This is a genomic window from Holdemanella porci, assembly GCF_019052655.1.
Classification (GTDB): domain Bacteria; phylum Bacillota_I; class Bacilli_A; order Erysipelotrichales; family Erysipelotrichaceae; genus Holdemanella; species Holdemanella hominis.
In genome coordinates this window covers 1-56,929 of sequence record NZ_JAHQVB010000002.1, presented here as the reverse complement: position 1 = coordinate 56,929, position 56,929 = coordinate 1, and the positions used below count along the sequence as shown (strand labels likewise).

The 56,929-nt window shown below is 38.6% G+C and carries 66 protein-coding genes (1 of these 66 cut by a window edge); 57 read left to right on the top strand and 9 right to left on the bottom strand.

Annotated elements, in window-relative coordinates; translation table 11 throughout:
* The 22 genes from KTQ83_RS00860 to KTQ83_RS00755 all read left to right on the top strand — a co-directional run.
* A protein-coding gene (locus KTQ83_RS00860; protein WP_217256687.1) for a hypothetical protein crosses the window boundary here: on the top strand, positions 1-183 show its 3' portion. Its footprint begins 21 nt before the window's first position; 183 of the gene's 204 nt are visible here — the last part of the coding sequence; the start codon falls outside the window, past its left edge; its stop codon occupies positions 181-183.
* Positions 184-194: 11 nt separating this feature from the next.
* Positions 195-395, top strand: coding sequence for a hypothetical protein (locus KTQ83_RS00855; protein WP_217256686.1), 201 nt, complete (start codon positions 195-197; stop codon positions 393-395).
* Positions 396-397: 2 nt separating this feature from the next.
* Positions 398-715: a hypothetical protein gene (locus tag KTQ83_RS00850; RefSeq protein WP_217256685.1), complete on the top strand. Its 318-nt coding sequence runs from the start codon at positions 398-400 to the stop codon at positions 713-715.
* A 93-nt stretch (positions 716-808) separates the two neighbouring features.
* Positions 809-1,075: a hypothetical protein gene (locus tag KTQ83_RS00845; RefSeq protein WP_217256684.1), complete on the top strand. Its 267-nt coding sequence runs from the start codon at positions 809-811 to the stop codon at positions 1,073-1,075.
* A gap of 191 nt (positions 1,076-1,266) precedes the next feature.
* Positions 1,267-1,551, top strand: a complete 285-nt coding sequence (locus tag KTQ83_RS00840; RefSeq protein ID WP_217256683.1) for a hypothetical protein — start codon at positions 1,267-1,269, stop codon at positions 1,549-1,551.
* A complete protein-coding gene (locus KTQ83_RS00835) occupies positions 1,548-1,760 on the top strand; it encodes a hypothetical protein (RefSeq protein ID WP_217256682.1) in 213 nt (70 codons plus the stop codon). Before KTQ83_RS00840 ends, KTQ83_RS00835 begins: the two co-directional genes overlap by 4 nt.
* A complete protein-coding gene (locus KTQ83_RS00830) occupies positions 1,753-2,316 on the top strand; it encodes a hypothetical protein (protein WP_217256681.1) in 564 nt (187 codons plus the stop codon). The genes KTQ83_RS00835 and KTQ83_RS00830 overlap by 8 nt, the downstream gene beginning before the upstream one ends.
* Entirely contained in the window at positions 2,317-2,622 is a 306-nt protein-coding gene (locus KTQ83_RS00825) for a hypothetical protein (protein WP_217256680.1), read from the top strand.
* The gene (locus KTQ83_RS00820; protein ID WP_217256679.1) at positions 2,615-2,962 is read left to right on the top strand and encodes a hypothetical protein; all 348 of its coding nucleotides are present in this window, start codon (positions 2,615-2,617) and stop codon (positions 2,960-2,962) included. Before KTQ83_RS00825 ends, KTQ83_RS00820 begins: the two co-directional genes overlap by 8 nt.
* A 10-nt stretch (positions 2,963-2,972) precedes the next feature.
* Positions 2,973-3,632: a DUF3310 domain-containing protein gene (locus tag KTQ83_RS00815; RefSeq protein WP_217256678.1), complete on the top strand. Its 660-nt coding sequence runs from the start codon at positions 2,973-2,975 to the stop codon at positions 3,630-3,632.
* The gene (locus tag KTQ83_RS00810; protein WP_217256677.1) at positions 3,632-3,967 is read left to right on the top strand and encodes a hypothetical protein; all 336 of its coding nucleotides are present in this window, start codon (positions 3,632-3,634) and stop codon (positions 3,965-3,967) included. Before KTQ83_RS00815 ends, KTQ83_RS00810 begins: the two co-directional genes overlap by 1 nt.
* Positions 3,964-4,191 carry a hypothetical protein gene (locus KTQ83_RS00805; RefSeq protein WP_217256676.1) on the top strand — a complete coding sequence of 76 codons (228 nt, stop codon included), beginning with the start codon at positions 3,964-3,966 and terminating at the stop codon, positions 4,189-4,191. Before KTQ83_RS00810 ends, KTQ83_RS00805 begins: the two co-directional genes overlap by 4 nt.
* The gene (locus KTQ83_RS00800; RefSeq protein WP_217256675.1) at positions 4,188-4,355 is read left to right on the top strand and encodes a hypothetical protein; all 168 of its coding nucleotides are present in this window, start codon (positions 4,188-4,190) and stop codon (positions 4,353-4,355) included. Before KTQ83_RS00805 ends, KTQ83_RS00800 begins: the two co-directional genes overlap by 4 nt.
* A 70-nt stretch (positions 4,356-4,425) precedes the next feature.
* Positions 4,426-5,184: a hypothetical protein gene (locus KTQ83_RS00795; protein ID WP_217256674.1), complete on the top strand. Its 759-nt coding sequence runs from the start codon at positions 4,426-4,428 to the stop codon at positions 5,182-5,184.
* The gene (locus KTQ83_RS00790) at positions 5,178-5,570 is read left to right on the top strand and encodes a hypothetical protein (protein ID WP_217256673.1); all 393 of its coding nucleotides are present in this window, start codon (positions 5,178-5,180) and stop codon (positions 5,568-5,570) included. The genes KTQ83_RS00795 and KTQ83_RS00790 overlap by 7 nt, the downstream gene beginning before the upstream one ends.
* A gap of 35 nt (positions 5,571-5,605) precedes the next feature.
* Entirely contained in the window at positions 5,606-5,875 is a 270-nt protein-coding gene (locus KTQ83_RS00785; protein ID WP_217256672.1) for a helix-turn-helix domain-containing protein, read from the top strand.
* A 5-nt stretch (positions 5,876-5,880) separates the two neighbouring features.
* Entirely contained in the window at positions 5,881-6,084 is a 204-nt protein-coding gene (locus tag KTQ83_RS00780; protein WP_217285001.1) for a hypothetical protein, read from the top strand.
* Positions 6,085-6,190: 106 nt separating this feature from the next.
* Positions 6,191-6,937 (top strand): glucosaminidase domain-containing protein, encoded by a 747-nt coding sequence (locus KTQ83_RS00775; RefSeq protein WP_217256308.1) that lies wholly within the window; start codon positions 6,191-6,193, stop codon positions 6,935-6,937.
* A gap of 1 nt (position 6,938) precedes the next feature.
* Positions 6,939-8,150, top strand: a complete 1,212-nt coding sequence (locus KTQ83_RS00770) for a hypothetical protein (RefSeq protein WP_217256307.1) — start codon at positions 6,939-6,941, stop codon at positions 8,148-8,150.
* A 599-nt stretch (positions 8,151-8,749) separates the two neighbouring features.
* A complete protein-coding gene (locus KTQ83_RS00765; RefSeq protein WP_217285000.1) occupies positions 8,750-8,983 on the top strand; it encodes a hypothetical protein in 234 nt (77 codons plus the stop codon).
* Positions 8,943-9,644 (top strand): DUF2800 domain-containing protein, encoded by a 702-nt coding sequence (locus tag KTQ83_RS00760; protein WP_217256305.1) that lies wholly within the window; start codon positions 8,943-8,945, stop codon positions 9,642-9,644. The genes KTQ83_RS00765 and KTQ83_RS00760 overlap by 41 nt, the downstream gene beginning before the upstream one ends.
* Positions 9,631-9,972 carry a hypothetical protein gene (locus KTQ83_RS00755; RefSeq protein WP_217256304.1) on the top strand — a complete coding sequence of 114 codons (342 nt, stop codon included), beginning with the start codon at positions 9,631-9,633 and terminating at the stop codon, positions 9,970-9,972. Before KTQ83_RS00760 ends, KTQ83_RS00755 begins: the two co-directional genes overlap by 14 nt.
* 47 nt (positions 9,973-10,019) lie before the next feature.
* Here KTQ83_RS00755 and KTQ83_RS00750 read toward each other — a convergent pair whose 3' ends face one another.
* The 6 genes from KTQ83_RS00750 to KTQ83_RS00725 form a co-directional block, all read right to left on the bottom strand.
* Positions 10,020-11,666, bottom strand: a complete 1,647-nt coding sequence (locus KTQ83_RS00750) for a recombinase family protein (protein ID WP_199572093.1) — start codon at positions 11,664-11,666, stop codon at positions 10,020-10,022.
* Positions 11,667-11,746: 80 nt separating this feature from the next.
* Entirely contained in the window at positions 11,747-12,049 is a 303-nt protein-coding gene (locus KTQ83_RS00745) for a hypothetical protein (protein ID WP_033121834.1), read from the bottom strand.
* Positions 12,050-12,067: 18 nt separating this feature from the next.
* Positions 12,068-13,357 carry a plasmid recombination protein gene (locus KTQ83_RS00740; RefSeq protein ID WP_033121833.1) on the bottom strand — a complete coding sequence of 430 codons (1,290 nt, stop codon included), beginning with the start codon at positions 13,355-13,357 and terminating at the stop codon, positions 12,068-12,070.
* A gap of 346 nt (positions 13,358-13,703) precedes the next feature.
* On the bottom strand, positions 13,704-13,919 hold the full coding sequence (locus tag KTQ83_RS00735; RefSeq protein WP_055228675.1) for a type 2 periplasmic-binding domain-containing protein: 216 nt from the start codon (positions 13,917-13,919) through the stop codon (positions 13,704-13,706).
* A gap of 400 nt (positions 13,920-14,319) precedes the next feature.
* Positions 14,320-15,693, bottom strand: coding sequence for a DNA primase family protein (locus KTQ83_RS00730; protein ID WP_342367239.1), 1,374 nt, complete (start codon positions 15,691-15,693; stop codon positions 14,320-14,322).
* Positions 15,668-16,288 (bottom strand): CHC2 zinc finger domain-containing protein, encoded by a 621-nt coding sequence (locus tag KTQ83_RS00725; protein ID WP_033121509.1) that lies wholly within the window; start codon positions 16,286-16,288, stop codon positions 15,668-15,670. The genes KTQ83_RS00730 and KTQ83_RS00725 overlap by 26 nt, the downstream gene beginning before the upstream one ends.
* A 222-nt stretch (positions 16,289-16,510) precedes the next feature.
* Between KTQ83_RS00725 and KTQ83_RS00720 the strand changes: the two genes are divergently transcribed.
* The 7 genes from KTQ83_RS00720 (at position 16,511) to KTQ83_RS00690 (ending at position 24,184) form a co-directional block, all read left to right on the top strand.
* Complete coding sequence (locus KTQ83_RS00720) at positions 16,511-17,617, top strand: DUF6076 domain-containing protein (RefSeq protein ID WP_033121508.1); 1,107 nt, start codon at positions 16,511-16,513, stop codon at positions 17,615-17,617.
* Positions 17,618-17,627: 10 nt separating this feature from the next.
* A complete protein-coding gene (locus tag KTQ83_RS00715; RefSeq protein ID WP_055228676.1) occupies positions 17,628-18,335 on the top strand; it encodes a hypothetical protein in 708 nt (235 codons plus the stop codon).
* Positions 18,336-18,370: 35 nt separating this feature from the next.
* Positions 18,371-19,558 (top strand): sigma-70 family RNA polymerase sigma factor, encoded by a 1,188-nt coding sequence (locus KTQ83_RS00710; protein ID WP_033121506.1) that lies wholly within the window; start codon positions 18,371-18,373, stop codon positions 19,556-19,558.
* A 77-nt stretch (positions 19,559-19,635) separates the two neighbouring features.
* Positions 19,636-20,403, top strand: a complete 768-nt coding sequence (locus tag KTQ83_RS00705) for an ABC transporter ATP-binding protein (protein WP_033121505.1) — start codon at positions 19,636-19,638, stop codon at positions 20,401-20,403.
* A complete protein-coding gene (locus KTQ83_RS00700; protein WP_055228677.1) occupies positions 20,393-22,465 on the top strand; it encodes an ABC transporter permease in 2,073 nt (690 codons plus the stop codon). The genes KTQ83_RS00705 and KTQ83_RS00700 overlap by 11 nt, the downstream gene beginning before the upstream one ends.
* 19 nt (positions 22,466-22,484) lie before the next feature.
* Positions 22,485-23,162 (top strand): response regulator transcription factor, encoded by a 678-nt coding sequence (locus KTQ83_RS00695; protein ID WP_055228678.1) that lies wholly within the window; start codon positions 22,485-22,487, stop codon positions 23,160-23,162.
* Positions 23,159-24,184: a sensor histidine kinase gene (locus KTQ83_RS00690; protein WP_217256303.1), complete on the top strand. Its 1,026-nt coding sequence runs from the start codon at positions 23,159-23,161 to the stop codon at positions 24,182-24,184. The genes KTQ83_RS00695 and KTQ83_RS00690 overlap by 4 nt, the downstream gene beginning before the upstream one ends.
* A gap of 49 nt (positions 24,185-24,233) precedes the next feature.
* Here KTQ83_RS00690 and KTQ83_RS00685 read toward each other — a convergent pair whose 3' ends face one another.
* The gene (locus KTQ83_RS00685) at positions 24,234-24,482 is read right to left on the bottom strand and encodes a DUF6061 family protein (protein WP_033121501.1); all 249 of its coding nucleotides are present in this window, start codon (positions 24,480-24,482) and stop codon (positions 24,234-24,236) included.
* A gap of 158 nt (positions 24,483-24,640) precedes the next feature.
* On the opposite strand from KTQ83_RS00685, the gene KTQ83_RS00680 reads away from it, so the two are divergent.
* From KTQ83_RS00680 to KTQ83_RS00645, 8 genes are all read left to right on the top strand, one after another.
* Positions 24,641-27,328, top strand: coding sequence for a helix-turn-helix domain-containing protein (locus tag KTQ83_RS00680; protein WP_217256302.1), 2,688 nt, complete (start codon positions 24,641-24,643; stop codon positions 27,326-27,328).
* Between the two features lie 4 nt (positions 27,329-27,332).
* On the top strand, positions 27,333-27,575 hold the full coding sequence (locus KTQ83_RS00675; RefSeq protein WP_217256301.1) for a hypothetical protein: 243 nt from the start codon (positions 27,333-27,335) through the stop codon (positions 27,573-27,575).
* 307 nt (positions 27,576-27,882) lie between these two features.
* Positions 27,883-28,206, top strand: coding sequence for a hypothetical protein (locus tag KTQ83_RS00670; RefSeq protein ID WP_217256300.1), 324 nt, complete (start codon positions 27,883-27,885; stop codon positions 28,204-28,206).
* Positions 28,199-28,609, top strand: coding sequence for a hypothetical protein (locus KTQ83_RS00665; RefSeq protein ID WP_217256299.1), 411 nt, complete (start codon positions 28,199-28,201; stop codon positions 28,607-28,609). The genes KTQ83_RS00670 and KTQ83_RS00665 overlap by 8 nt, the downstream gene beginning before the upstream one ends.
* Positions 28,610-28,625: 16 nt before the next feature.
* Complete coding sequence (locus KTQ83_RS00660) at positions 28,626-28,994, top strand: phage head-tail connector protein (RefSeq protein WP_217256298.1); 369 nt, start codon at positions 28,626-28,628, stop codon at positions 28,992-28,994.
* Positions 28,975-29,574, top strand: coding sequence for a DUF7211 domain-containing protein (locus tag KTQ83_RS00655; protein WP_217256297.1), 600 nt, complete (start codon positions 28,975-28,977; stop codon positions 29,572-29,574). Before KTQ83_RS00660 ends, KTQ83_RS00655 begins: the two co-directional genes overlap by 20 nt.
* Positions 29,575-29,594: 20 nt before the next feature.
* Positions 29,595-30,143, top strand: a complete 549-nt coding sequence (locus KTQ83_RS00650) for a DUF7211 domain-containing protein (protein ID WP_217256296.1) — start codon at positions 29,595-29,597, stop codon at positions 30,141-30,143.
* A 28-nt stretch (positions 30,144-30,171) separates the two neighbouring features.
* On the top strand, positions 30,172-31,917 hold the full coding sequence (locus KTQ83_RS00645) for a terminase TerL endonuclease subunit (RefSeq protein WP_217256295.1): 1,746 nt from the start codon (positions 30,172-30,174) through the stop codon (positions 31,915-31,917).
* Here KTQ83_RS00645 and KTQ83_RS00640 read toward each other — a convergent pair whose 3' ends face one another.
* On the bottom strand, positions 31,918-32,580 hold the full coding sequence (locus tag KTQ83_RS00640) for an EcsC family protein (RefSeq protein WP_217284999.1): 663 nt from the start codon (positions 32,578-32,580) through the stop codon (positions 31,918-31,920).
* Positions 32,581-32,634: 54 nt separating this feature from the next.
* Here KTQ83_RS00640 and KTQ83_RS00635 point away from each other — a divergent pair, with 54 nt between their 5' ends.
* The 20 genes from KTQ83_RS00635 to KTQ83_RS00540 all read left to right on the top strand — a co-directional run bounded on the left by KTQ83_RS00635 (position 32,635) and on the right by KTQ83_RS00540 (position 56,492).
* Positions 32,635-33,894, top strand: a complete 1,260-nt coding sequence (locus KTQ83_RS00635) for a phage portal protein (RefSeq protein WP_217256311.1) — start codon at positions 32,635-32,637, stop codon at positions 33,892-33,894.
* A gap of 96 nt (positions 33,895-33,990) precedes the next feature.
* Complete coding sequence (locus KTQ83_RS00630) at positions 33,991-35,742, top strand: HK97 family phage prohead protease (RefSeq protein WP_217256312.1); 1,752 nt, start codon at positions 33,991-33,993, stop codon at positions 35,740-35,742.
* 11 nt (positions 35,743-35,753) lie between these two features.
* A complete protein-coding gene (locus KTQ83_RS00625) occupies positions 35,754-36,068 on the top strand; it encodes a DUF7253 family protein (protein WP_217256313.1) in 315 nt (104 codons plus the stop codon).
* Positions 36,069-36,385: 317 nt separating this feature from the next.
* Positions 36,386-37,078: a hypothetical protein gene (locus KTQ83_RS00620; RefSeq protein ID WP_217256314.1), complete on the top strand. Its 693-nt coding sequence runs from the start codon at positions 36,386-36,388 to the stop codon at positions 37,076-37,078.
* Between the two features lie 69 nt (positions 37,079-37,147).
* Entirely contained in the window at positions 37,148-37,564 is a 417-nt protein-coding gene (locus KTQ83_RS00615) for a hypothetical protein (protein ID WP_217256315.1), read from the top strand.
* A gap of 21 nt (positions 37,565-37,585) precedes the next feature.
* Positions 37,586-38,131 carry a hypothetical protein gene (locus KTQ83_RS00610; RefSeq protein WP_217256316.1) on the top strand — a complete coding sequence of 182 codons (546 nt, stop codon included), beginning with the start codon at positions 37,586-37,588 and terminating at the stop codon, positions 38,129-38,131.
* Positions 38,132-38,136: 5 nt separating this feature from the next.
* Complete coding sequence (locus tag KTQ83_RS00605) at positions 38,137-38,517, top strand: HK97 gp10 family phage protein (RefSeq protein ID WP_217256317.1); 381 nt, start codon at positions 38,137-38,139, stop codon at positions 38,515-38,517.
* The gene (locus tag KTQ83_RS00600; RefSeq protein ID WP_217284998.1) at positions 38,510-43,873 is read left to right on the top strand and encodes a tape measure protein; all 5,364 of its coding nucleotides are present in this window, start codon (positions 38,510-38,512) and stop codon (positions 43,871-43,873) included. The genes KTQ83_RS00605 and KTQ83_RS00600 overlap by 8 nt, the downstream gene beginning before the upstream one ends.
* A gap of 1 nt (position 43,874) precedes the next feature.
* Positions 43,875-44,201 carry a hypothetical protein gene (locus KTQ83_RS00595; RefSeq protein ID WP_217256319.1) on the top strand — a complete coding sequence of 109 codons (327 nt, stop codon included), beginning with the start codon at positions 43,875-43,877 and terminating at the stop codon, positions 44,199-44,201.
* A 13-nt stretch (positions 44,202-44,214) separates the two neighbouring features.
* Positions 44,215-46,434, top strand: coding sequence for a fibronectin type III domain-containing protein (locus tag KTQ83_RS00590; protein WP_217256320.1), 2,220 nt, complete (start codon positions 44,215-44,217; stop codon positions 46,432-46,434).
* 2 nt (positions 46,435-46,436) lie between these two features.
* On the top strand, positions 46,437-47,540 hold the full coding sequence (locus KTQ83_RS00585; RefSeq protein WP_217256321.1) for a hypothetical protein: 1,104 nt from the start codon (positions 46,437-46,439) through the stop codon (positions 47,538-47,540).
* Positions 47,541-47,545: 5 nt separating this feature from the next.
* Positions 47,546-49,606 carry a coiled-coil domain-containing protein gene (locus KTQ83_RS00580; RefSeq protein ID WP_217256322.1) on the top strand — a complete coding sequence of 687 codons (2,061 nt, stop codon included), beginning with the start codon at positions 47,546-47,548 and terminating at the stop codon, positions 49,604-49,606.
* A 13-nt stretch (positions 49,607-49,619) separates the two neighbouring features.
* Complete coding sequence (locus tag KTQ83_RS00575) at positions 49,620-50,672, top strand: hypothetical protein (RefSeq protein ID WP_217256323.1); 1,053 nt, start codon at positions 49,620-49,622, stop codon at positions 50,670-50,672.
* A 2-nt stretch (positions 50,673-50,674) separates the two neighbouring features.
* Entirely contained in the window at positions 50,675-51,823 is a 1,149-nt protein-coding gene (locus tag KTQ83_RS00570) for a hypothetical protein (RefSeq protein WP_217256324.1), read from the top strand.
* 11 nt (positions 51,824-51,834) lie between these two features.
* Complete coding sequence (locus KTQ83_RS00565) at positions 51,835-54,147, top strand: DUF859 family phage minor structural protein (RefSeq protein WP_217256325.1); 2,313 nt, start codon at positions 51,835-51,837, stop codon at positions 54,145-54,147.
* 15 nt (positions 54,148-54,162) lie between these two features.
* Complete coding sequence (locus KTQ83_RS00560; protein ID WP_217256326.1) at positions 54,163-54,411, top strand: hypothetical protein; 249 nt, start codon at positions 54,163-54,165, stop codon at positions 54,409-54,411.
* Positions 54,412-54,530: 119 nt separating this feature from the next.
* Positions 54,531-54,782, top strand: a complete 252-nt coding sequence (locus KTQ83_RS00555; protein ID WP_217256327.1) for a crAss001_48 related protein — start codon at positions 54,531-54,533, stop codon at positions 54,780-54,782.
* Between the two features lie 12 nt (positions 54,783-54,794).
* Positions 54,795-55,790 (top strand): peptidoglycan recognition protein family protein, encoded by a 996-nt coding sequence (locus tag KTQ83_RS00550; protein ID WP_217284997.1) that lies wholly within the window; start codon positions 54,795-54,797, stop codon positions 55,788-55,790.
* Positions 55,791-55,810: 20 nt separating this feature from the next.
* Positions 55,811-56,074 (top strand): phage holin family protein, encoded by a 264-nt coding sequence (locus tag KTQ83_RS00545; protein ID WP_217256328.1) that lies wholly within the window; start codon positions 55,811-55,813, stop codon positions 56,072-56,074.
* A 13-nt stretch (positions 56,075-56,087) separates the two neighbouring features.
* On the top strand, positions 56,088-56,492 hold the full coding sequence (locus KTQ83_RS00540) for a hypothetical protein (RefSeq protein ID WP_217256329.1): 405 nt from the start codon (positions 56,088-56,090) through the stop codon (positions 56,490-56,492).
* A 63-nt stretch (positions 56,493-56,555) separates the two neighbouring features.
* On the opposite strand, the gene KTQ83_RS00535 is transcribed toward KTQ83_RS00540, so the two are convergent.
* A complete protein-coding gene (locus KTQ83_RS00535) occupies positions 56,556-56,759 on the bottom strand; it encodes a hypothetical protein (RefSeq protein ID WP_217256330.1) in 204 nt (67 codons plus the stop codon).
* Positions 56,760-56,929: the final 170 nt, after the last annotated feature.

Genomic DNA, 56,929 nt, shown 5'->3' with positions numbered 1-56,929 from the left:
AGTTTATTAATTGTATTAGGTGTAATTACTGTTATATTTGCAGTTACTTACTTGTTTGTGTCAGCTATTGTAGGTGTATTGTCTTGGTGTTTTGGATTTATATTTACTTGGAAATTGTCATTAGGTGTTTACATTCTGTTGAACATATTTTTGTTTGCATCAATTATTAAGTTGTCATGGTAAAGGAGATACATATGAAAAATTTATTAGATATTTTACTTTGTTCATTAATTATGTTATTTGTATTAATTGCGCCTTATATCGGATTATGCTTATTTATCAAAGTGCTATCTTGGTGCTTTGGTTTTATTTTCTCATGGAGAGCTGTACTAGGTGTTTATATTATAGTAGCAATGATTCTTTTAATTAAACTTATGACATCAAAGGAGGACTAATTATGAAAAAAGATATTCCATTCTGGCATTCGTTTAAAGGTAAAGGGTTAAAGAAATTAGGGTTTGTGTTGTCAGAAACTTGCAGTGATGAGACTGGTGAAGTATTGGTGTTTAAGAATAGTAAGAATTATATTCATTCTGCTTATCTATCTATTGACACAATGTCTGGAGATTTCTTGTTCTATACAATTACAACTGGTGTACAGGAATCAATGCCAGTATCGCATGAGTTATTAGCAGCTATTCTAGATTTATATTCTGAATTAGGTTTAATGAATGGCGTTTACAATGAACTACATAGAATTCATTTGGAGGATTAGTTATGGAGACTAGTCCTCTTTTATATTTGTTAGAGCTTTATGCAGAACAAGAAGGTCTAACTATTCAAGAAGTAATAATCAAGGAGAAGAAAAATGAAGGAACAAATTAATCGTACAAAACATGCGGAAGAATTATTTGCGGCAGCAGGGTTTAGTAAACAGAAAATCAGAGGTCAAATTTGGTTTGTCAGTTTGAATCAATTTAGTATAGGCTTTGATTTAGAAAAGAAGGAAGTATTAATTAAAGAACCTAATACACCAAGATTAGAGAAATATAGTAGTATTGATATTTCTATATTAAAGGCCATTAATGCAATGGTGTACGAGTTAGGTTGGTATAAGAATGAGCCGAGCAAATAACAATAACTGCATAGTTTCAGAGAAGACATGTGAGTGGTGTGGAGAAAGTTTTAGCTTTACTGGTATGCGTTCACAATACCTTTTCAAACGTGCTTATAGAGAAGGAACTGTGTATTTTTGTTGTGAATCTTGTATGAGAAAATACGAGGAAGCAAGGAAAGAGTTAATGAATAACAAGAGGAAAAATAGATATGCGATCAAAAAATAAGTTTATTGACTTGGTTGAGGAATGCCGTGTCAAATTTCAGGAAAGTTATGAAGAAGAATTTGGTGGGAATGCAAAAGTCATTACTGTGTTTAGTAAAGCTAATACGGTGGTGACCTTTTATATTTCCGTTCGAGGCGATCATAGGCATTTTGAGGACGCGCTGAGATTCACTATAAATCAAGATATAACAATGAAGAATTATGCAATGTCATATGCAAGAACATACCATAAAGAAATTAAAGAACGTGAATGGAGGACAAAGAAATGAGTAATGAAAGATATTGGGTAACGAATTATGCAAAAGAAATGGTAACACGAGACGACATTTTGTCTAGTGTTATGGGCATTAGTGTTGATAATTCTAATTTCAAAAGACTTAAAAAGAGAATGAATGATTTATATTTTCAAGTAGTTGATTGGGATGACCACGCTCAGAAACAAGGAAGATTAATTGTGGGAGGTAAAGTAAGTGAATAAAAATCTAGAAACACCGATTGCATATTGGCAAATTGCAAATTCACATTATGGAGGTAACCTAACACGTAATAACTCAAGTATGAAAAAAGTGTATTTGAATAACATCACTAAAGTTATATTCAATAACCCAGCTACTATTGTATTCTGGAGAGATGGCACTAAGACAGTTGTTAAATGTAATCCAGGTGATGTATTTGATCCGGAAAAAGGACTTGCTATGGCTTGTACGAAAAAGCTGTTTGGAAACAACGGCTTCTACTATGATATTTTCAGAAAGTGGTTGCCCGAAGAGGAAGAAGAGTCATTATATCCAAAAATTCCAGATTCTGTAGTTGATGCAATAAGATTTTCTGTAGCTAGTACTGCTGCAAATAGTATATTCAAAAATGAAGTAAAACAAGCAGCATCAAGAGAAGCTGATAAGTTTTATAACAAATTAATCTATGGAACCGAAGAAGGACCAGCTAAAAAAGTTAATTTCAAAGATGTCCCTTCAACAATGAGGGATGAATTTGAAAAGCTGGCAGAACTAGCAAAAGAAAACGAGGATAAGTAGATGTTTGATATTAATAAAGTTAACAAGAAAGACTTGGAAACCTTACTAGAAGTAATGACTTCTGGTATTGCAAGTTATGATTATGAGCTTACGCATGGAAAAAATGAAATGCAATTTGTGTCAGTAACCATATCAAGGGGAGATCGTAAATACAGATATCATTCAGAATTGGATAAAGCATTTTTATGTAGACTTGAAACTATGTTCTATGAAATTTACAAATGTTTGATGGTACCTGATCCAGAAATTGAATACAAGAAACGTAGATACTATTTATATTCTTATGAGGTAAAAGAAAATGAGTAATGAACTAGAAAAAAGACTTAGATATTGGCAATTTCCAGAAGACCATAATGTTACTAAAAAGATAACCAAAGGAAATATGTTAGCTCATCTAGATGATTTTCTTGATAACTATACTAGAGGTTTGCTTACATACAAGATCGAGTTAATACAAAGTAATCAAGCTATACATATTGAATTACGCAGAGGTGATAAACGTTGGAGTCATTATTCTTTGCCTGATTTTTGTGAAAGAAATTTATTTGTTTATTTAGATAATATTTTCTTAGAACTTTACGAAATACTTGATGTCCAAAATGCTGAAGAAGAATACAAGAAACGTAAATTATTTTTAAATATTTAGGAGGAATGCTATGAATAATGAAGAAATGGAAATTTACTATAAGAATAGAGACCATGTGATTTATCCAGTTAAAGACCACAACATGGTTGGAAAGAATGCTACTTTAATCAGAAAGATGTTTAAAGATTTTACAGGAGTAATCTCTTATAGTTTGACTTTCAGACCAATACTTTATGATGCTCGTATAGACATTTGTATTGATCACATCAGTAAGCAAGCAGATTTTAGAACATCTAATACATACGTGGCCGACTTGAATGACCCAACATTGATATCTAAAGTACTACTTTGGTTGCATGATGCATATCCACAAATTGGCAGCGATAAAAAGAAGTTCAACGAAGTATATTTGAAGTTTGTTAACTGGCATGAAGGTTTAGATAAAGACTGGTACGAAAAATTAAACCAGCAAGTGGAGGAAGATATGGCAAAAGAAAAAGCAAAAGCTCAAGAAAAAGATATTATCAACCATCCTGTGCACTATACAAAGGGTGGAATTGAGGTTAGAGACTTCATTGACTCATGGAAGTTGGACTTTAACTCAGGAAATGTCATCAAATATGTGGTTCGAGCACCTTATAAAGGCACTGAATTGCAAGATTTGAAGAAAGCACAGAACTATTTGAACCATTTAATTGAATTGAAAGAAAAAGAAGAGGCGAAAAAGTAATGGAATTTATGTTTTGTCTCTTTATTTTTATGATGTTTGGTTTTGCTGGGGTATTTATCTTATCTCAGCAAGACTTTGATGAGTTTGAGGAAGAAAATTGGGAAGAGGAAGAAGCAGAATCAGTTAGAAGGAGTATGTATCTTATGGATTTAGATGAAAGAAAAGAAGTATATTTTGATAAATATTGTCATATGTGTGTAGCTTGTGACAAAAAAGAGGATGAAGAACCTTGTTGTGATTGCTTAGAAGAGCCTGTGAATTTATATTCTCATAAACCTGTTAAGTTTAAAAGCAAGTTGGATGATGATTACACTTGGCCGGAGGATGTGAAATGATGCTTAAAATAATAGGTTTTATATTTTTAGGAATAATTTTAGTCTTAATTATTAAAGGTACAAGTTACAACTATGGTAAATGCCATTCTGAAATGGTAAAAAGAGGAATTGCATATGGAAGAACTTGTGGCGGGTTAGTCGGTGGCACTAAAAATACTGGATATTTACAAGAAATGTGTATTAATTGTCCATTCTGCCATTACACGAGGGATAGCTTCAAATGATACCTATATATTTAATATATGACAACAAAGGAAACCGTTACGGTGCATATCGTTCATTAAAAGAAGCAATAGTAGCAAAAGCAAGAATAGAAAATACTCTGCGCGAAAAAGATGAACTAAAAGATATTGAATTAGAAATAGTAACAAAAGTTCTTACGAATTAGCTAAGGAACTAAATGTTGATGCGTCAACAATAAGGGACGCTAGAAATTTTGTAACATGGAGGAATATGAAATGAGTATAAAGATTGAAAACGAAGTATTTTACAGCCCAGAACAGTTAGAATTTATAATTCAAGGTATGAGAAATGCTTTTAATTCGTGGGATAAGAGCGATAGTGAACGATGTGAATATAAGGATAATTGTGATGGTTGTCTTAGAAAAATAGAATGCGACAATCATTATATTTCTAAGAAGGAACTTATATTAGGTTCTAATGATGTTAACTTAATGAAGAAACTTGCTAAAGCTGGTACTGATCATCGTAAGTTTATGAGAATGATGCCTGTTTATGTTCGTATTACTGCGCCTTTATATTGGTGGAAGGAATTTGATACATATAAGGTTGGGACTGTAGCTAATAGTTGTAGTACTATGCATAAGATTCATGCTGAAGAGTTTACTTTGGCGGATTTTAGCATTGAGCATTTAGATGATGATAGAAGTGGTGCGGTAAGTAATGCAGAATGGCTTGAATATCTAATTCACCATTTGAATAGGGATAGAAGAAGATTCATTGAAACTAAAGACAAAAAATACTGGTGGCAGATGATTCAGCTTCTACCAAGTAGCTATAATCAGACTCGTAATATTATGTTGAATTATGAGGTATTAGCTAATATTTACCATAGCAGAAAGAATCATAAGTTAGATGAATGGAGAGATTTCTGTAAGTGGATTGAAGAGAAGGTTCCATATTCTTGGTTGATTACTGAGATTGATAAAGAAGGATATAAAATTATTGCAGATAATGGGGTGTATGTGAAATGTTAGTATTATGGTATCCGTTATTTGAACATCCATGCTGTAATGCTAAAGGTGATGTATATGCTAAAGAACGTATATTAAGAGTTGATGACGGCACGTTGGAAGATGCACTCTATGATATTTTGCAGTTTATTGAAGAATTTACTGGAATGGTAACTGTGAAGTTCTTTGAGAATAAAAATGGCAAATTGTATGGCAAATTGTATGACACTATTGATGTTCCAATGTCAGGAGATTTATTAAAGAAGTTCGATGAGAGCCAACTTAAGAGTTCCGTATCAAGGATTAAGCTTATTCGTTACATTGATGATGAAGAGCACATTGATATTCAGATTAATGTGATTAAGGGAATTTATGATTCTAATATATTAAGAGACTTAGTAAAAAGCTGAGTCTCTTTTATTTTTTAAAGGAGGACTTGAGATGTATGCAGAATGATATTTTTAAGTACAGAGGAATTACTATTGAAGTGCCTGATACTAGAGCAATAGTTGATGGCGAATTTGTTGTAAGAGTTAGGAAGAAATTAGGCATGGGTCAGAAACCTTTTGCTAGGATTTTAGGAATTACAGAGAGAACACTTAATCGTTGGGAACATGAGAAGATATTTATTGGTAACTCAAGTAGCAGGCTTTTATATTTACTAGACAAGAATCCAGACTTAATCTTTGAATTGTATAACATTGTGGAGGATTGATAGTTATGGTTTTAGCTACTTTGCTTTTTTGTATTTGTATATATTTATTTTTAGGTTTTTTACTTAGTATTATGGCAATGGAAATGATGGATGGAGATGCAGATGACTACCTATTTGCATTCTTGATATTTTGGCCAATAGCATTATTAGTAGCATCTGTATTTCAATTAATACATTTTATTGAAAGAATGTTCAAAGGAGACTATTGATATTTATGAATAGATTAACAGCTAGGATTAAAGCATGGTTACACAAAATTGGATTGATTCATAGCCCTAGTTTAAAACTTATTTTAGCGCATAGAGGAGAGTATTAATGAATTTAGTAAGTAAGAAGATAGTAGCATTTGCATTAAGTATATTTGTACTATGTGGATGTAGTGTATTGACAATAGAAGGAGAAATAAAAGATGAATTTTTATATTATAGCAAAGGATACAATCAAACACGCGAAGTATGGAGTGACAGTGAAACTAATCCTAAGGACACTGCTTCTGGGGTTTCTGTTAATGTACAGTTTAGCAAACATTTGGATAACTGTATCAGAGAATCTATATCAAGCGGGTGCAATGTTGAAAGTGGGTGTTCTGACAATAGCAGCAGTAGCACTTGTGAGTCTAACGGTTTATATTTGGAAGAATGCACTAGTGATTCTAACAACATATTCTGCAATTCTAAGAGTACTGAACAATGTGTCAGTGGAGAAGTTGGAACAAGTGGAGGAAGTACTGAAGGGCAAGAGGGATATTTCGGAAGTATTGAAGAACGAATAATCTCTGCTTGTGATCGTTATGGAATTGATAGTTCTGTTGTATTAGGAATTGCTAGATTAGAAACTGGGAACTTTACTTCATATGCATATCTTGTTGGGAATAATCCTGGAGGTATGAGTGTGAATGAGGTTCCCATTATTTATGGAAGTATTGAAGAAGGAGTCGAAGCTATGGTGAGTAATTTAGCTCATAATTACTTTGCTATTGGACTGACAACACCTGAATTAATTGGTCAAAAATACTGTCCAGTTAATCCAAATTGGGCTTATTTAGTAAGGAGTTTGATGTAAAGTGGCTAAGGATTTTCTATATGACTACCAAAAAGATGCAGTATCAAAAATGAAGAATGGTTGCATATTAAATGGAGGGGTTGGAACTGGAAAAAGCAGAACCAGCCTCTATTATTATTTTCAATTGAATGGTGGTCGTATTGAAGGTAATAGATACACAAAGATGTCAAGGCCAATGGACTTGTATATTATTACAACTGCCAGAAAGAGAGACACCAAGGAATGGGAAGATGAATTGAAGCCATTTAAGATGGAGAATTATATTCATTTAAACATTGTTATTGATAGTTGGAACAACATTAAAAAGTATGTTGGTGTACAGAATGCTTTCTTTATATTTGATGAGCAGAGAGTGGTTGGGAATGGGACTTGGGTTAAGTCATTTTTAGCAATTGCTAAAAGCAATAAGTGGATTCTATTGAGTGCAACTCCTGGTGACACTTGGACTGATTATATTCCTGTGTTTATTGCTAATGGGTTTTATAGAAACAGAACAGACTTTATTAATCAGCATGTCATATATTCTAGATTCTCTAAGTATCCAAAGATTGATAGGTATGTTAACACTAGAAGACTTGTTAGATTGAGAGATGGGATATTAGTTGATATGAGTTACTTGAGAAAGACTGTACGGCATGACATTGATATTTTCTGTGACTACAACAAGACTGAATACAAGGAAGTGTTTAAGAATCGTTGGGATCCATTTAAGCAAGAGCCAATCCAACAAGCAAGTAGTATGTGTTATATTTTGAGACGACTTGTGAATACTTATCCAGATAGGCAGATTCAATTGCTTGATATTGTGAGAGAGCACCCAAAGAGTATCATCTTCTACAACTTCGATTACGAGCTTGATATTTTGAAAGGAATCTTTGAACAGATAGACTGGCTTGAAGTAGCTGAATGGAATGGGCACAAACATCAAGAGATTCCAGAAAGTGACAAGTGGGTATATTTAGTTCAGTACACTGCTGGTTGTGAAGGTTGGAATTGTATACAGACTGACACTATTATATTTTACAGTCAGAACTATTCTTACAAAGTACTTGAGCAAGCTAGAGGTCGTATTGATAGATTGAATACACCTTACGTAGATTTATATTATTATCATTTAAAAAGTAGGTCTGGTATTGACATTGCTATATCTAGGGCAATCCATAGTAAGAAAAACTTCGTTGAAAAGAAGTTTGTACCAGACTTGAAGTTCTAACAAATACAAGGATTTTGGTTCGTTTTATGGCCAGATTCTTGTATTTTTTCTTGCAAAGTTTTGTGCACAAAAATGTGTAAAACATAAAAATTTTTATGTTTTGAGTGAAATTTTAGACTAAAAAACGCGTACCCCTGACATTTTGTCCCAAAAAAACATGTTTTTTACAATTTTTTTACAATTTTTGTGCAGCGAAAAATGCTTTATATAAAGGAGATTTGAGGGTAAAACATAAAAACATAAAAATATTACCAACTTTTATTAAAAATAAAAATAAATATATAAGAAGTTTTAAGAAAATTTTTGTGTTTTTGTGTTTTGAGCAAAATAGTAGTATTTTCTGCTATTTTACACAAGGTGGATAAAAACTACTAAATCATCACAAGATTTATATTTTCTCACTCAAGTTAGGGTTCGCGTGAGAATCATACTCTTTTATGAGGGGAAAAGTGCATTTTTGACTTAATGGTCATGCACTTATCCTTTTAGCATTTTAAAAGAGGAACTGAAACAGAAAAGGAGGAATCATAATGCTGGAGTCTAAATTTCAGAGCGAGCTAATAAAAGAGCTGAAAAATATATTTCCAGGATGCATCGTGATGAAGAATGATTCGAGTTACATTCAAGGCATTCCAGATTTGCTTGTTTTATATTCTGACAAATGGGCAACTCTTGAATGTAAGAAAACTTTGAATTCGAGTCATCAACCAAATCAGGATTACTATGTAGGGCTAATGAACGATATGTCATTTAGTAGATTTATCTGCCCTGAAAATAAGGAGGAAGTATTAAATGCTTTGGCAAAATTATTCAAGGTTAAGAGGGAAGCATAGTTTCTTAAGTCCAAGTTCAAACTACTGGCTTAACTATGATGCCCAAAAAATGATGGAGCGATATTTCAATTCTTTCGCTCAAGACTCAGGAACAGATTTACATCAGTTTGCAGAGGAACACATTAAGTGGGCAGAGTACATGTTATATTCTGCAAGAACATTTGAGGATGGTTCTAAAGTTAGAGCTAATGATGTAAGACTGTTAAAGAATGACAAAAAAGAAGTTCGTAAATGGCTATTCAAGAATCATATTCCGGTGCAAGCTGTAGATCTAGATTTTGTATATCCTAACTTACAAGCTTACATTAACGATGCAATTGATTTACGAATGGATCCAGAAGTAATTTTATATTACTCAGAATACTGTTTTGGAACTGCAGACTGTATTAGTTTCGAAAACAACTTATTACGAATACATGATTTAAAGACTGGTAAATCACCAGCACATATGGAGCAGCTATTAATTTATGCCGCTCTTTTTTGTTTAAACTACGGAATCCGTCCAGGTGATATTTCATTCGAACTTCGTATTTATCAAAACAACGAAATTAATGTTTGCAATCCTACTGAAGAAGATATTTCTCCAATCATGGATAAGATCATATATTTCGACAGAATAATCCAAGAAACAAAGGAGGGCTCAGACAATGTATCAAGATAAACCTCCTATTCAATCATATTTTGGTGTCCAAGAAGATGAAGATTATATTGTTCATTACGGAATGCCAAGAAGAAGTGGTCGATATCCTTGGGGTTCAGGAGAAGACCCATATCAACATGAAGATTGGTCTGATTTTCTAGTTCGTGTTAATAAGCTAAAAGCTAGTGGTTGGACTGAAACACCAGAAAATATTAAAAAAGAATTTGGTGACAATATGACAACTACTCAATACCGAAGAGAAAAGTCATATGCAGAGTACAAGGATAGATGTTATCGTGTTAATACTGCAAAAAGATTAAAAGAAAAAGGTAATGAAGAGAAGGCTTAATAGTGACAAGTAACTATTTTGTCGCAGAGAACGGTGTGACCCGAAGGTCACGCCGTTTTTCTGTGTTCATAGGTTGTTTGCGTGATGATAGGCTCGGAAATAACGGGAATATCTACATCGTCCACGAAGTTGAAGAAAATCTTCACTTTCTGCTTGCGCTTGCCGCTGGATTTGTCCGGGGCATAGACGATGATTTTCTTGATATACTCGTTCACGATGGTCTGTGTCAGCTCCTCCACATCCACATATTTCTGTGTCAGGGCGATAAAGGCATCCAGACCGTCGTTCATTTCTTCCCGCTGTTCCACCCATTCTTCGATAACTTCAATTTCGAGCTTTAACCGTTCCTGCTCCGCTTCATAGTCCGCAGACATCTTTCTGTATCTGTCCTGATTGAGATTTCCAAGAACATAGTCCTCGTACAGCCGGGCGATGATGACATCCAGATCGGCAAGGCGTTTCTTTGCCTGTTCCAGCTTCTTTTTGTCATCCCGGATGCTGCGCTCCTGGTCAGTCCTGCGGCATTGCAGCCATTCCTCCTGAAAACCGTCCACATCGCTTCGGATATACTCATTGACTGCCCGGATGCGTTCCAGAACGATTTCACGAAGCACATCTTCCCGGATATAGTGGGCAGTACAAGTACCACGGTTGCTCTTGTAGTTGTTGCAGACGTAGTGATCCTGCTTGCCCTCAAAGCTTTTGCTTGTGGCAAAGTGGAGCTTGCCGCCGCAATCGGCACAAAACAGAAGCCCGGAGAACAATCCCTGCCGTTCCGCTTTTGCGGGGCGGCGTTTGTTTTTCCTCAGTTCCTGCACCCTGTCAAACTGTGCCTGAGATACAATCGCTTCCTGTGTGTCCGGCAGATAAAACATATTCTCCGGCTCATTGGGAATCCGCTTTTTCAGCTTGTAGGACTTGGAATAAGTCTTGAAGTTGCAGGTACAGCCTGTGTACTCCTGCCGTTCCAAAATCCCTGCAATGGACTGGTTGCCCCAGTGGTACGGTCTTTCCGGCATCGGCTTTTTCTTTCGCTTGGCATAGAGTGCCTTTGCGGTCATAATCTGCTTTTCTTCCAGAATCCTTGCAATCTGCTCCGGGCCTTTGCCGTCAATGCAAAGGTCGAAGATGAGCTTGACTACCGGAGCCGCTTCTTCATCCAGAATCCAGTGATCCTTGTCCTCCGGGTCACAGCGGTATCCGTAGGGCGGTTTGCCCATGTGCTTCCCACTGGTTCCTCTCTGCCGCAAACTGACACGGACTTTCTTGCTGGTATCACGGGGATACCACTCGTTGAACAGATTACGGATTGCGGCGAAGCCCTCGCTGTCTCCCCGGTTGCTGTCTACGCCATCATTTATAGCGATAAAGCGGACATCATAACTCGGAAAGATAATATCCGTATATTGTCCAACAGTCAGATAGTCACGACCAAAGCGGCTGAGGTCTTTGACCAGCCAGCAGCCCACAAGCCCCTGCTTGACAAGCTCAAAGCCTTCCTGCACACCGGGACGATTGAAGTTCGTCCCCGTATAACCGTCATCCACCAGAATTTTCAGGTTTGTATACCCGTGGTCACGGGCATATCGGGTTAAATACTCTCTCTGATTTGCGATACTGTTACTCTCGCCTTCCTGGGCATCCTCGTTGCTCAGACGGCAATAGAGAATGGTAATTTTCTGCTGATCCAACATAATATCCTCCTTCGGTGGTTGGTCAGCCGACAGTACCGTTGTGCATATTGGAATTATATCATGCTTTTGTGTCGCAGTCATTAACAAATCACCCCCTTGTCAGAAAAAATGAGCCGTTTTACCTTGTCGGTAAGTGGCTCATTTCCATCACACTCCGTTTCAATCACATACCATGTGTTTCCGATCTTGCACTCAATGGTTTTGCAGAAAGAGGACTGTGCCGCTTCCCAACGCTTGCGGCATTCTTCCAGAAAATCAATAGGCGGCTCAAAAATCGGATCGAAGCAGGAGCAAATATCAATATAGCCGATGGCATCGTTGATTTCTTCCATCGGGGCATCTTCCATAATCATCTTGTTAATTTCATCTACGGTTTTCTTCATAGGCAAATAGTTCCTTTCTTAAATTTCCATGTCCTGTCCACGATTGCGGGCAGGGTGTTTGTGTTCATACAGTTCCTTTCCCCTGGCGAGGATGGCATTGATAAAAGCCCAGACCTTTTCAGATGCAATCTCAATCGCATCCAGGAAAGGCTGGGCTTTTTGTTTCAGCTCCTCATAGTCTTTGTTCAGTTTTTCAAAACGGTCTTTCCATATCTTTGCGTTTTTATCTGCCTGCTCGAATTTCTGCTTGTATTTCAGCTTCTCAGACTTTTCCGCAAAGCTGCTGACCGCATAATCCTTTAGCGTGCGGCACTCATCCGCCGTCATGGTAACATTTCCCGTAATGGGATTTTTCTTGCCCATCGACTCAATCTCATGTGCAGTCATAGCAACAGACTTAGCAGCCTGAGTTTCCTTTTTCAGAGCTTCCAGTTTCTTTTTCTGCTTCTCCGTGGCAGCTTTGGCATCCGCTAAGCTCTGCTCGGCCTGTGCCACCTGTCCGGTCACAGCTTCCAAACGCTGCTGTTCGGCCTGTACCTTGAACTGTGTCACCGTCAGATGTTCTTCGGTGCTGCCACATTCTCCACGCTCTACATCGGTATAACCAGCGTTTCGCATGAAATTGAAAAAGTCATCCTGCAGCACACTGTAGGACGACTTCAAAATCTTTTTCCCTTTTGCGTTCAACATAGGATTTCCGTTTTCATCAAGAACGGGTTTGGATTCCCACTTCTTACTGCGGCTGACCTGTGTGATCGTTTCCTTTACCGTTCCCCGGAGGGATTCATCCTTGCATCGCTTCGACCACAGGATTTGTTTCTCCACCACCGGGATATAAACCACATGAAGGTGATAGTGGTACACATCCTCACCCAGAGCTTCCGACATTGCCCGGTTGCGCTCGTCGGCATGCATTACAGCGGAGAGGATATACTGCTCACCGCCCACGATCTCCACGGCGGCTTTATAGGCATCGGCATAAAACTGTTTTGCAAACTCATAGCCGCCGTGGTTGTAGAAATAAGCGGAGTTCACATCGAAAACCAACTCGCCATATTTGACGGCATCCGGTTTCAGCCCTCTGGTGGAGATGATCTTGTCCTGCTCCATCTGCTCAAACATTTTTACATAATCGTCAGTGGGAGACTTGAAGTGAACATTCAGCGCAGTACGTTCCGGCACGATGTCCACATTGGAATAACGGTCTTTTTCACGCTCATTGTGTTCCTGTACTTTTGTCACATCATCCGGAGTTTCCAAGTCCTGATTTCTGGCTAAGGTACGATCAATTCCATCATTTCTTGCCATAGATTTTTGTCCTTTCTTTAAGATTTGCAGACAGCGGAGGGCTGAGGAACGGCACTTTTTCAAAGTGTAATAACCCACTATTACACTTTCATCCATGCTGGCTACAAAGTGCCGTGGGCTCTCCGAGGGCTCTCCCGAGGGGGAATGCGGTCACTGCGGTGACCTCTGCTGACCAAGGCAAAATGTCTGCGCCTTTTACCTTGGTCAGCCCGTCTGCATGAAGCTGTTCTGCGGAACATTTCTTGCAGACGATGGCAGCGAAAACCGTATCTTTCACTGCCTGTCCATGGGCAGCACTGCGGTGCGCCTATGGGGACGGGAGATGCGGAGGGCTGTTGCCGGGGTATCACTTCTCCCGTCTTTTCTGCCATACGATGTCGTAACCAAGCACAGCGGCAAGCTCCAATACTTCCTTGTATCGTATACTTTCCCGCTGTAATTTTGCGGACAGGTTGGAAACGCTGTCGCTCCATCCGTACTCGTCCGAGAGCAGGTCAACAACTTCCTGCATGGTCATCCCGGCACGGATGATCTGTGCCTTTATTTCGTTGCGTATATTCATATTGATAAAATCCTCCATAATTCAGTTCATGTGTCGGTGCAACCTCTGCGCTCCAAGGTGGAGTGGATGCACCGAACAGTGAAAAATCTGCAATCTCCGAAATCCGTTCAGAATTTCGCTTGTGATGTCCTGTCCATATATGACCATATCCCACTTTGCCGTTTTGTGTGGTTTGGTCTGGAACAGTGAAAACACCCATTGTTCCGTGAACAGGGTACACGGTTCAGAGAAGCACGATTTCGTGAAATAGTTTCGTCCTGCGGTCAAAAACTTTGCTGTTTCCATTACCATTGATTTTTAATGCCCGAAAACAGGTCAGCTTTGAAAGCTGCTGTTTCCTATAACGGAAGAAAACAGGGGTAAATGCTGCGTACATACGTACAGAGCATGACTGGCAAAATCAATCCCGCCAGTCCTCCGGTACGTACGTACACGGCGAAACATCGTAAAATCCATTTATATGAGGTCTTGCCACAGCTTCCACGCCCATAAAGCCCCACACCCGCCGTCCGGCAGAGTTGGTGATGTTGTTGCAATGCTCCAGATTGAATCTCCCGGCATTGGCAATCATGGCATCGCTGAAGCTGCGGGCTTTCAGCGGTGCAAGGGAATTTTCTTCGCACCACATCCGGTAGATTTCATAGAAATCCTTGGAACTGATGGACGCATCCGCTTTACGCTGGATGTATCCCTCCGACTCCATGAAATCAAAGATATTGTTGTTGTCACGCTTGACCGCTTCCCGGTTTTTCTGGATACGGTCACTCTCCGTAAACTTAAAGTTGTTGGCAACAAGCCGCTGTAAGCCTTCAAATGCCCACAGGAAGATACCCTCGGCTTCAGCTTTCATCTTCTCTGCAAGGTCAGGATCATCGGCTCTGTCCATGGGCTTTTCTTTGGTGGTCAGCACAAGCTGTCTGCGGTAAAAACCATCGCTGCGATCATATAGGGCTTGCAGATCACCATTGCTGAATGCCAGCAACCGGGCAAACATCCAGCCCTGATAACTCTGCTTGCCCTTGCGTTCCAAGTCCATTTTGCCCTGTGCAGTCACGATGGATTTTACATAGTTGGTCTGACGCAGAGCTTCCATCCGCATATCATCATCCACGCACAGCAGGATGTGTTCCAGATCGGCACGGGCAAAACGGTTTTCAGAAATCTTCCCGATGCTGCCGTCTTTCATATTCGTGCCGAAGATGGTGGACAGCACCGCACCGATTTGAGATTTACCCTCGCCACCGTTGCCTTTAATCACCATCATGCGCTGCCCCTTGTTGGAGGGAATCAGGCAATAGCCGATAAACTCCTGCAAAGTTGGAATGTCCTCGGCGTAAAGCAACCCATCCAGAAAGTTCAGCCAGATCACCGGTGCAGGAGCATCGGGATTATAGCCGACAGGCAGACGGCTTCGCACGATAGCCGGTCTGCCTTCGGTGAAAGTGCCGTTCAAGAGCAGCGTACCGTTGGCAACATGGATGCGATCCTGCTCCGGAGGGAAGTCAGACACTTGCGCTTCCAGTTTCAGCACTTCCAGAATGTTGGTGATCTTCCGTGGGATGTTGTTCACGGCACAAAATTTCAGCTTGTCGTAAATCTCCCCACGCAGAGGAAGGTTATCCGTCACTCGACCATCGGGCGTGAAAAAAGCTCCGTTTGCGAAGATGATTCTGCGCTCATGCAGAAATTCTTCACAAAACAGAGCTTCGTTGATGTTCTGCCCGTCAAACCAGACAGGAAAATTCATATTAGGCGTTTTCCGGTTCTTCGCCACGGTGCGCCACCTCCTTTTTCTTTCGTGCGGTATACTCTTGCAGAAAAGCAATTTTGTCGTCCTGCATCAGCTTGTCCACCAATGCCACCCGTTCTTCCAGATCACCCACCGTCAGCACATCTGCCATATATTCGATATAGCAGTGCATCTGGCAGGCTTCCACAAAACGGTCATCCAGAGCATCTTCCGGTGTCTTGGGTGCGTATCGTATTTTCCAATCTTCCAGCAGATGCAGATAATCCGTCAGCACCCGGAAACACAGCATTTCATTCTCCCGGAACTGACGGATATAGGGACGCTTTGGCTTGACCATAGCTGCGGCAGTGGGCGGTTTCGGGTCAAGCCCGAAGTCCGCAGCCAGCTTTTGCGCTGCTTCATAACTGCTCAGATCGAACAGTCTTGCCACAAGGTCGATTACATCCCCCTTGGCTCCGCAGCCGAAGCAGAAGAAATAATCCTCGTTCAGCTTCAAGCTCGGATGCCTGTCGTTGTGGAACGGGCAGCAAGCCATACCATTGCGGTTGACATTCAGCCCGTAGTGTTTTGCGGCTTGCTTTACGCTGATTGCCGCCTTGATGATTTCATAGATTGTCATAGAAAAACCTCCGTTCATAGTATTTAGAAAGCACGAAACACCCGCCGTGATTGGCAGGGGTTTGGCTCCTTCTACTATGGTTATGCCGGATTTTTCAAAAAACAGGCTAATCGGAGGACAACCCCGTTTCAAAAAACAGGACAACTTATGGATAGATGTAGATTTCTTTACATTAGCATGATAGAATTAAGAAAATGAAAAAACAGGACAGGAGGGGCAAGCATGAACCAAGAACTGATGACATTGGATTTTTGGCAGGATACGGTCATATATGAGGGAAAAACACTTCCTGTCGGCGCTCTTGCCTGTGATGCGCTGAATGTCCCTGCGGATACCATCGCAAAGATGAACGAGCAATGCGAGAAAATCAATCTGCTGCTTGGAATATTAAACGCCGGACAGGATGCTTCTGCACTCTGTCCTATTGCAACGGAAGCTGCTCTGACGATGCTTGATATTCTCAGTCAAACACCGCCGTTCTCCTATATGAATATCTCAAAGCACAGAGAACGGATTGAAAAAGTCTTTACTGTGGACAATGCGCTGAAATATGTGGAGTTTGCCATAAAAGCCGCAACCAATTCTTTGCAATTTGAAGAAATCCAGAACTTTGCCGATGCGATGATGCTCCAACGCTATACCGCAGTTTTCGGGCATCTGGCATACTCCCTTGGGGAATACCAAACGGCCATGCTTGATTTTGCAGAAAAATCAGACGGCAATGAAGCAGAACGCACCGCAGAGGGTTTTGCAAAAATGTTCGGCGACTATTTTCCGCCGGAGTTCTCTATCACGGAGGGCAATGCCTGGATGTCTACTTTGAATAATTCCGTTCAGTATATATCGGTCATCCGTCCCGGCGAAAAAGTTGCGAAGCTGGTCAAGCGGATGCACTATGTATCCTTTGTAGGGATGTTCCGGTCTGATCTTTTTGAGGGCTTATGTGTTGGTCATGCCCCGAAAAAATGCAAAATCTGCGGCAAGTGGTTCCTCACCACCAACGCAAGGCACACCAAATACTGCGGCGGCTATGCACCGGGGGACAAGCTGCACCGCACTTGCCGACAGATCGGCAACCTGAAAGGCAGAGAACAACGGGAGCTTGCGGACGATCATCCGGTGAAACAGATTTATGAGAAACGGCTGAACACCATAAACCGCTATGTGAAGCGTGGTACTCTGGACGCTGATCTTGCAGAGGTTATGAAAAAGCTGGCAAAGGATAAAATGCTTCGAGCGCTGAGCAATGTCGCCTATGCCAAAGGTGATTACGAAAAAGAGATGGGACAGGCTGCTTTGAAGAAAGAAGCAAAATTACGGACGAAATGAGGAATATGTAATGGCACAGAAATATGATTTAACTGATATTGGGAATGCGCTTAGCCGGGTTATGGACAATCCTATGACCAAAATAATCCGTTCTGGCTCTATTGGTGTGTTGGGCGTAGTAAACCCAGTTGCGGGAATTGTAGGCGGAATAGGAAATGATCTTCTATCTGAATACAATACCTTCAAACTCGGCCATCTACTGAACGGTCTTGCATCTGGCTTTAATCTCGAAAGAAGATTGAACGAGCTTTACAACTATGTAAACTCCAGCCCGGAAAAGGCTATTATCGTAGCCAATCTGTTCAAACAAACCGTAAATGCAGAATGCCCAAAGGTTTGCGTTATTTATGGTCTAATTCTTGCAAACCATTTAGAAACACTTACAGAATTCACGCACGAAGAATTGATTGTCTGTAAAGCTTTGGAAAACGCTACGGATTATGATCTGAAGAATTTCAAAGAAATAATGGAGAACTATCTTAAGCCAACATCAAATGGAAGAAGAATTGTATTTCCAAAAGACTTTGCAGATATTGCTGCTTTCACCACCACATGCGATTGGTGTGTATATAATAGAATCTTTGTTTCTCGCACAGCAGAGTGGGGTGAAATGGAAGAAGGCATTTTGGATATGAGCACGTACTATTACGAGGCAAATCCTGCATCTGTTCTTCTGGATAATATAAATGCTGCAAGACAAACTTGGAATTATGGTTAATTATTCCCGCTGATTACTTAGAAGGGAGGTGCGCTATGCTAAATGATTTTTCGTGGAACATGACCGGATACATACCGAAGCACCAAGTTAATCCACACGGTGACGGCATCATCCCCTATGTGGCAGAGCGCATCTTCCAACTGGAACCGGAACCGCCAGCGGTGGACAGTCTGAATGAATATATCCTGTCTGCTTTGCGGGAAAAGAATTTGCTATATTTTTCGTTCTTTCTGCACCACTACGAAACGCAGCTCAACAAGCGCATCAAAGGCTTTCTCAGTGTGGACGGCGGCAATCTGTACGACACAGACCGATTTATCGATATAAAGATCTCCTGCCGGGAGCAAATGCTCCAAAAGCTGATGGACTATGATCCTGCCAAGGGTGCGGAGTATGCTACATACATCTATCCGTTCATCTGGGATTCTATGCTCCGTTTCCGCATGGGCGAAGAAAAATGGTCGGTATCCTCTCTGACCAATTACAAAATGGTGCGATCAATGGCGTGGCTGTACCATAACACCAAAGATGCGGTCAACCAGTTTTCCAAGAAGTATAACTGCGACCTTGCTCTTGCGGAAGAATATCTGAAAGTTGTCCGTGGAATCCGCAACCAGCAGCCGTTCTATATAACGGACGAGGACGGCGAGGAAACAGGCGAGGATATAGCCCTTGACGATAGCTGGAACTATACCGACATCCTCTGGAACGGCATACAAGCAGAAAAGGTACAGCGGGCATTTGAGAAGCTGAATTACCGGGAACAGACCTTGCTCGAAAAACGGTTAGCAATCTGTATGACCTGCGGGCGAGTTGGCTCATGGAAGAACCGCCCCACTTTTGAAGAATTGGCGATTATGTTTGAGGGCAGCACAGCCAGCGGTGCAGAGCGAGCCTACCGGAAAGCGGTGGACAAACTGACAGAACTGCTGGTTGCCGAAGGTGCGCTCCATGCTGTCCGGCTGAAACAGAAAACCAAAACCAAGCGCAAAAAGAAAATCGCCGCCGCAATCTACGAATATCAAGCAGACTGCGACGGCGAATGGGGCGAAATTTCAGTTGATTTTGAGAACGGCACAGCAGAGATTATCCGACTTGCTGATTGGGATACAATTAAAACGAACTGGTTTGCCAAGGAGGCGATCCGGTATATTTTATCATTGTCGCCTGATGCTCTTACAAAATATATGCTCGTCCCCCTTGAGCCGCCACTTATATCTTGAATCCTTACAACCACTGTAAGTGGTATTTGCTGTGTTCCCATGCTATCATTTTATTACAAATGATAGGAGGTATTCACATGAAACCCATTTTGAATATTGAAAATTTAACAAAAATCTATGGCAATGTGCCAAGTCAAACAAAGGCACTGAATGGGATCACCTTCCAGGTGATGCCGGGAGAGTTTCTCGGCATTATGGGAAGCAGCGGTTCCGGTAAATCCACACTGCTCAATTGTATTGCGACTGTGATTCAACCCACAGGTGGAAGCATTCAGGTGGAAGGCGATACTCTGCAATCCCTCAAGGGAAAGGCTCTTGCAGAGTACCGTGGCAAAAAAGTTGGTTATCTATTCCAGAACTTTGAATTGCTGGACAACCTGACTGGCAGGGAAAACATCCTGCTCCCGACTTCCTTGCATGGGGTATCCGAAGCAGAAAGCAGCCAGCGGCTGAAGCAGTTGGCTGACTATCTGGAAATCACTGATGTTCTGGATAAGTTTCCGTCCAAGATGTCCGGCGGCCAGCGTCAGCGTGTTGCGGCAGCAAGGGCTCTGATCTTACATCCCCAAATGATCCTTGCCGATGAACCGACGGGTGCGCTGGATTCTAAGAACGCAAGAAGTCTTATGGAGAAGCTGTCCGGCCTGAATCGTGACGAACAAGCTACGATCCTGATGGTAACCCATGATTCCAATGCCGCCAGCTTTTGCAAGCGCATTCTGTTCATCCAGGACGGCGTGATCTTTCATGAGCTTCGGCGTGGAGACGAAAGCCAGCAGGAGTTCTACGGGCGCATCCTGAAGGTGATGGCGCAACTGGGAGGGGGCAGCGCAAATGTTCTCTAATCTCATTCTTCGGAACAGCCACCGCAGCCGAAAGGAAAACGGTCTGTTTTTCAGCTCCCTGGTGATTTCTATTGTTGCCTTTTACATGATTCTTTCCATCTCCACTCAAGATGTGATGCTCTTTTTGCAGAAAATGGAGAGTGACGCAGTTGACAAACTCCTGCTTCTGATTCCTGCGTTTTATGGGATGACCCTCGGTATTCTGTTCTTTTTGATCTATTTTGCCTGCAAGTATCAGTTCGAGCGCAGACGGCATGAGTTTGGTGTTTATCTAATGTTGGGGATGCGTAGAAGTAAACTGTTTGGTATGCTTCTGGCGGAAGATTTCCTGACCAGTATTCTTGCCATGCTCATAGGCTTACCTGTGGCTGTGGTGCTTTCAGAAATTGTCAGTCTTGTCACCGCCAAGCTGGTAGGCATGGGGATCATCGGTCATCAGTTTTCTTTATCCTGGTCTGCAATTGAATGGACGCTGGCAGGATTTCTGGCAATTAAGCTGACGGCACTTCTGATTTTGAGTGGACGAATCAGCCGCCAGGAGATCGGTACTTTGCTATCCCAGCCAACGAACCGCCCCAAAAAGCAAATGCCATCTGTTATCTATGGACTGGCTGCTATATGCGGAAGTGTGATGTTGGCAGTGGCTTACTACATGGCGATTCAGGGAATTGCATGGACAAAGGTAAGTATGATGGGACTGACTTTGCTGTTGGGCATAGTTGGTACGATGCTGCTTTTCTATGGGATGCGTGCGCTGATTGCTTTGATTGTTAAGAAAGGAAAAGGAAATAAGCAGCTTCATGTATTTACCTTCCGGCAGATTCAGGAGAATGTTATTCATCAGTCAACCTCCATGGCCATCAGCTCCCTGCTGATTCTGGCGGCGCTGTGTTGTTTTGGTGCGGGCGTAGGAATTGCAGGAACGAATAGCCTGTCTTCTGGCCATGTAATCGACTATACTTTTGAAGATCATACTGCAGAAGATTCATCGCAGGTTCTTCCGAATATAAAGGCAGCCCTGAAAGAAAACGGTTTGGAAAATCAATTTTCAGAGCTTTTTGAAATGAGGGTTGGGCGTATTCGCACCACAGAAGATTATGATAATGCCTACAGCATGGACGCTGTTATGGACTCTCTTCGGAGCCTGCCCCAGTCGGAAGACCGGGATGTCCTTCTGAACAATCTTGGTTATGCCACATACCCATATTTGATTTGTTTATCGGACTATAATCGTTTGTTGGAATTGTCCGGCAAACCGGCTCTCCAATTAGGCGAAAAGGAGGCCGCTGTCTATATTGATACAGAGTTTACTACGGTAAGTCGTACCGCAATGCTGAACCAAGTATTGGCCGGACAGCCCAAGGTGGAACTGGATGGTAGTCCGATTCATCTTACAGGAGAGGTTCAGTCTGTGAATTTGGTCACGGACCGTTCTATAACCTTGTCCTTTGCATTGATTCTTCCGGATGAAGCATTCCTATATTATAGCCAGGGAATGTATGATACCTATGTCAATGCGGTGCTCAGTGAGCAGGCTCTGGATGGAAATAGCCTTATGACTGCATATTTGGATTTGAACGAGAAGCTGGACGAAACTGGCATTGAATATGAAAGCTATCTTCAGAATATAGGTCGTCAGCTTTTCTACACCATAGCATCCAGTTATATTACCCTCTATCTTGCGATTGTTTTCCTGGTAGTTGCCAACACCATCGTGGGTGTTCAGTTCCTGATGAGTCAGCAGAAAACCGGGCGCAGATACCAGACCCTGATCCGCCTGGGAGCTACTTACGAAACCCTTTGCCAGTCTGCTGGAAAGCAAATTACCTGGTTTATGGGACTTCCTGTATTGGTTGCGGCTGTCAGCAGTCTGTTTGGAGTCAGGGCGTTATTTACAGGGATACTCTCGTCCCGAACCCGTGGGACAGTGTCTGAAATGCTGCTTGTATCTGCTGCTATGATTTTACTACTTTGCGTGATAGAATATATTTATATGAGAGTGGTCAAGCGCTCCAGTGATCGGTATTTGCTGACACTGATGCAGCCGCAGAGAGAAGAATAATTTGGAAGGAGGTGCTGTCATGAAAAGAATTGCTGTTGTGGAAGATGAAGTCTATATGCGGGAAGAACTCTGCGATATGCTCCAAAAGGACGGCTATCTTGTGGAGGCAATTACCGAGTTTGAAGATGCCGCTCGGCTCTTGGCAGCCCTCCGCCCTGACCTTGTGATCTTAGACCTGAACTTGCCGGAGATCAGTGGCTTTCAAATCTGCCAGGAGCTAAAGAATAAAACTGCTATCCCCGTCCTGGTGCTGACTTCCAGAGATCAGGTAAAGGATGAACTGCAAGCGTTCCAGTTGGGTGCCGATGAATATTTGACGAAGCCGTGCAGAAAAGATCGACTTCTTGCCAGGGTATCCAATATTCTCAAAAGGTATGAAGGCCGTACCAATCTCATAGAGGGACCAGATTTCCTGTTAGACCAGCAGACCTACACGCTTTATATTCATAATACCTCTGTGGTGCTTCCAAAAAATCAGGGAAAACTGTTGGTCGCTCTTTTGTCCGGCGGCGATGCTCTGGTCACGACGGAGCAGCTTTGCATGGCACTATGGGGAACCACGGAATACATAGATGAAAATGCCTTGCAGGTTAACCTAACCCGGCTGAAAAAAACGATGTCCGCCCTTGAAATGAAGCAGCGAATCGTTGCAGTTCGAGGAATGGGCTACCGTTTGGAAGCGGAGGTGTCTCTATGAAGCAGCTTTGGCACATGATAGAACGGTACTACCCCTGGCTTCTGTTGCTGCTGGGCGTGGATTGCTTTTGCGCTGTCATTCTTTGGATTTCTGACATTCAGGTATTTCAAACCTTGATCGGGTTAGTAGTTCTGACGAGCATCTTTTTGTTTTCAGCGATTCTGTTTGTACTAAACAAGAGGGAGAACACCCACATGGAACTGTTCCGAGATTTCCTCAGTGATCCTACCATCTGCAATGAAGAACGGCTGCTCAGTGCCATTAGTCAGAAAGAAGGAGAATCTGTCCGATTTTTGGCTTCGGTTTTACGGGAATACAAAAACGAGAGTAACAATATGGCGGATGCCCTACGGGACTATGAAGAATACGTGGAGGGCTGGGCACATGAAGCGAAAACGCCCCTATCGTTGCTGACCATGCTCTTGGATAACCGGAACGATGAAATCTCTCCTTCCCTGCAAGCAAAGCTGGATTATGTCCGCAGTCAGCTTCAGGAGGATGTCACGCAGATGCTGTACTATGCCCGGTTGAAGAGCAGTACAAAGGATTACCGATTTGAGGATGTCAATTTGAATGACTGCTTGGGTGAAGTTCTGGAGGACTATGCCCCACTTCTTGAAGAGAAGCATTTTGTCATTCTCAACAAACTGCAATCTGAAACAGTCTATACAGACCGTAGAGGACTTCAGTTTATGTTGGGACAAATCGTTAGCAATGCCATCAAATATAGCAGCGATAGTCCCATGCTTACAATTTCCGTGATACATTCGGAGACCGCAGATATCCTTTCTGTTGAAGATAACGGCATTGGCGTAAAAAAATATAATCTGCCGTACATTTTTCAAAAGGGCTTTACCGGGGATTCTACTGACAGCAGAAAGAAGGCTACCGGTATGGGACTTTACCTGGTTAAGAAGATGGCCGACGATCTAAATCTTCATCTGGAAGCAGCTTCCCAGTGGGGAAAGGGCTTCAAGATTGTCATCTTCTTTCCTAAATTGAGATCCAACGGAGGGAAATAATATAAACAGAAAAACGCCCGCAGGATTTTCTCCTGCGGGCAGCGTGTTGTCAGCTATCCCAAGGCTTGTATTCTGTTACAGTTTTCAAATAGGTTTCGGGATCGCCGTTCAAGATAAGGTCTGCATACTCCAAAGGAGCGTTGTAGATCAAATAATCCAGCTCTGACCGCTGATACATATTGTCAGCAATCTCGTTCTCAACGACGATAGTGTCAATCGCAATCATACTGCCGTCGCTGAATTTCACTTCCACACAGCAATTATCCATATTGTAGGCACAAGATATTAAGGTTTTCATGGTATGTCCTCCATAATTCGTAATATAAAGCGAAAATCCCGTCTGACTTCCTGTTAGAAATCAGACGGGATTTGTCCGTATGCACCCCGGAAACCGTCAGCTAACAGTTGATAAGTAAATTAGTTCCTTATCACTGTTAAGCCAATGGTTGGCAACCTATGGGTGCTTCTGAAATTGGTAGAGTTATGGGTATTAATGAATCATCTGTTCGTTCTTTATTAAATGATAAATCTGAATCTCGTATGATGAAAGCTCAGCATACCGCAGATTTTCTTAAAGAGGAATTAAAAGAAAAGAGAATGATTGATGTCGGACCAGGTGTAGAAAGAGAGCTTAATATTCCAAGAAATAAATTGGATACTGCTCTATTTATATTACAAAAAGAAGGATACCATGTTTACAAAGGTGGTATTCCACAAGCTACAAATCCAGGACAACAATCAAATCAAAGTGTATTATGTGCTCCTGATGTTGAACATAAAGAAATTTATAATTTCGACCAAATCAAGACTATTACTGATTATAAATCTTTAGATAATGGACAATCATTTGACAAGAGACCTGCAGTCGGGGCACCTGTATCATTAGACTCTAAAAGATTAATGATTAGATATAAAGAAGATGGTGGAATCGACAAAGACGGAACTATTGAGTTAAGAAGAGGTGTTAAAGACTTAGCCTTAACTGATCCGGCAGATGCTACTGGTACTAAAGGTGAGAAAACTTATGCCCAAGTACGTATATTAGTAGATGGGACCCATTATTTGAAAGGCATGGCTGTCTATAATGATGGTAAAGACATGCCAGAGGGTGTTGATGTTATATTCAACACTAACAAAGGCAAAGACAAACCAATGACTGAGGTTCTTAAGAAAATAAAAGAAGACCCAGACAATCCATTTGGTTCACTTATTAAAGGTCAGAACCATTATGTTGATAAAGATGGTAAACAAAAGCAAGGGCTTATCAATTATCGTGCAGTCGAAGGTGACTGGGATGATTGGAAGAATGCAGTTCCTTCTCAGTTCTTAGCTAAGCAGTCTATTCATATGGCAGAGAAACAACTTAATTTAGCCAAAGAAAGCAAAGCTCAAGAATATGCTGATATTATGGCTTTAACAAATCCTACAGTTAAGAAGTATTTGTTAAATAAATTTGCAAGTGAATGTGACTCTTCTGCAGTTCATTTACAAGCAGCTGCTCTACCAGGACAGAGATACCAAGTATTAACTGCAATTCCAACAATGAAGGAAACTGAAGTATATGCACCTAACTTTCAAGATGGAACAAAGTTAGCATTAGTTCGATATCCTCATGGTGGTATATTTGAAATCCCTGTGCTTACTGTCAATAACAGACAGAAGCAAGCTAGATCTATATTAGGAACAAAGCCTCAAGATGCAATTGGTATAAATTCTAAGGTAGCAGAACAGTTATCTGGAGCTGACTTTGATGGCGATACTGTTATGTGTATTCCTACAGATGACAAGCAAGGTAAAGTTCGTATATCTAGGTCTAAGCCTTTAGAAGGATTAAAAGGATTTGACCCTAAAGATTCATATCAGTACGACACAGTTAAGACTGACGCAAAAGGTGAGAGCCATTATTATCGTAATGGTAGAGAATTCCCGGTTATGAAGAATACTCAGACTGAGATGGGAATTATATCTAACCTTATTACAGACATGACTATTGGTAATGCTAAACCAGATGAGCTAGCAAGAGCTGTAAGGCATTCAATGGTTGTAATTGATGCAGAGAAGCATAAATTAGATTACAAACAATCTTATGTAGATAATAACATTGACGGTTTAAAGAAAGAATACCAAAGTGGTGGCGGTGCATCTACTATTCTATCTAAAGCAAAAGGTCAATATTCAATACCAAAGACTCAAGGTACACCAAGAGTTAATATGAAAGGTAAAGAATATTATGATCCAAGCAAACCAGAAGGTGCTCTTATCTATAAGAAGGCTGATGATTTATACTATCCTATTAGAAAGAAAGATGCTAATACTGGAAACATTATTCTTAGAACTGCTGATGGTGGAAAAGTTAGCTATAACCCTAATGATGCAGCACAACGTGAGAAGTATGAACCAGTTCGTAATGTAACATTGAAGAATGGTAAGAAAGTATTTGGTGAGACAATTACTAATAAAGATGGAAGCATTGTATACAAGACCAAGACTAGAATGGAACGCACTACCAAGATGGCTGCGACTAATGACCCCTATACCCTGGTATCAAAGGCACAGCACCCCATGGAGCTTTTATATGCCCGTCATGCCGCGTCTATGAAGTCTATGGCTAATGAGGCCCGTAAGTCTATGATGACAGCGGGTAGCATTAAATACAACAAAGAAGCTGCTAAAGCTTATGCTCCTGAAGTAGCAAGTTTAAATGCTAAGCTTAATGTAGCATTACTTAATGCCACTAAGGAGAGACAAGCACAACGACTAACCCAAGCCGAGTTAAATCGTAAGAAAGCAGAAGGTTTAATAGACAAGTCTGATGTTAAGAAGACATCACAAAAGACTATTGAAAAGTACAGAAAAGAGTTAGGAACAAGTACACGTTCGGAAAGAAACATTAGCATTACTGCTAAAGAATGGGAAGCTATTCAAGCAGGAGCAATTTCTGAGAATACTTTACATAAGATTCTTAGTAATGCAGACATTGACGTGTTACGTGATTTAGCAACACCAAAAAGCCAAAAGACTTTGAGTAATACAAAGATTGCAAGAATCAAAGCACTTTCTAATTCTAATTATACAACAGCACAAATTGCTGAAATGATGGGTGTCTCTACATCCACAATAACAAAGTATTTGAAAGGAGCATAATTTTATGAAAGCAATGTTAACAACAATTGACAATCCTTTTGATCCTTTCACTGAGTTTACAAATTGGTTTGAGTTTGACGTTTTGAAAGGTTACAATTCTTGTCAATACTTACAACGAATAGCAAATGTTTCAGACTTCTTTACAGAAGAAGAAAAAGATTTAAGAATCAATGAAGCAATTGATGAAATTATTAGACTAAATCCTCTTAAAATCTACAAGAAAGTAGAAAAGAAAGATAAAAACTAACGCGACAGCACTAGCTTTATATAAAAAGCATAGAGGGGGGTCTCGGATTTTACCCACCCCCTCCCGCATCGCGCCGGTCTTTATATTTTCCCCGGGGGTAAAATTGATATTTGAGTTTGCATAGTTTTAACGACAGGTTCTGAGTAATGGTTGGCCACATTATTTACTCCTTTATAGTGTTGTTATCCTCTCTAAACTTAAGAAAATTTTCAGTTCTTCGGCACCATGCAAAGTACTCAGGAACTGTCATTAAAGTTATGCAAAGTGAGGTATGCCTACATTAAGACTAGGGAAAGGTGGGATTACTATGGGTAGAAAGTCTAACAAAGTTATTGATATTTCTGAAGAATCTCCAACTGCAGCTCTTAGTGCAGAGGAAAGACAGAATAGAATGATTGGTTATGCTATTGATATGGCAGAGGAACAACTTAGAAACCGAACAGCTTCATCTCAAGTAGTTACTCACTTCTTAAAATTGGGTACAGTACAAGCTCAGTTGGAGTTAGAAAAGTTAGCATCCGAGAATGCATTATTAAAAGCTAAGACTGAAGCTATTCAATCTGGTAAAGAGATTGAATGTTTATTTACTGAAGCTATCAAGGCTATGACGGAGTATCGTGGAGATGAATAGGTCATATTCTGAGTTGATTAAACTTAAAACTTTTGAAGAACGGTTCAACTATCTGTGGACACCAAATGAAGTAGGCAATGAGACTTTTGGATCTAGTAGATATTTGAACCAAATTTTTTATCACTCTCCTGAATGGAGAAGCTTTAGACACAAGGTGATTACTCGTGACAATGGATGTGATTTAGGAATGCCTGACTTACCAATACAAGGTAAGATTTATATTCATCATATCAATCCATTAACTAAAGCAGATGTAATTAATAGGTCACCTGCACTGTTTGATTTGGAGAATGTTATAGCTTGTACTTATGACACTCACAAGGCTATACATTATGGTAATCTAAGTCAGCTAAACAGTAAGGTTATAGAAAGAGTTCCAGGTGACACATGTCCTTGGAAATAGAATGGAGGACAGGTATATGGATGAGAGCAACATCAACATGAATAGTATCTTAGAGTCTATCAAGAAGTGCAGTGGTGTTTCCAATTGGGATAGTGCATTTGACTCAGACTTGATTCTATTCATTAATAGTAACTTTCTTGCATTAGGTCAGATGGGAATTGATAAAGCAAAGTCATTTTCTGTTACTGATGAGTCAACGTTGTGGACCGATTTAATGAAAGATGGACCATTACTTAATGCAATCAAGTCATGGCTATATTTGAAGACTAGACTTGAGTTTGACCCACCAACTGGTTCAGCATTAGATAGTTACAAAGCAATGATTAATGAGTATGAATGGCGCATTTGTTCGGAGGTGGATTATCATGGCAAATTATACAATTAATACTTCTGGTGAACTTTATCACCATGGTGTTTTAGGAATGAAATGGGGAGTTAGACGTTACCAAAATAAGAATGGTAATTTAGCAAATACTGCTAAAGCTCGTTATGGAATGTCTAAGAAAGAAGTAAAAAGAACAATAAGAGAAGCTAAGCGTGATTATCGTAGAAGTAGAAATCCATTTAATTTTTCTGGAATTACTGGAGAGAATTGGGAGAAAGTTAGAAATAAGAATAAGGCAGAAGTTGAAAATGATGAGCTATACAAGAAGTATTCAGAAAAGAGACAACAAGAGTGGGATAGCTATAGACAATACAGTGACTTAGCAGACAAACATTCTAGTAAGGGTGATACACCTGATAATTTTTATAACAAATGGTATACAGATAGTAAAAATGAGCACAATGCTAGATATGACATGCTTAGTGAACTGGCAAGTGAAAGAAAATCTGAAATAGGTAAGAAGTATTCTCAACAGTATCAGGATGCATTACTTAAAGATATAGGATATAAAGACAACATTGAGACAGGTAGAGCTATGCTAAATTATTACAATATCACAAATTCTTTTGGCAAGTTCTAATTATATGGGGGTGAATAACTATGACAAATGAATTATATCACCATGGCATTAAAGGTCAGAGATGGGGTGTGCGTAGATACCAGAATGAAGATGGTAGTTTAACTGCAGCAGGTAATAAACGTTATGCCAGGGATGCTAGAGAGCAAGGTTACAATAAGTATGACACTGAGAGCAGAACTTATTATAGGACTAGCAAAAAAAATGGGCGAAGTGATTTAAATTCAGATGCTAACCGATATGTAAAGGAAGATGTCGAGCGAACTAAAAAAGTAGTTGACTCAACAAGGCAGATGAATGATACATTACGTGTTTCAAATCAGAACTATATTAATAATAATTCTAAAAGAAATAACAAAAGAATGAACCTTAGTTCTATGAGTGATCAGGAACTTAGAAACCAGATTAATAGGGAATTATTAGAGCGTCAGTATAACGATGTATTTAATCAAAAGAAAGCTTCTAAAGGTAGAGAATATGCTAAGAATATTCTTGAAACCACTGGCACTGTTCTGGGTGTCACTAGTTCAGCACTCGGAATTGCTTTGGCCATCAAAGAGTTGCGAGGATAATTTGTAAAAATATATAGTAGGTGATTAAATGGCATTATCTAACACTGCTGTTCCAAAGTATTACGGCAGATTTAGAGATGCCGTTATCCGAGGAGAGATACCTGTATGTAAACAAGTGTCTATGGAAATGAATAGGATTGATGCATTGATTGCCAGTCCTAAATATTATTATGATGATAAAGCTGTCGAGGGATGGATTAAATTCTGTGAGAATGAATTAGTCCTAACCGATGGTTCAGACTTAAATTTGCTAGACTCATTTAAATTATGGGGTGAACAAGTATGGGGTTGGTACTACTATGTTGAGCGTAGCGTGTATGAACCTAATGAAGATGGGCATGGTGGACACTATGTTCAAAAGACAATCAAAAAACGTCTAATTAACAAACAGTATTTGATTGTTGGTCGAGGTGCTGCTAAATCATTATATGCTTCAAGTATGCATGGTTATGAACTTAATGTAGACCCATCTACAACACATCAAGTAGCTACAGCTCCAACAATGAAGCAAGCTGAGGAAACAATGTCTCCTTTGAAAACTGCTATTACTAGAGCTAGAGGACCGTTGTTTAAGTTTCTAACTCAAGGTTCATTGCAAAACACAACTGGTTCAAGAGCAAATCGTCAGAAGCTATGCTCTACCAAGAAGGGTATTGAAAACTTTCTAACAGGTAGTTTGCTTGAAGTCCGAGCTATGAGCATTGATTCACTGCAAGGTTTAAGATGTAAATTAGCCACAGTTGATGAATGGCTATCTGGAGACATTAGAGAAGATGTAGTTGGGGCAATTGAACAAGGTGCATCTAAATTAGACGACTATTTAATTATTGCAACTAGTTCAGAAGGAACGGTTCGTAATGGTGTAGGTGATAGCGTCAAAATGGAATTAGAACAGATTCTAAGAGGCGAGTACATTAACCCTCATGTATCAATCTGGTGGTACAAACTAGATTCGTTGGATGAAGTTGGAATTCCTGAAATGTGGCTTAAGGCAAATCCTAATACTGGTAAAACAGTAACTTATGAAACAATTCAATTAGATGTTGAGCGTGCTGAGAAAACACCAGCCGCAAGAAACGATATTTTAGCAAAACGATTTGGTATACCTATGGAAGGGTATACCTATTTTTTTACCTATGATGAAACTATACCTCATAGGAAACGAAGCTTTTGGAAGATGCCTTGTAGTCTTGGTGCAGACCTTTCAAGAGGTGATGACTTCTGTGCCTTTACATTCTTATTCCCATTATCTAATGGTGGATTTGGAGTTAAGACAAGAAACTATATTTCTTCATTAACATTTAATAAGTTGCACCCGGCAATGAGAATGAAGTATGAAGACTTTATTAAAGAAGGAAGTTTAGCAGTCATGGAAGGTACAACACTAGACATGATGGAAGTCTATGAAGACTTGGATCAATTCATTCTTCAGCAAGAGTATGATGTTCGAACATTTGGATTTGACCCATACAATGCAGAAGCGTTTGTCCAAAGATGGGTAACTGAAAACGGACCATTTGGAGTTGAGAAAGTACAGCAAGGAGCTCGTACGGAGTCAGTTCCGTTAGGTGAGATTAAGAAGATTTCAGAAGAAAGACTTCTAATCTTTGATGAACAATTGTTTGGATTTGCAATGGGTAACTGTATCACTATTGAAGACACAAACGGTAATAGAAAATTATTAAAAAAAAGGCATGACGAAAAGATTGACCCTGTCGCTGCCTTGATAGATGCATTAGTTGCTTTTAAACGAAACCCTGATGCATTTGAATAATTATTTCAAGAATTCTTTTGTAGCTATTTTTCCAATTTTTCTGGTAGTAGCATAATTGAATCCACCGCCTATTACTCCTCCAACAACTGGAATTAAATCACAAAGATTGATAACTCCTTTTGTTCCGAATTTGGTAAAAATCATACCTCCAAGTTTTCGATTAATTGCAACCAATAACTTTCCAGGTATTTTATCAATTAATTTAGTTCCAACTTTTTGACCAATCTTAACTCCCATTTTATTAAGTGCCTCAGAAACACTTTCTCCAGTTAGGCAGATATAAGCTACTGTACGGACTTCATCGTCTTTTGGATCATATCCACCAAGAACTGCAATGGCAGAAATCATTTGGAGTTGAACAAAGATACAAGCAGTTAAGTCTGCGGGAATTGCTACTGCCATAGTTAATAAGCCACCTAATCCGGTAACGAATCCAGAAGTGGTGCACTTTTTAACTTGTGCATTAATAAGCCTTTCTGCTGCTATCTTTGGGTCATGGTATTTGGCTAGATACTCATCTGCCAAGTCATAACTAGATTTTACTCCAGGTAGACCTTGCATGGTTTTCTCATAGCAAGTATTTATAGCTTTTATTAAATCATCCTGTGAAATTGATTTAACTTTATTGATTTGCGCAGGTACATTTATTTTAGGAATTTGCATTATGTGAATCTCCTTTAATGCATATATTCTAACACGAAAGAAGGAGTCGTCAAAATGGAAAATTCGATTAGTTCTAGGCTAGTACATGCCTGGAACGCTTTTTTTAATAGAGACCCAACTTATCGTCCTGACTATGGAGGGTATTCATATCAACCATTCAGAACAAGACTACGAAATGGGAACGAGAAATCTATTGTTTCATCTGTATTTACACGGATTGCAATAGACTGTTCTCAGATTGACATACGCCATGTAAAGCTCGATGAGAATGGTAGATATTTATCTGAAATCAATAGTGGTCTTAATAATTGTCTTACTTTAGAAGCTAACATTGACCAAACAGGCAGACAACTAAAGAAAGACATTGTCATGTCTCTATTAGATGAAGGCGTAGTTGCTATTGTTCCAACTGATACAAAATTAGATCCAACAACAAATGGGTCAATAGATATTGAAAAGTTGAGAACAGGAAAAATTGTAGAGTGGTATCCAGAGCATGTGCGTGTGAACCTTTACAACGAAAAGACAGGTAGACATGAAGACGTGACTCTACCAAAAAGTATGGTGGCAATTGTTGAGAATCCATTATACGAGATTATTAATCAACCAAACTCAACACTACAACGATTAATTCGTAAGTTAAATCTATTAGATGTAATTGATGAACAGAGTGGAGCAGGAAAGCTAGACATGATTATCCAATTACCGTATGTTATTAAATCAGATGCTCGAAGAGAACAAGCTGAGAAGAGACGTAAAGACATTGAAATGCAGTTAGCTGGTTCTAAGTATGGAATTGCATATACTGATGGAACTGAGAAAATTACACAGCTTAACCGTTCAGTAGATAATAACTTAATGAATCAAATCGAGTACTTAACAAACATGTTATACAGTCAACTAGGAATTACGCAAGCTGTGATGGATGGAACTGCTGATGAGAAAGTAATGCTTAATTACTATAACAGAAGCATAGAACCAATAGTTGCTGCCATAACAGATGAATTTAAAAGAAAATTTTTAACGAAAACTGCAAGAACTCAAAAGCAGTCAATTAAATACTTCAGAGATCCATTTAACCTAGTGCCGGTTAATGATATTGCTGAGATTGCTGATAAGTTTACTCGAAATGAAATTCTAACGTCTAACGAAATTCGTCAGATTATTGGAATGAAACCATCTTCTGATCCAAAGGCAGATGAATTAGTTAACAGTAACATCAGTCAGTCAAATGCTGAAGTAGAAGAGAGATTAAACGGAGGTCGAGCAGACGAGACAAACAGTGAATTTTCAGGAGAAGAACCAACAAGTTAGTTAATTCTATAGACAAATTAGCATAGAAAAACTACTAGCAGTATTCAAATGAATTGGAACTGTTTTTTTTTTGTTTTATAAGGAGGAAACGTCAAAATGGAAAAATTTGATTTTGGTGGATGGGCTACTCGTAATAACATTCGTTGCTCAGACGGTAGAACTATCCGTAAGAATGCTTTCGCAGACTGTGATGGCATGGAAGTTCCTCTAGTATGGAATCACTTGCACGATGATCCAGATAACGTCTTAGGGCATGCAATGCTTAAGAACGAAGATTCAGGAGTTTACGCATACGGAAAATTCAATGATTCACCATCTGGAAAATTAGCAAAGGAACTTGTCAAGAATCATGATGTTAAATGCTTATCAATTTATGCAAACCAATTAAAGCAAAACGGAGGCGATGTTTTACATGGTGCTATCCGTGAAGTTAGCTTGGTTTTAGCTGGTGCAAATCCAGGAGCGTACATTGATACAATCCTAGCTCACTCTGATGATTCAGATGAAGCTGCAATCATTAACATTCATGAAGACTCTGACAATATTGAACTATACCACAGTGATTCTAAGCCAGAGGGTGATGAAAAAGAGGAAAAGGAGAAAGAAAAAATGAGTACACCAAACAAAAACAGTACACAAAGTGATGACAAGACTGTTAAAGAAGTGTTTGACACTTTGAACGAAGAACAAAAAACAGTTGTTTATGCCTTAATTGGCCAAGCATTAGAAGATTCACAAAAGAGCGGAGGCTCTGCAAACGAGGAGGAAGAAGACATGAAACACAATGTATTTGACAACGAAATGAACGAAGAAAATGATACTTTAATTCACACTGGTATGGAAGTAATCATTAAAGACGCAAAACGTCAGGGAAGTATGCGTGAAAGTTTCTTAGCACATGCTAATGAATATGGAATCCAAAACATCGACTATTTATTTCCAGATGCTAAGAACTTCACTGACAAACCAGAATTCGTCCAACGAGAAATGGGATGGGTACAAAAAGTTATGAGTGGAGTTCACCACACACCATTCTCACGTATTAAATCAATGTTTGCAGATATTACTGCAGATGAGGCACGTGCTAAAGGTTACATCAAAGGAAAGATGAAGAAAGAAGAAGTATTCAGCTTATTGAAACGTACTACAACTCCAACAACTATCTATAAAAAACAAAAGATGGACCGCGATGATGTAATCGACATTACAGATTTCGATGTAATCGCATGGTTAAAATCTGAAATGCGTATGATGTTGGATGAGGAAATTGCACGTGCAATCTTAATCGGTGACGGACGTTTAACTTCAGATGATGACCACATCAAAACTGATAACATTCGTCCAATCGCTTTAGATGAAGATTTATACAATATCAAAGCAGATGTTAATGTTTCTACTGGTGCAACTGGAGCTGATAAAGCTAAAGCATTCATTGACTCTGTAATCCGTAGCCGTAAAGACTACAAAGGTTCAGGTAATCCAACATTATTCACCACTGAAGATTTAGTAACTGAATGTTTATTATTGGAAGACAAAATCGGTCACAAACTTTACAAGACTGAAGCTGAATTAGCAACTACTTTACGTGTTAAAGAAATTGTTACAGTTGAAGTAATGGAAGGCTTTAAAGATAAAGAACAAAAAGAAGTTGCAGGTATCGTAGTTAACTTAGCTGACTACAACGTTGGCGCAGATAAAGGTGGAGAAGTCAACATGTTTGATGACTTCGATATCGACTACAACCAACAGAAATACTTGATTGAAACTCGTTGCTCAGGAGCATTGGTTAAACCATACTCAGCTATCACTTTAGCTTACAAAGTTGGTTCTCCAGCAGCTGCTAAGTAAGGAGATTCAAAATGGCAAAATTTTATGGAGAGATTGGATTTGCAATCAGTAAGGAGACGGTCCCTGGAGTATATACTGATACGATAGAGCGCCGTTTTTATTATGGAGAAGTAAATTCAAGACGCATACGAACTACAAATGGAGCCAGTATTAATGACAATGTTAATGTTAGCGATGAGATTAGTATTGTGTCTGATCCATTTGCGAATGAACATTATTTTGCCATGAAATACGTAACTTACATGGGAGTTAAATGGAAAGTGGAAAACATTTCTGTTCAATTCCCACGTTTAGTTTTGTCACTTGGAGGAATATACAATGAGTAGCAATAGACTAAAATTACATGACAAATTAGTGGAAGCGTTAGGAAGTAGAAATGTATATTTCCAACCACCAAAAAACATACAAATGAAGTATCCGGCTATTGTCTACTCTCTAAGTGACATTGATACAAGACATGCCAACGATAGTATTTATCTAATGCGGCATGCCTACGATGTTACTGTTATTGATAAGGACCCTGATAGTGAAATTTCAGATAGAATCGCGCATTTCCCCCTTTGTCGATTCTCTAGAAAGTTCGAGTCAGATAATCTTCATCATACAGTGTTCAAAATTTACTATTAAATAGGAGGAAAACATAATGACTCAAGGAAAAAGATTAGTGTGGGACCAGACTGGTGAAAGAGTCTATGAAACTGGTACCAAGATGGGTGTGTTATTTGTTCAAGATGAGACAGGAGCATATCCAAAAGGTGTAGCTTGGAACGGATTACGTTCTGTTACTGAAAGCCCATCTGGAGCAGAAGCAACTGCATTATATGCAAATGATAGCAAATACTTAGAGTTATATTCAAATGAAGAATTTGGATGCACAATTAGTGCATACACATATCCTGATGAATTTGCTGAATGTGATGGTACAAAAGAAGTTGTTGCTGACAGTGGAGTATTTGTTGGACAACAAGCTAGAAAAGCTTTCGGTTTGTCTTACAGAACTGTATTAGGTAACGATACAAAAGGCGAAGATTATGGCTATAAATTACACTTAGTTTATGGTGCAAAAGCTTCTCCATCTGAAAAAGGATATTCAACAATCAATGATAGTCCAGAAGCTATCGAATTTAGTTGGGAATGTACAACTACTCCAGTAAATGTTGAAGGATTCAAACCTACATCTCACTTGGAAATTGACTCAACTAAAGTTAAACCTGACAAATTAAAAAAAATCGAAGATATTCTTTACGGAACTAATGACTCAGGATCTGAGGGTACAGCTAAAGAATCTAGATTACCAATGCCTGAAGAAATTATTTCAATCTTGAAAGCAGCTTAATAAAAGCTAACTATAAAGACCTCGTTTAATGTTCGGGGTCTTTTCATTTTTTATAAAGGAGTGAACTATATGTTAAAAAAAACTATTACTTATACAGATTATAACGGTGTGCAAAGAGCAGAAGACTGCTATTTCAATCTAAACAAAGTTGAAGTAACAGAAATGGAAGCAAGTGTAGAAGGTGGCTATGCTAATTTTATTGAAAAGATTGCAAAATCTGAGAATTTAAAAGAACTTATCGGAGTTATTAAAGTATTCATCTTAAATTCTTATGGCGAGAAGTCAGCAGATGGTAAACGTTTCATTAAAGTAGATGACAATGGAATTCCATTATCTAAGAAATTTGAAGAAACAGAAGCATTTGTTGAACTATACATGGAATTAGCTACTGATGCTAATAAATGCAGTGAGTTTGTTAATGGAATTCTTCCAGTAATGGAAAATACCCAAACTACTCAAGTGGTAGTTCCTTCTAACTTACAGTAATAATCAATGGAGGTGATAAGAATGCTTAAGATAACTGTACCTGCCGATGAGATGTGGGACGAAGCAAAACAAGAGTTTGTATATGGAAAGTCACAAACTTTAATGTTAGAGCATTCTTTAGTCTCTATTTCAAAATGGGAAAGCAAATGGTGTAAACCATATTTAACGGATACAGAAAAATCGACAGAAGAAATAATTGACTACATTAGATGTATGACAATTGGTTCAAATGTTGATTATAAACTTTACTACAGGTTGAGTGACAAGAACATTAAGGAGATTAGTAATTACATTAATTATCCAATGACTGCTACAACCTTTAGAGAAGTAGAAAATAGCAATCATATAAAAGGTGAACAAATTACAGCAGAACTTATTTACTACTATATGGTTGCTTTACATATTCCATTTGAATGTGAGAAATGGCATTTAAATAAACTAATAACTCTTATTCGAGTTTGTAGTATTAAGAGTCAACCTCCTAAGAAAATGAGTAAATCTGAACTTGCTAGACGTAATAGGGAATTAAATGCACAACGTAGAAGCAAGCTTAATAGTAAAGGATAAAAACTATGATTAGATTTGAACATAAGGGAGACTTTTCTAAGATCACAAAATTCTTAGAAAAAGCAAAATTAGGATCTAGAGCAAAAATTTTAGATAAATACGCTCAAGAAGGCGTAAAGGCCCTTATGTCAGCTACTCCAGTTGATTCTGGAAGAACTGCGGGGTCTTGGTACTACGAAATTGAAGATGGTAAGGGTATGGCTAAGATTAACTTTTGTAACTCATACATTAACAAAGGTATATCAATAGCTATAATTTTACAATTTGGACATGGTACAGGTACTGGTGGTTGGGTTGAAGGAAGAGACTACATCAATCCAGCCATACAACCTGTTTTTGAAAATTTAGCGGATGCAGCTTGGAGGGAGGTAACTAGTCGTGAGTAATGTTATTGATGAAAGAGTATTATCAATGAAGTTTGACAACAAACAATTTGAGTCTGGTGTTGCTACTTCAATGAATACTTTGGATAGATTAAAATCTAAACTTAACCTTAAAGGAGCTGCAGATGGACTAAAAAATGTTTCTTCAGCAGTTAAGAATGTGGACTTCTCTCCAATGTCTACTGGACTGGAGACTGTACAAGCAAAATTCTCTGCAATGGAAGTTGTGGCAATGACAGCTATTTACAGAATTACAAATTCAGTAATGAACATGGGAAAAAAGTTAGTTTCTGCTGTAACTATTAACCCAATTAAAGATGGTTTTAAAGAATACGAAACGCAAATGAATGCAGTGCAGACTATTTTGGCCAATACTCAAAAAGAGGGTACAAACGTCAAAATAGTAAACTCTGCGTTAGATGAATTGAATCACTACGCTGATAAGACTATTTATAACTTTACAGAGATGACTCGTAATATTGGTACATTTACTGCAGCAGGTGTAAAACTAAATGCATCAGTATCTGCTATCAAAGGTATAGCAAACTTAGCAGCAGTTTCTGGTTCAACATCACAACAGGCATCAACTGCAATGTATCAGTTATCACAAGCATTGGCCTCTGGAACAATTCGATTAATGGACTGGAACTCTGTAGTAAATGCAGGAATGGGTGGTCAAGTATTCCAAGATGCATTAACTAGAACTTCTGAGCATTTACAAACAGGAGCAAAAGCAGCTATTGCAGCAAAAGGATCATTCCGTGAATCTTTACAAACAGGATGGCTAACCGCAGAAGTATTAACTCAAACTTTAGATCAGTTTGCTACAGCTGCAGATACTCAAGAAGAATATGAAGCAGCAGTCAAGAAATTTGTTGAACAAGGTTATAGCCAAGAAGAAGCAAAACAAATGGCTGATATGGCTAAAACTGCAGGCGAAGCAGCAACTAAAGTTAAAACATTCTCCCAGTTAATTGATACTTTAAAAGAAGCATTAGGTTCTGGATGGACTGAAACTTGGAGAACCATTATTGGTGACTTTGAAGAAGCTAGAACAATGTGGACATCAGTTAGCAAAGTATTAAATGATATGATCACTGATAGTGCAGAAGCACGAAACAAAGTGGTAAAGGAATGGGCAAACCTAGGTGGTCGTACTAAATTGATAGAATCATTTAGCAATATTTTTAAAGGATTAGTTAGTATTGTCACTCCTATCAAAGAAGCTTTTAGGGATATATTCCCACCTGTTACTGCTAAACAATTATTAAATTTGACAGAAGGATTCGAAAAACTTACATCAAAGTTAAAAATTAGTGATGAAACTGCTGATAAATTAAAAAGAACTTTTAAAGGTTTATTTTCAGTAATTGATATGGCTAAGAAAGGACTTGAATTAGTCGGCGGTGCTATTAGTAAGGTATTTACTTCTGGTGCTTTTGGTAGTGTGATTGATATTATTCTAAGCCTAACATCAGCAATAGGAGATATGTTTACATCTTTAAATAATGGATTCACTACATCAAACATTGCTGGAAGTTTAGGCAAGATGGTTACAGATATTGCTGGAGTATTAAAAGGTGCGGCATCTCAAATCGGTAATTTTAGTGACTTGTTGTCTCAAGCAGGTCAAGGTATTTCCAATGTATTGAATGGCATTTGGAATAGTATTACTAAAGTGTTTGGATGGATTGCTAATAATGTTTCTATTGGAGATATTTTTGCAGGACTTATTGGTGGAGGAATATTCAGAAGTATACAGAGTTTTACTGACCTATTTGATAGTATTACAGATACTATTGACAGTATATTCGGAGGGGAAGGTAAAACGCCAAGATTAGCTAAAAAAATTTCAGCATTCTTTGGGGAAATTAGTAATGCATTAAGAGCGTTTACTGTTGGTGTTAACGTATCTTCATTAGTTGCTATTGCAGCTGCACTTGGAATCTTAGCAGCTTCTTTAAGAAGTATTGCTGCCTTGGATGCTGCAGATATTACTAAATCAGTAATTGCTATTGGTGCAATGTTCTTAATGCTAAATAGGTCTTTTAAATTTATTTCTAATGCAATTGCTTCATTTAAAGGAACAGGCTTAGTTAAAGCTGGTATCTCAGTTATGGCATTAGCTAAAGCAATTGATATTTTAGCAAGTGCTATGCAGAAATTAGCTAAAATTGACGAATATAATTTAGCCAAGTCATTAATAGCATTGGCAATATCAATGAAAATTTTAACCAAAGGATTTGAAGCTATTAGTATGGCACCAATTCCTATTTCTACTAGTATTGCAATTATTGCTTTGGCAGAAGCGTGTAAGATGTTAGGAGATGCTTTGCAAAAATTCTCAGGATTATCTTGGGAAGGAATAGCAAAAGGTCTTATTGGCATGGGTGGAGCTCTGGCCGAGTTAACTATTGTTATGAAAGCTTTAGGAAAAACTAGTGGATTTAAATCATTAGCTGGAGCAGTATCAATACTAATAGCGGTTCAATCCCTAGATGAAATTGCAGAAGCCCTAGCAAGTATAGGAAAATTATCTTGGAAAACAATTAGTCAAGGGTTAGTTGGAATGGGCTATGCTTTAGCCGAACTTTCAATTGCAGTTGGAGCCCTTGGCAAAATAGCAGGTTTCTCTGGAATAATCGGATCAGTATCAATATTAATAGCGGTTCAATCTCTAGATGAAATAGCAAATGCTTTAAGCGAAATTGGAAGTATGGCATGGGACGACATTAGCGAAGGTTTAACTGGAATGGGGTATGCCTTAGCTGAAGTGTCTATAGCCGCCGGAGCTTTGGGTAATTTGTCTGGACTATCTGGTTTAGTAGGAGCTGCCACTATTGTCCTAGCGGTACAATCTCTAGACGAAATTGCAAATGCATTACAACAAATTGGAGGCATGCCTTGGGATGACATCAGTAAAGGTGTTGTTGGAATGGGTTATGTACTTGGTGAAGTTGCAATAGCTTCTGGTGCGTTAGGTAAACTTACAGGGCTATCTGGTTTAATTGGAGCAGGCTCAATACTGTTAGCAGTTCAAGGACTTGGTGATATTGCAGATGCTCTTCAGACAATTGGAACAATGGAATGGGATGATATTAGTAAAGGTGTTGTTGGCTTGGGCTATGTATTAAGCGAGCTATCTTTATCATCTGGATTACTCGGGTCATTAACTGGATTCCTTGGACTTCTTGGAGCAGGTACAATTACTTTAGCGTCTCAAGGTTTAGGCGAGATAGCCGATGCATTACAAAAGTTTGGCTCAATGTCATGGGATGAAATTCAAAATGGAATTCATGCTATGGAAGAAGCATTGGGAACTATTGCACTAGGAAGTTTTTTAAACTCTTTATCTGGTTTAGGAGCAGATGCAATTGCAAAAGTAGCAAAACCATTAGGAGATTTAGCAGATTCTGTAGCCAAATGGTCTAATGTAAAAATACCAGATCACTTTGAAAGTGCATTGACTGGCCTAGCAAATGGTGTTATGGAGTTTACATTAAGTGGTTTGGGTGGTGCAGCTATTGCAACCATAGCAAAACCATTAGGAGATTTAGCTGACTCAATTACAAAATGGTCTGGAGTTACTGTACCTGAAAACCTTGGAACACAAATTGGCAGTCTAGCAGGTGGAATCAATAAATTCTGGGCAAGTGGAATGGGCGCAGATGCCTTAGCTACATTTGCAAAACCATTAGGAGATTTAGCTGACTCATTAGCGAAGTGGTCTGGAGTTACAATTCCACAAGGTATTGGAGAGACATTTGGAAGCATTGCTGATGGTGTATCAAAGTTTAGTTTCTTATTTGCAGCAGGATGGAGCTTAAGTGCTTTATCTGGCCCATTAGGTGAATTAGCAGATACAATCAACAAATGGGCTGGCATCACTATTCCAGAAGGTATTGGAGAGACATTTGGAAGTATTGCAGATGGTTTACAGAAATTCAGTTGGCTATTCATGGCAGGATGGAGTTTAAGTACATTAACTGGTCCATTGGGAGATTTAGTTGAAGCTATGAAGAGTATGACTGGATTAAGCATACCTGAAAATATTGGTACACAGTTAGGTTCTGTTGCAGATGGTTTACAGAAATTCAGTTGGCTATTCATGGCAGGATGGAGTTTAAGCTCTTTGACAGGACCATTTAGTGAACTTGTTACAAGTATTAATAAGCTTCAAGGACTAAGTATTCCTTCTGACATTGATACTCAATTAGGCAAAGTTGCAAATGCTATCAAGAACTTCAGCACAGTTGGAGATGTAACCACTGGCGCAGAAGCTACTAAAATGGTAGCTAATGCAGTTGTCAAATTATCTGGAATTGATTATGGAGCTATTACTTCAGGTCTATCTAATTTGGGTACATCTTTTGGAAACTTTGCTTCTTCTGCAGGCTCACTAAGTGGCGTTGGAGAAGCAATTGCAAATAATTTAGTAAATCCTATCAAGAATGCAGCTAAGCAACTTAATAGTGTTGGTAAGTCAATAGTTGATTCAATTGCAAGTGGAATTAGTTCTGGACAGTCAACATTAACAAATTCAATGACTACTGTATTATCTAGCATGAAATCAACTGTTAATGGTAAGCAAGGAGAATTTAAATCCTCAGGTAGAAAACTTGCCACAGAGTTAGCTTCTGGAATTAAAGGTGGTAAGTCATCTGTAACCTCTGCTGTCAAAAGTTTGGTGTCAGGTGCATCTAGTACTTTACGTGGTTATCATGGTAGTTTCCATAGTGCTGGTAGTTACTTAGCTCAGGGTTTTGCAAACGGAATTAGGTCTGGTTCATATGCAGCAAGTGTTGCAGCTAGAGCAATGGCAAATGCCGCTAAGAGTGCTGCACAAAGAGCCCTTGACGAACACTCGCCATCAAAAGAAGGTTATAAAATTGGTGATTTCTTTGGTATTGGTTTCACTAATGGTATTATCAATAACTTCAAATCTGCTAGAATTACTTCTACCAAGATGGCAGATACCGCAAAACAAGCATTAACAAATTCTATTAACAAAGTTAGAGCTTTATTAGATTCCGATATGAATGTGCAACCAGTAATTAGTCCTATTCTTGATTTATCTGGGGTTGAATCTGGTACATTGCATTTGAATAGCATGTTTGGCGGTACTCAATCGGTTGGAGTAAGAGCAAATCTTAAGGCAATTAATACAGCAATGAAATTAGGTCAAAATGGTCAAAATGGAGATATTGTTAACTCAATTAATAAACTTCGTAAAGACATTGCTAAATTAGGAGAAAGAAATACATACAACATCAATGGTATTACATATGATGATGGTTCAAATGTATCTAATGCAGTAAGTGATTTAGTACGTGCTGTAAAAATAGAAGGAAGAGTGTAATATGGCAAAAGTATCAAATTTAAAAATTGCTCTTCAAGGGTCTTCAGGGTCTACGGTCTATGCATCGTGGGATTTTAAAGACCCTACACCTTCTTCTGGATCAAGTTCTGGAGGAAGTGGAGGTGGAGGCTCAGTTACTGTTGGTAGCTGGGTTCGTGTTAAATCAGGTTCGACATGGTACAACGGTGCTGGAATACCTTCCTTTGTTTATAACTACAAATGGAGAGTTCTAGAAATAAATGGTGATAGAGCAGTCATCAACGAATCTGATTCTGGAGGCTTCCGAATTATGAGCCCTATTAGAGTAGGCAATTTACAACCAGCATAGAAGGAGGGATTATATGGCAGACCAAGGTGTAATGATATCAGGGCATGGTGATCACTATGAGGTCCAATGGTATTATGGCGTAAATGGTGTTTGGTTTGATGGTGGTTCATCAAGTGTAAAGATGAATAACGCTACATATAGTGTTCCTTCAAATGCTACAAAATTAAAGGTTACTGTTAAGCCAGTAGCTAAAACTTACAAATCAGGAGATCAGGATGTTCCATATTGGAGTAGTGAAGAAGTAACTGTTGAGATGAATGTTTCAGAGTTACCTCCAGCACAACTTTCTGCTCCTTCTGTATCTATTGAAAAGTATAACTTAACTGCTAAGATTGAAAACATTACTGATGCAAAAGCTTCTTATGTTGAGTTCGAAGTTGTTAAGGGCAACAGAGTATTCAAGACTGGTAGAGTTGAAGTTAAGACAGCTAGAGCAATCTATATTTGTCCAATTGAAGCTGGTGGAGAATACAGAGCTAGATGTAGAGCAATTAATGTTATCGGTGGTAAAGACATCGTTGGTGAATGGTCTCAATACTCAAGTGAAGTAGGTGCTATTCCTGCTGCTCCAAAGAATGTTAAGATCAGCATTGAATCAACTAAATCTGTTCGAGTATCATGGGATCAATGCACTACGGCAACTAGCTATAAAGTTGAATATGCAACTAATAAGTTATATTTCGATGCAAGTAGCGAAGTTAAATCTGCAACATCAGAGACAAACTACTGTATCATCACTGGAATTGAGCAAGGTCATGAATACTATTTCCGTGTTCAAGCAGTAAACTCAAAAGGTAGTTCAAGTTGGAGTGATATTATTTACAAAATTGTAGGTACAAAACCAGAACCTCCAACAACATGGTCTTTAACTGCTTCTGCTATTATCGGTGACCCAATGACGTTATATTGGACTCACAACTCCCAAGATGCATCAAAGCAATACGAAGCCCAGATTGAATTAACTATTAACGGTAAAGCTAATATTGTTACTTTAGATACTTCAAAAGAAGAAATTAAGGACAATGAAACTAAGATTTACACTTATGACTTAGACCTTTCAAAATACACTGAAGGAGCTGAGATACTATGGCGTGTTAGATCAAGAGGTGTGTCACTTGAATACTCAGATTGGTCAGTTCAACGCAAGATTAATACTTATGCACCACCAGTTGTAACTTTAACTTTGAATGAAGGAAATACGGCACTTACATCATATCCTTATAGAATCAAAGTAGAGGCAGGTCCAAGTACACAAGAAGCAATTAACATTAATATTTCAATTGTGGCTAATAACAGCTACAGAACACAAGATTCAACAGGCAAAAATGTAATAGTCAATGCTGGTGAAGTTGTATTTTCTAAGAACTCTCCAGCTACTAAGAATACGCTCACACATGTATTAATGCCTCAGGATTGTATATTAGAAAACAATCAATCTTACAAAGTTAATGTAACTGCCTCAATGAATTCTGGTTTAACTGCTTCAACAAGTGCTGACTTTGTAGTAAGTTGGGAAGAGATTTCGTTCTATCCAGATGCAAGAATTACGATTAATAAAGATTCTGTATGTGCTTATATTAATCCATTCTGCTATGATGAAAACTACGAAATTCATGACAATGTTGTATTAGCTGTGTATAGAAGAGAGTTTAATGGCGAGTTCACTGAGATTGCTACTGAGATTCCAAACTATGGTTCAGTATCAGTAACAGACCCTCATCCAGCTATGGACTATGCGAGGTATAGAATCGTAGCAAGAAACAAAAACACAAATGTAATAGGATTCACAGATATTCCTCCAATCAAGGTAAATGAACCAGGAATTATTATTCAATGGGATGAAGAATGGACTAGCTTTGGTTCTTTAGCTGAGACTGCTCCAGAGATTCCTTTCTATAATGGTTCAATGGTCAGACTACCTTACAATACAGACACAAGTGAAAGTTCAGATGTGGACACAGAGCTTGTTGAGTATATTGGAAGAAAGAGTCCTGTTGCATACTTTGGAACACAACAAGGCATTACTGGTAGCTGGACTTGTGAAATTCCAAGAAGTGACAAAGATACAATCTATGCACTTAGAAGATTACAAATTTGGATGGGCACAGTGTATGTTAGAGAGCAAAACGGTACTGGCTACAATGCCTTTATCAATGTTACATTCACTAACAAACATGATAGCCTTGTCATACCAGTAACATTAACAGTAAAACGAGTTGAAGGAGGGATTTAGTCATGCCTGATTTAAGTCTAGATGGCAATGTACAAGTTCAAAAGTATGAAGTTAATTGGCACGAGTCAATGCAGCAAACTTATGAATTCTATGTTGTTGACCCTTCGACTTGGAAAGATACTAAACAATTAACAGAGGTGGAATCTTGCTCAATCACTAGAGATGCTAGTGTTCAGACGTTAGGTTCTGCCTCTTTTGATGTTGGAGAAAGTTTGGATGAATGCTATGTAAGAGTGTATCTTGTAGTAATTCAAAATGGCTTTACTTCGAAGTTTCCATTAGGTACATATTTGTTACAGACTCCTTCTGCCGAGTTTAATGGTAAGCAAAAAAGATATTCTATTGATGCTTATACACCATTAATGGAGTTGAAAGAGTCTTACCCACCTATTGGATATTCTATTCTTAAAGATACTAAGATAATGCCATTAGCTAGTAATCTGTTTAGAGAACACATGAGAGCCCCAATCGTCAATGCTAAGAGTGAAGAAAAGTTATATTCTAACTTTGTAGCTAATTTAGATGATACATGGCTCTCTTTTCTTTCTGATTTAGTGGCTAACGCAAAGTATGAGATTAAGTTGGATGAATTAGGTCAAGTTATATTCGAACCAATTGTTGCAACTGAATCATTGCAACCAGTTAAAGAATTCAATGATGATAACAGCTCAATTTTATTACCAACTTTAAAAGATGATAGAGATTTGTATGGTATTCCAAATGTGGTTGAGGTTGTATATTCTACTGACAAACTACATTTGCATTCTCGTGTTGTGAATGATGATCCAAATAGTCCTATATCTACAGTTGTTAGAGGAAGGGAAATTGTGCATAGAGATAGTAGTCCAAAATTTAGCGGCACTCCTACTCAAGCTATCATTGATTCTTACGCTGACCAATTGCTTAAGAGTTTGAGTTGTATGGAGCATACTGTTACATTTACTCATTCTTATTATCCAGTTCGTGTTGGTGATGCTGTGATGTTAAATTACAAAAGAGCAGGCTTAGAGAATGTCATTGCTAAGATTACTGCTCAAACAATCAAATGTGGTACTGGATGTTCTATTCAGGAAACTGCCACATATACTACTAAACTTTGGAGGTGAGAGAAATGGACTTAGATAGATCTTTATTAAAAGAATTCGCTAAAGTTGTCAATGACGTTGGTGATAAACCAGAATCAAAGCAATATGTTCATGGAACAATTACTACAGGTGCTGGCAATACTAAGTGCGTTATGTTAGATGGTTCTGACATGTTAACTCCTATCTCTGAGGTTGTGAATGCTGAAGCTGGGGATAGAGTTTTAGTTAGTGTGAGTAACCATCAAGCTACTGTTATTGGTAATATTACATTTCCACCATCAGCAAGAAAAGAAGATCAAGCAATTGAGAGTGCTAATGGTGCTTTAAATCAATCTAATCAAGCAATGGAGAAAGCTAAGGATGCACAAACAAAAGCTAGTAGTGCAATTACAGATTCCTCTGTTGCTTCTGCTCTTGCTAATGAGGCTAAAACTGAATCTGCTAAAGCTCAAGAAGCAGCTAATACCGCAATTCAAAATGCCGGTGAAGCTAAACAGTTGGCTCAAGCAAGTAGTAATAAATCAGATGAAACACAGCAATTAGTCAATCAAGTTAAAGACTCTGTCACTGCTGCTAATAAAGATATTGGTAAGTTGAAGGCAGAAGTTAAGACTGCTAATGACAATATTGCTAGTGCTAATACTAAGTTGGAAGAACAAGCTGGTGAAATTGCTACAATCAAGGAAACATATTCTACAAAAGTTGAGACTGAGAATACTAAAGCTGACTTAACTACTGAGATTAGTAAAAAAGTAGGAGAGTTACAGACATCAGTTGAAAAGAACTTTGCTACTAAGACTGAGAATGTTGCATTAGAGCAAAAACTTCAGACCCAGATTACTCAGAACGCAGGTGAGATATCTAGTACTGTAACTAAGGTTGAGAAACTTGAATCTGATACTACTGAGCAACAAAAGAATATTGATAAAGCTTTACAAGATGCACAGGCTGCTCAAACGGCTGCTGATAGTGCTAATACTGCTGCCAGTAATGCTAAAACTATTGCTGATACTGCTCAAAAAGCTGCTGATACAGCTACTGCTAATGCTGCTAGTGCTCAAAAGGCTGCTGACTTAGCAAATGAGAAAGTAACAGCTGCTGATAAGAATTTGCAATCTGCTAAAACTGATTTAAAGGAAGCACAGGAAAACTTAAAAAATGTAACATCTCGTGTTGATGCAACTGAGCAAGAGATCTCTGATGCTAAACAAAAAGTCGATACTGCAAACGCTAATGTTACTCAAGCTTTGAAAGATGTTGCTGAGGCTAATGCTGCTGCAAGTAAAGCTAATGAAGTTGCTTCGAAAGCACAAGGTGAGGCTACCGCTGCTAATAAGGCTGCTAGTGATGCGCAGACTAAGGCAGCTGATGCACAAAAGGTAGCAAATCAAGCTTCTGCAGATGCATTGAAAGCACAAGATGATTTAGCTGCATTAACTAATCGCGTAACTAAAGCTGAAACAAATATTACTCAAACTAATGAAGCAATCACTGCTCAAGCTACTAAGGTTACTGAGACTAGTAATAAAGTCGATGGTGTAAAAGAAGATCTTGCCAACAACTATTATTCTAAAACTGAAACTGATGCTCAGATTAAAGTAGCAACTGATGGAATTAAGCTTAGTGTATCAGAAACCTACATTACTAAAACTGAAGGTGAAAGTATTACTAATGCTGCTAACAATGCCTTAAACAATTCAACGCAAGCGAAAAAAGATGCAGAGAGTGCATTGAATAAAGCTCAAGATATTGTAGATAAAGTTAACAGTGGTGAACTTGATGGTGAAGACGCAGTTATGCTCTGCATTGAATCTACAAATGGCACAACTTTCAAGAACAGTGATGTTGCGACGATATTTATCGTTAAGATATACGTTGGAAGCATCACGATAGACAATTCGACTAAATTAAAAGAAGTGTTTGGGAAGGATGCATACTTACAATGGCTGATTAAAAGACATGGCGAAGAAGAATTTACGAATATTCCATTAGATGATTCTAGGTTGAACGACAATGGATTCCTATTCACAATCAATGCAAAAGATATAAAGTTCAAGGCAGTATTCAACTGCGAATTAAATATTTAGGAGGAAACAAAATATGGCAATTAAGGCTGTAAATCAAATTGATGTAATCGATTTAACCGATGGTTATTCCGTCGTATTAACAAATGACAACTATACGTTCTTGGGTACTACGAGTTCCGTAAATGGTACACAGACAACTACTACACAGGTGATGGCATTATGTGGTAGTGAGCAGGTCCCATGTACGGTAGGAAATATTACATGTCCTGCAGGAATTTCAGCGGTTTCTGATGGTAAGACACCAATGCCAACGATCACTATCACTGCAACATCTGCATTGACTAAGAGTGGTACTATCACTATCCCTATCGTTGTAAATGGTGATATCACTATTAACAAAACTTTTAGTTACTCAATTGCATTTAAAGGGCAGACAGGACAAAATGGTACAAGTGTAACTGTAAGGTCAACATCTGTAACATACCAGGTCGGTGCAAGCGGCACTACTAAGCCAACTGGAGAATGGAAAACTGAAGTACCTAGTGTACCGAATGGGCAGTTCTTATGGACAAAGACAGTAGTAAATTATTCAGACGGCAAATCAACAGAAGCCTACTCAGTTTCTTATAAAGGTACAAATGGTACGAACGGTTCAAACGGTACAAGTGTTACTGTAAGTTCAACATCTGTAACATATCAAGCAGGTACAAGTGGCACTACTCCTCCGACAGGACCTTGGAGTCCTACGGTTCCTAATATAGCAAACGGTCAATATCTATGGACAAAGACAGTAGTAAATTATTCAGATGGAAAGTCTACTGAATCATATTCTGTATCTTACAAAGGCACAAATGGAATCAATGGAACAAACGGTAAGGATGCTATCACAATGGCAATCACTTCAAGCGGTGGAACAATCTTCAAAAACACTGCCATTGCTACAACTTTAACTGCTCACGTTTATAAAGGTGGAGTTGAAGTGACTGGCTCTGCTTTATCTAGTTTAGGAACTATTAAGTGGTATAAAGATGGAGGAACTACTGCAGTAGCGACAGGTACGACTTATACAATCGGTGCTGGTGACATTTCGAACAAAGCTACATTTAGTGCTCAATTGGAGGGATAGATATGGCAATTAAAGCAACGGCTTTAATTACATTAACTAGAGTAAATGATGGTAAAGGTATTAAGTCTACATCAGTAACTTATCAAATATGGTCAAATGGTACTTCAACTCCGACTGGTACATGGTCATCTACTCCTCCAAAAACTACTGCTGATAAACCATATTTATGGACAAGGACAGTAATTACTTATAGCGATAACACTCAGAGTACTTCATATTCTGTTGGAAGTACTCCTGAAGGGATTCAAGTTGGTGGTAGGAATTTATTAATGCAATATATACGAGCTGGTGGCCAGACAACCAAAATAGATGATTTATCAATAAAGATTGGTACAGGAGTAGCTGATACATGTTTCTACTTGAAAGCACATCAAAAGCTAATTAAAGGAGAGATATACACTATATCATGTGATGCTTCGAATGTACCGAGTGGATGCGATTGGTCTTTTGGAGTAACTGCTCAAAATGCGACATGGCAATTACACATAAATAAGAATGGACGATGTTATGCTACTGGAACCCCGAATGAGGATAGATTGCCAGGGATCGAGTTTATTATTGATGATCTTACAGGACGGCTATCTACTGCACCAAATATCATCTTGAGTAATTTCAAACTTGAAATAGGTAACAAAGCCACCGATTGGACTCCAGCTCCCGAAGACCAAGAGCAGTATGTTAATGATAAAATCGCAGCTTCTGAAAAGACGACAGAAGAGAGCTATAAAGCATTAATTGACCAAACTGCTCAAAAGATTAGCTTATTAGTCCAAAGTGTAAAATCTACAGCTGATTCAAACTCTTCTTCTATATCTACCATTGCCAGTAACCTGAAAGTTACATCAGATGGTTTAAACGCTACTAAAACTTCTATTAATACTTTAACAGATGCGGTTAATGGTACCGTTTCAAAGCAAGAATTACAGCAGTATCTTAGATGGAATGGTGGGGATTTAGAGTTAGGTAACTCAGTACAACCATTTAGATGTAAGCTATCAAATACAGAATTAGCGTTCTATCAAAATGAAGATAAAGTAGCATGGATTTCAAACAAAGAACTATATATTTTAAAAGCCATTATTGCCCAATCAATTGGATGTGGAAATTTCCTATTCGTTGATGAAGGTGATCTTGGCTTTTCTTTAATTTAGGAGGTGAGTAGATGGCTAGTAATAGTACTCAATTAGGATGCGCTAACACAAGTTACAAATATACATTAAGTGTTAACTGGTCTGAAAGCGAAACAAATATTGCAAACAACACCACTAAGATTTCTGCTAATGGTTCTTTAAGTGCTAGTAATGTTGGGTTTGATGCTTTATACGATTCATATGCTTGCCATTTAAAGCTATATTGGCATGATAACAATAAAAATACAGATACATTATTTGCTACTTCTGGAGCATTTACTACATGTGGTATGGGCTACGGTACTCGTTCAGTATCTGGATCAATCACAGTAACTCACAAATCTGATGGTAGCTTAAGCGGTTATGTAAAAGTATATTTCGATGCTCCTACTACTTCAGGAGGTTGGTCACCTAGTTCTTCTTCATGTAGCACTGGATGGACAACATGTACTACAATTGCTCGTGCTTCAAGTATTAGTGGATTAAGTGGTAATCAATTAAACAGTGGAGTATCAGTAACTATTGATAGAAAATCAAGCTCATTTACTCATAAGGTAGAGTATAAATTTGTAAACAGTGGATGGACTACTGCTAGTTCTAACGCTGCTACAAGTTGTTCGTTTACCCCACCATTATCATTAGCAAGTCAGATTCCTAGTGCTACGAGTGGTGCTTTAACAGTCAGAGTTACAACTTACAACGGCTCAACTCAGATAGGTAGCTCAGTTACTAAGAGTATTAATCTGAGTGTTCCGTCGACAGTTGTTCCAAATATATCCGGTTTAACAGCAACAAGAATAGATAATGGAGTTCCTAGTTCCTGGGGTATTTATGTTAAAGGTATATCTCAAGTAAAGATTACAGCCAGTGGTGCAAGTGGATCATATGGTTCAACAATTTCAGGTTATTCTATTTCTGGTCCGGGTTTGTATACTAACTCAAGCTCTGGTACTTCCGGACAGTTATCTTCTACTGGTACTCAAACTTATACTTGTACTGTAACAGATTCTCGTGGGCGTAAAGCTTCAAAATCAGTAAGTATTACAGTTGTAGATTATTCATATCCTAGTATCTCAATGTCTGTTGAACGTTGCCAATCTGACGGTACAAAGGATGCAAGTGGTACATATTTAAGAGTTGTTATTAATTATGAAATAGCTTCAGTATCAGGTAAAAACTCAATAGCATCTAAGTCGTGTAGTTGCAATGGTGTTTCAAACTCATCATTTGCATCTGGCACGGCTTTTGTTTTAGCTGCTAATTGTTCTATTGGTTCTCATTATGCTGTGGATGCAAGTATTAGAGATGCATTAGGTAGAACAGCTAGTGCAAGTGCAGAAGTAAGTACAGCCTATCGTGTTCTAAATGTTAACAAGAATAAAGACGGTGTTGCTATTGGTAAGTTTTCTGAAAAGTCTGCATTTGAAGTTAATATGGATAGCTATTTTTATGGAGATATTTATGGACGAAAAATAACTTCTGGAGAAATCACAACCTTTGGTGGTAGATTTGATGTATTTACTGGTTCGACCTTATGGGTAAAACTTGGTACTTGGGATTCTGGTTATGATTCTAGTGAATGTAAAATTACTGTGCTTACTGGTAACGGATATAACGCTGGCACAAATCAAAATACTGAAATTGAGATATTTATTAAAGATAGTTGGCAAAGTTCAGTTTCTTCAACAAATGCATATGGTGCGACCTTTATAGTTAAATATAATTACGATTATGCAATTAATGTATTTGTCATGGCACAATCGTATCATGTATGTGATGTTTGGGTTCGTCTTCCATATAGTTATGGTAATGGAACTTATTTATTTGAAGGTAATGGACATTGGACACATTCTATTGACACTCGCCCGTTTGATTCGAATCCAACATCTGGTGTATTGCAATCATGTAAAGAAATGACCGCTGATTATAAAGGCTATCCAATTGGTTCAATTTATCTTAGCTGGAATAATACAAACCCTCAAACTTTTATGGGTGGCACATGGGTTAGAATGGCTGAAGGTAGAGGCTTGTTTGGTATCGGATATTCTACAGGTAAAGATGGGTATAAGGGGCAAGTCGGTGAACACGAAGAGTTCGGTAGTTGGAAACATACAATAACCACAGATGAAATGCCAAGTCATGAACATGGCGTATACATTCAGAATACCTCAGGGAACCCGCAAATTGATGCACCTCAATGGACTATAGCGTTTCCAAATAATTGGAAACAATATGCATCAGCAACAAAATTACTTGTATCATCTACTTCTAAAAAAGGAGGAAACCAATCATTTTATACTGTTTCACCATATATAGGTATATATGTCTGGCGTCGCACAGCTTAGAAAGGAATATTCAAAATGGTAAAAACACATGAAATTAATTTAAGTATTGAACTATTTAATTCATTCACAAATAGAAACTATATCATTCTAGATAACAGCGAATTAAATATTCAAAAGAGTGATTATATTTTGTTTAGACAGACGATTTCTGCAAAGGGTGAGGAAGTGCCAACAGACCTTTTCAGAATGACTCAAGTACAAGATATTGTAGAAGATAGTGGCTTAAAAGAAGGCTATGTCTTAATTAATGTAAATAAGTTATAAAAAAACTAGCCGCGAGATTTGTTGGCTAATCACGGCTAGCCTAACCCAAATGGTTAGCAAAGGATACTTATATTCTACATTATTTAAAAATTAAAGCAAACAGAAAAGAGGAAAATATTATGGAATTGAAAGATACAATTGAATTAATGAAATCTGCAGACTACAAAGATAGATTTAAAGCTGAATATTTTCAGGTAAAGATTCGTTATGACAAATTATTAGTCATGTATAAAAAGATGTGTGATGGTACATTAGAATTTACACCGACATGCCCTAAAGAATTCTATATTTTGCAATTAGAATACATGAATCGTTATTTAGATATTCTGAAACGTCGTGCAAAACTTGAAAACATAGATTTAATTTCATAGGAGGTAATTACAATGAACGTAATTCAAAATTTAGTAAGTCCTAACTTATATTATTGTAAATGTCCTTTTGACATGAATTCAACTCGAATTGTTGTTCATAACACTGCAAATGACGCTTCTGCTAGAAACGAAATTCAGTATATGATCAACAATCATAACGAGGTTTCATTCCATTATGCTGTCGATGACAAAGAAATTGTTCAAGGTATTCCTGAAAACAGAAACGCTTGGCATTCAGGAGATGGTGGAAACGGAGTAGGTAACAGACAAGGTATTGCTATTGAAATCTGTTACTCAAAGTCTGGTGGCACAAGATTTGATGCTGCTGAAGTCTTAGCTGCTAAATTCATTGCATTTAAATTAAAAGAAAAAGGATGGGGAATTGCTCAAGTAACTAAGCATCAAGACTACAGCCCTAAATACTGTCCACACAGAACTCTAGATAAAGGATGGCAGAGATTCTTAAACATGGTTCAAGCAGAGTTAAATGCTCTAAATGGACAATCTAAACCTGCTGTTCAAAATGGAGCTTTAGAATCTTATAACGGATTTGTAGAAATAACATATTCTGGAGCAGATGGTATTGTTTTACATACTCAAGCTTCTTGGGATGATTCAACAGCTGCAGAAACAGTTAAAAAGGGTGAAGTATTTACTGTTGTAGGACGTCAATTAGTTGATGGAGTTTACATGTATAAACTTAAATCTGGTAAATGGATTACATCAGCAAAAGAATATGTATCATTTAGAACAGAATTACACGGATCTACAACTCAAACGACACAAGCCCCAACACCAGCTAAACCAACTTGCAAATATGGTGTAGGAACAAGAGTCTGCACTAATACTTTGTCAAATGACTCAGCTGGTTCAAAGGTATATAAAGGGGAATGGTCAGGAAAGATCACAAGAGTCATTCCAGGAGCTAAGTTCCCATATTTATTAAACAATGGAACAGGATGGACAAACGATACTGGAATTGACACTGATCCAAATGTGCCAAGATAGGAAGGAAAAGGTGAACTATTATGGATTTCAACGCATTAACACAAAACTTTGAAATTGTTGTACTTGTCGGATGTTTAGTGGTTGGGTATATTATTAAAAAATCATTAGACTTCATTCCAAACAAGTATATTCCAACAATCTTAGCAATTTTAGGAGCTTGTTTGAACTCAGTCGCTAAAGGACCAAGTTTAGAAACAATTGTTTACGGTGCACTAATGGGTCTTGCATCTACAGGTATGCACCAAGCATTTACACGATTTGTAGAAAACACACCTGAAGAATAATTGAGGCTTGATCATGGTTTTTACAATTAATTCTGATCAAGTGCTTTGGGTATGTACTTCGCTTGCTGCTCTATGGACTGCGTGGGGTATCTTCAAACAAATTAAAAAGCCAAGTGACGACCACAGAGCAATGTTACTTAAGCATGATAACGACTTGAAAGAACACGAGGAGTTATTCGCTAAGGACAATAGACGGCTTATTACATTAGAAGATGGGTACCGCAAAATGTTAGAGTGGCAAACGGAGCAACATCGTATAAATATGGAAAACGAAAGACGATTTAAAGAAGATGAGGAGACTCGTAAAGTAATCATGAAAAGTCTTTATGTCATAATCAATCACACAATTACTGGTAATGGCATTGACCAACTTAAGCATGTACGAGATGACTTAAACGACTTCCTTATTGAGAAGTAAAAACAAAAGAGGGCTCGTTATATTTTCAAGTCCTCTTCGTTTTTCTGTGTGTACTAATAGATGTTAACCAACCGGTTCCATAATGTGAACGTGGCAGTTAAAAAAACCAGGGGTAACGACATTGGCATGAATGACTTCTTCATTTGTTTCATGATATTCTTCAATGGAAACAATTTTTCCGTCTTCAATTGAAATCAATTGATCTTTCTTTGGTGTATCACTCACTCCATCAATCATTATTTTTGCGTGTACGACTAATTTGCTCATAATTAAAACTCCTTTTTAAGTGATTATGAACCTTGAAAGAGAAATATGCAAGTAGTTTCAGAAAATTAATGTAAAAAAGAGGGAATCCTTGGATTCCCTACAACATAGATTTAAAGGATATTTAAATTCTTGTAGGGTCGAACATAGTCCTTAAATTTTTATAGGGTCGT

Coding starts and splice junctions, on each gene's coding strand:
- KTQ83_RS00855 (WP_217256686.1), top strand. CDS start 195: ATGAAAAATTTATTAGATATTTTACTTTGTTCATTAATTATGTTATTT.
- KTQ83_RS00850 (WP_217256685.1), top strand. CDS start 398: ATGAAAAAAGATATTCCATTCTGGCATTCGTTTAAAGGTAAAGGGTTA.
- KTQ83_RS00845 (WP_217256684.1), top strand. CDS start 809: ATGAAGGAACAAATTAATCGTACAAAACATGCGGAAGAATTATTTGCG.
- KTQ83_RS00840 (WP_217256683.1), top strand. CDS start 1,267: ATGCGATCAAAAAATAAGTTTATTGACTTGGTTGAGGAATGCCGTGTC.
- KTQ83_RS00835 (WP_217256682.1), top strand. CDS start 1,548: ATGAGTAATGAAAGATATTGGGTAACGAATTATGCAAAAGAAATGGTA.
- KTQ83_RS00825 (WP_217256680.1), top strand. CDS start 2,317: ATGTTTGATATTAATAAAGTTAACAAGAAAGACTTGGAAACCTTACTA.
- KTQ83_RS00820 (WP_217256679.1), top strand. CDS start 2,615: ATGAGTAATGAACTAGAAAAAAGACTTAGATATTGGCAATTTCCAGAA.
- KTQ83_RS00815 (WP_217256678.1), top strand. CDS start 2,973: ATGAATAATGAAGAAATGGAAATTTACTATAAGAATAGAGACCATGTG.
- KTQ83_RS00810 (WP_217256677.1), top strand. CDS start 3,632: ATGGAATTTATGTTTTGTCTCTTTATTTTTATGATGTTTGGTTTTGCT.
- KTQ83_RS00805 (WP_217256676.1), top strand. CDS start 3,964: ATGATGCTTAAAATAATAGGTTTTATATTTTTAGGAATAATTTTAGTC.
- KTQ83_RS00800 (WP_217256675.1), top strand. CDS start 4,188: ATGATACCTATATATTTAATATATGACAACAAAGGAAACCGTTACGGT.
- KTQ83_RS00795 (WP_217256674.1), top strand. CDS start 4,426: ATGAGTATAAAGATTGAAAACGAAGTATTTTACAGCCCAGAACAGTTA.
- KTQ83_RS00790 (WP_217256673.1), top strand. CDS start 5,178: ATGTTAGTATTATGGTATCCGTTATTTGAACATCCATGCTGTAATGCT.
- KTQ83_RS00785 (WP_217256672.1), top strand. CDS start 5,606: ATGCAGAATGATATTTTTAAGTACAGAGGAATTACTATTGAAGTGCCT.
- KTQ83_RS00780 (WP_217285001.1), top strand. CDS start 5,881: ATGGTTTTAGCTACTTTGCTTTTTTGTATTTGTATATATTTATTTTTA.
- KTQ83_RS00775 (WP_217256308.1), top strand. CDS start 6,191: ATGAATTTAGTAAGTAAGAAGATAGTAGCATTTGCATTAAGTATATTT.
- KTQ83_RS00765 (WP_217285000.1), top strand. CDS start 8,750: ATGAAGAATGATTCGAGTTACATTCAAGGCATTCCAGATTTGCTTGTT.
- KTQ83_RS00760 (WP_217256305.1), top strand. CDS start 8,943: ATGCTTTGGCAAAATTATTCAAGGTTAAGAGGGAAGCATAGTTTCTTA.
- KTQ83_RS00755 (WP_217256304.1), top strand. CDS start 9,631: ATGTATCAAGATAAACCTCCTATTCAATCATATTTTGGTGTCCAAGAA.
- KTQ83_RS00750 (WP_199572093.1), bottom strand. CDS start 11,666: ATGTTGGATCAGCAGAAAATTACCATTCTCTATTGCCGTCTGAGCAAC.
- KTQ83_RS00745 (WP_033121834.1), bottom strand. CDS start 12,049: ATGAAGAAAACCGTAGATGAAATTAACAAGATGATTATGGAAGATGCC.
- KTQ83_RS00740 (WP_033121833.1), bottom strand. CDS start 13,357: ATGGCAAGAAATGATGGAATTGATCGTACCTTAGCCAGAAATCAGGAC.
- KTQ83_RS00735 (WP_055228675.1), bottom strand. CDS start 13,919: ATGAATATACGCAACGAAATAAAGGCACAGATCATCCGTGCCGGGATG.
- KTQ83_RS00725 (WP_033121509.1), bottom strand. CDS start 16,288: ATGACAATCTATGAAATCATCAAGGCGGCAATCAGCGTAAAGCAAGCC.
- KTQ83_RS00720 (WP_033121508.1), top strand. CDS start 16,511: ATGAACCAAGAACTGATGACATTGGATTTTTGGCAGGATACGGTCATA.
- KTQ83_RS00715 (WP_055228676.1), top strand. CDS start 17,628: ATGGCACAGAAATATGATTTAACTGATATTGGGAATGCGCTTAGCCGG.
- KTQ83_RS00710 (WP_033121506.1), top strand. CDS start 18,371: ATGCTAAATGATTTTTCGTGGAACATGACCGGATACATACCGAAGCAC.
- KTQ83_RS00705 (WP_033121505.1), top strand. CDS start 19,636: ATGAAACCCATTTTGAATATTGAAAATTTAACAAAAATCTATGGCAAT.
- KTQ83_RS00700 (WP_055228677.1), top strand. CDS start 20,393: ATGTTCTCTAATCTCATTCTTCGGAACAGCCACCGCAGCCGAAAGGAA.
- KTQ83_RS00695 (WP_055228678.1), top strand. CDS start 22,485: ATGAAAAGAATTGCTGTTGTGGAAGATGAAGTCTATATGCGGGAAGAA.
- KTQ83_RS00690 (WP_217256303.1), top strand. CDS start 23,159: ATGAAGCAGCTTTGGCACATGATAGAACGGTACTACCCCTGGCTTCTG.
- KTQ83_RS00685 (WP_033121501.1), bottom strand. CDS start 24,482: ATGAAAACCTTAATATCTTGTGCCTACAATATGGATAATTGCTGTGTG.
- KTQ83_RS00680 (WP_217256302.1), top strand. CDS start 24,641: ATGGGTGCTTCTGAAATTGGTAGAGTTATGGGTATTAATGAATCATCT.
- KTQ83_RS00675 (WP_217256301.1), top strand. CDS start 27,333: ATGAAAGCAATGTTAACAACAATTGACAATCCTTTTGATCCTTTCACT.
- KTQ83_RS00670 (WP_217256300.1), top strand. CDS start 27,883: ATGGGTAGAAAGTCTAACAAAGTTATTGATATTTCTGAAGAATCTCCA.
- KTQ83_RS00665 (WP_217256299.1), top strand. CDS start 28,199: ATGAATAGGTCATATTCTGAGTTGATTAAACTTAAAACTTTTGAAGAA.
- KTQ83_RS00660 (WP_217256298.1), top strand. CDS start 28,626: ATGGATGAGAGCAACATCAACATGAATAGTATCTTAGAGTCTATCAAG.
- KTQ83_RS00655 (WP_217256297.1), top strand. CDS start 28,975: ATGGCAAATTATACAATTAATACTTCTGGTGAACTTTATCACCATGGT.
- KTQ83_RS00650 (WP_217256296.1), top strand. CDS start 29,595: ATGACAAATGAATTATATCACCATGGCATTAAAGGTCAGAGATGGGGT.
- KTQ83_RS00645 (WP_217256295.1), top strand. CDS start 30,172: ATGGCATTATCTAACACTGCTGTTCCAAAGTATTACGGCAGATTTAGA.
- KTQ83_RS00640 (WP_217284999.1), bottom strand. CDS start 32,580: ATGCAAATTCCTAAAATAAATGTACCTGCGCAAATCAATAAAGTTAAA.
- KTQ83_RS00635 (WP_217256311.1), top strand. CDS start 32,635: ATGGAAAATTCGATTAGTTCTAGGCTAGTACATGCCTGGAACGCTTTT.
- KTQ83_RS00630 (WP_217256312.1), top strand. CDS start 33,991: ATGGAAAAATTTGATTTTGGTGGATGGGCTACTCGTAATAACATTCGT.
- KTQ83_RS00625 (WP_217256313.1), top strand. CDS start 35,754: ATGGCAAAATTTTATGGAGAGATTGGATTTGCAATCAGTAAGGAGACG.
- KTQ83_RS00620 (WP_217256314.1), top strand. CDS start 36,386: ATGACTCAAGGAAAAAGATTAGTGTGGGACCAGACTGGTGAAAGAGTC.
- KTQ83_RS00615 (WP_217256315.1), top strand. CDS start 37,148: ATGTTAAAAAAAACTATTACTTATACAGATTATAACGGTGTGCAAAGA.
- KTQ83_RS00610 (WP_217256316.1), top strand. CDS start 37,586: ATGCTTAAGATAACTGTACCTGCCGATGAGATGTGGGACGAAGCAAAA.
- KTQ83_RS00605 (WP_217256317.1), top strand. CDS start 38,137: ATGATTAGATTTGAACATAAGGGAGACTTTTCTAAGATCACAAAATTC.
- KTQ83_RS00595 (WP_217256319.1), top strand. CDS start 43,875: ATGGCAAAAGTATCAAATTTAAAAATTGCTCTTCAAGGGTCTTCAGGG.
- KTQ83_RS00590 (WP_217256320.1), top strand. CDS start 44,215: ATGGCAGACCAAGGTGTAATGATATCAGGGCATGGTGATCACTATGAG.
- KTQ83_RS00585 (WP_217256321.1), top strand. CDS start 46,437: ATGCCTGATTTAAGTCTAGATGGCAATGTACAAGTTCAAAAGTATGAA.
- KTQ83_RS00580 (WP_217256322.1), top strand. CDS start 47,546: ATGGACTTAGATAGATCTTTATTAAAAGAATTCGCTAAAGTTGTCAAT.
- KTQ83_RS00575 (WP_217256323.1), top strand. CDS start 49,620: ATGGCAATTAAGGCTGTAAATCAAATTGATGTAATCGATTTAACCGAT.
- KTQ83_RS00570 (WP_217256324.1), top strand. CDS start 50,675: ATGGCAATTAAAGCAACGGCTTTAATTACATTAACTAGAGTAAATGAT.
- KTQ83_RS00565 (WP_217256325.1), top strand. CDS start 51,835: ATGGCTAGTAATAGTACTCAATTAGGATGCGCTAACACAAGTTACAAA.
- KTQ83_RS00560 (WP_217256326.1), top strand. CDS start 54,163: ATGGTAAAAACACATGAAATTAATTTAAGTATTGAACTATTTAATTCA.
- KTQ83_RS00555 (WP_217256327.1), top strand. CDS start 54,531: ATGGAATTGAAAGATACAATTGAATTAATGAAATCTGCAGACTACAAA.
- KTQ83_RS00550 (WP_217284997.1), top strand. CDS start 54,795: ATGAACGTAATTCAAAATTTAGTAAGTCCTAACTTATATTATTGTAAA.
- KTQ83_RS00545 (WP_217256328.1), top strand. CDS start 55,811: ATGGATTTCAACGCATTAACACAAAACTTTGAAATTGTTGTACTTGTC.
- KTQ83_RS00540 (WP_217256329.1), top strand. CDS start 56,088: ATGGTTTTTACAATTAATTCTGATCAAGTGCTTTGGGTATGTACTTCG.
- KTQ83_RS00535 (WP_217256330.1), bottom strand. CDS start 56,759: ATGAGCAAATTAGTCGTACACGCAAAAATAATGATTGATGGAGTGAGT.